The sequence below is a fragment of the Sporosarcina sp. E16_8 genome (assembly GCF_017347095.1).
Lineage (GTDB): Bacteria > Bacillota > Bacilli > Bacillales_A > Planococcaceae > Sporosarcina.
Window position 1 is genome coordinate 1 of the sequence record NZ_JADPRZ010000009.1, and the last position, 57,671, is coordinate 57,671.

At 38.9% G+C, this 57,671-nt stretch carries 47 protein-coding genes, 1 tRNA gene, 1 other RNA gene and 3 pseudogenes (1 of these 52 running past the window's edge); 44 read left to right on the top strand and 8 right to left on the bottom strand.

What is annotated here, in order from left to right:
- Window positions 1–396: 396 nt before the first annotated feature.
- Window positions 397–468: transfer RNA gene (locus I2484_RS08950), tRNA-Arg, on the bottom strand.
- Window positions 469–658: 190 nt separating this feature from the next.
- Here I2484_RS08950 and clpP point away from each other — a divergent pair.
- From clpP to ssrA, 15 genes are all read left to right on the top strand, one after another.
- On the top strand, window positions 659–1,279 hold the full coding sequence (gene clpP, locus I2484_RS08955; protein ID WP_067206000.1) for an ATP-dependent Clp endopeptidase proteolytic subunit ClpP: 621 nt from the start codon (window positions 659–661) through the stop codon (window positions 1,277–1,279).
- Window positions 1,280–1,544: 265 nt separating this feature from the next.
- Window positions 1,545–2,123 carry a LemA family protein gene (locus I2484_RS08960; RefSeq protein ID WP_207150692.1) on the top strand — a complete coding sequence of 193 codons (579 nt, stop codon included), beginning with the start codon at window positions 1,545–1,547 and terminating at the stop codon, window positions 2,121–2,123.
- Window positions 2,120–2,917 carry a TPM domain-containing protein gene (locus I2484_RS08965; protein ID WP_207150693.1) on the top strand — a complete coding sequence of 266 codons (798 nt, stop codon included), beginning with the start codon at window positions 2,120–2,122 and terminating at the stop codon, window positions 2,915–2,917. The genes I2484_RS08960 and I2484_RS08965 overlap by 4 nt, the downstream gene beginning before the upstream one ends.
- Window positions 2,918–3,016: 99 nt before the next feature.
- Entirely contained in the window at window positions 3,017–3,244 is a 228-nt protein-coding gene (locus I2484_RS08970; protein ID WP_346014171.1) for a glutaredoxin family protein, read from the top strand.
- Window positions 3,245–3,380: 136 nt separating this feature from the next.
- Window positions 3,381–4,415, top strand: coding sequence for a sugar-binding transcriptional regulator (locus I2484_RS08975; protein WP_207150695.1), 1,035 nt, complete (start codon window positions 3,381–3,383; stop codon window positions 4,413–4,415).
- 115 nt (window positions 4,416–4,530) lie between these two features.
- Entirely contained in the window at window positions 4,531–5,538 is a 1,008-nt protein-coding gene (gene gap, locus I2484_RS08980) for a type I glyceraldehyde-3-phosphate dehydrogenase (RefSeq protein ID WP_207150698.1), read from the top strand.
- Window positions 5,539–5,752: 214 nt separating this feature from the next.
- Window positions 5,753–6,934: a phosphoglycerate kinase gene (locus tag I2484_RS08985; RefSeq protein ID WP_207150777.1), complete on the top strand. Its 1,182-nt coding sequence runs from the start codon at window positions 5,753–5,755 to the stop codon at window positions 6,932–6,934.
- 15 nt (window positions 6,935–6,949) lie between these two features.
- Window positions 6,950–7,711, top strand: a complete 762-nt coding sequence (gene tpiA / locus I2484_RS08990) for a triose-phosphate isomerase (protein WP_207150699.1) — start codon at window positions 6,950–6,952, stop codon at window positions 7,709–7,711.
- The gene (gene gpmI / locus I2484_RS08995; protein ID WP_207150701.1) at window positions 7,704–9,230 is read left to right on the top strand and encodes a 2,3-bisphosphoglycerate-independent phosphoglycerate mutase; all 1,527 of its coding nucleotides are present in this window, start codon (window positions 7,704–7,706) and stop codon (window positions 9,228–9,230) included. Before tpiA ends, gpmI begins: the two co-directional genes overlap by 8 nt.
- 15 nt (window positions 9,231–9,245) lie before the next feature.
- Entirely contained in the window at window positions 9,246–10,541 is a 1,296-nt protein-coding gene (gene eno / locus I2484_RS09000) for a phosphopyruvate hydratase (protein WP_207150702.1), read from the top strand.
- Window positions 10,542–10,715: 174 nt separating this feature from the next.
- Window positions 10,716–10,943 carry a preprotein translocase subunit SecG gene (secG, locus tag I2484_RS09005; RefSeq protein WP_207150704.1) on the top strand — a complete coding sequence of 76 codons (228 nt, stop codon included), beginning with the start codon at window positions 10,716–10,718 and terminating at the stop codon, window positions 10,941–10,943.
- 226 nt (window positions 10,944–11,169) lie between these two features.
- Entirely contained in the window at window positions 11,170–11,916 is a 747-nt protein-coding gene (locus I2484_RS09010; RefSeq protein WP_207150706.1) for an alpha/beta hydrolase, read from the top strand.
- A 92-nt stretch (window positions 11,917–12,008) separates the two neighbouring features.
- Window positions 12,009–14,291 (top strand): ribonuclease R, encoded by a 2,283-nt coding sequence (rnr, locus tag I2484_RS09015; RefSeq protein WP_481886395.1) that lies wholly within the window; start codon window positions 12,009–12,011, stop codon window positions 14,289–14,291.
- Window positions 14,292–14,479: 188 nt separating this feature from the next.
- Entirely contained in the window at window positions 14,480–14,947 is a 468-nt protein-coding gene (gene smpB, locus I2484_RS09020) for an SsrA-binding protein SmpB (RefSeq protein WP_067206031.1), read from the top strand.
- An 80-nt stretch (window positions 14,948–15,027) separates the two neighbouring features.
- Window positions 15,028–15,386, top strand: a transfer-messenger RNA (tmRNA) gene (ssrA, locus tag I2484_RS09025).
- A gap of 135 nt (window positions 15,387–15,521) precedes the next feature.
- Here ssrA and I2484_RS09030 read toward each other — a convergent pair.
- A pseudogene (locus tag I2484_RS09030) lies at window positions 15,522–16,681 on the bottom strand (site-specific integrase).
- A gap of 104 nt (window positions 16,682–16,785) precedes the next feature.
- Window positions 16,786–17,040 (bottom strand): MerR family transcriptional regulator, encoded by a 255-nt coding sequence (locus I2484_RS09035; protein ID WP_207150714.1) that lies wholly within the window; start codon window positions 17,038–17,040, stop codon window positions 16,786–16,788.
- Window positions 17,041–17,525: 485 nt separating this feature from the next.
- On the opposite strand from I2484_RS09035, the gene I2484_RS09040 reads away from it, so the two are divergent.
- Both I2484_RS09040 and I2484_RS09045 read left to right on the top strand, forming a co-directional pair.
- Window positions 17,526–17,942 carry a hypothetical protein gene (locus I2484_RS09040; protein ID WP_207150715.1) on the top strand — a complete coding sequence of 139 codons (417 nt, stop codon included), beginning with the start codon at window positions 17,526–17,528 and terminating at the stop codon, window positions 17,940–17,942.
- Window positions 17,943–18,697: 755 nt separating this feature from the next.
- Window positions 18,698–19,759 (top strand): helix-turn-helix domain-containing protein, encoded by a 1,062-nt coding sequence (locus tag I2484_RS09045; protein ID WP_207150716.1) that lies wholly within the window; start codon window positions 18,698–18,700, stop codon window positions 19,757–19,759.
- A gap of 1,003 nt (window positions 19,760–20,762) precedes the next feature.
- On the opposite strand, the gene I2484_RS09050 is transcribed toward I2484_RS09045, so the two are convergent.
- From I2484_RS09050 to I2484_RS09060, 3 genes are all read right to left on the bottom strand, one after another.
- Window positions 20,763–21,716, bottom strand: a complete 954-nt coding sequence (locus tag I2484_RS09050; RefSeq protein WP_207150717.1) for a protein NO VEIN domain-containing protein — start codon at window positions 21,714–21,716, stop codon at window positions 20,763–20,765.
- Complete coding sequence (locus tag I2484_RS09055; protein WP_255551263.1) at window positions 21,716–23,434, bottom strand: SNF2-related protein; 1,719 nt, start codon at window positions 23,432–23,434, stop codon at window positions 21,716–21,718. The genes I2484_RS09050 and I2484_RS09055 overlap by 1 nt, the downstream gene beginning before the upstream one ends.
- An 89-nt stretch (window positions 23,435–23,523) precedes the next feature.
- The gene (locus I2484_RS09060; RefSeq protein ID WP_207150719.1) at window positions 23,524–24,780 is read right to left on the bottom strand and encodes a hypothetical protein; all 1,257 of its coding nucleotides are present in this window, start codon (window positions 24,778–24,780) and stop codon (window positions 23,524–23,526) included.
- A 1,346-nt stretch (window positions 24,781–26,126) separates the two neighbouring features.
- Between I2484_RS09060 and I2484_RS09065 the strand changes: the two genes are divergently transcribed.
- The 8 genes from I2484_RS09065 (at window position 26,127) to I2484_RS09095 (ending at window position 36,004) form a co-directional block, all read left to right on the top strand.
- Complete coding sequence (locus tag I2484_RS09065) at window positions 26,127–27,773, top strand: DUF2075 domain-containing protein (RefSeq protein ID WP_207150720.1); 1,647 nt, start codon at window positions 26,127–26,129, stop codon at window positions 27,771–27,773.
- Window positions 27,774–28,099: 326 nt separating this feature from the next.
- The gene (locus tag I2484_RS09070; RefSeq protein WP_255551255.1) at window positions 28,100–29,158 is read left to right on the top strand and encodes an IS110 family transposase; all 1,059 of its coding nucleotides are present in this window, start codon (window positions 28,100–28,102) and stop codon (window positions 29,156–29,158) included.
- A gap of 23 nt (window positions 29,159–29,181) precedes the next feature.
- Window positions 29,182–29,433, top strand: a complete 252-nt coding sequence (locus I2484_RS21455) for a hypothetical protein (RefSeq protein ID WP_255551256.1) — start codon at window positions 29,182–29,184, stop codon at window positions 29,431–29,433.
- A 530-nt stretch (window positions 29,434–29,963) separates the two neighbouring features.
- Window positions 29,964–30,692, top strand: coding sequence for a hypothetical protein (locus I2484_RS09075; protein ID WP_207150721.1), 729 nt, complete (start codon window positions 29,964–29,966; stop codon window positions 30,690–30,692).
- Window positions 30,693–30,856: 164 nt separating this feature from the next.
- Entirely contained in the window at window positions 30,857–32,707 is a 1,851-nt protein-coding gene (locus I2484_RS09080; RefSeq protein ID WP_207150722.1) for an ATP-dependent nuclease, read from the top strand.
- Window positions 32,707–34,158 carry a UvrD-helicase domain-containing protein gene (locus I2484_RS09085; RefSeq protein WP_255551264.1) on the top strand — a complete coding sequence of 484 codons (1,452 nt, stop codon included), beginning with the start codon at window positions 32,707–32,709 and terminating at the stop codon, window positions 34,156–34,158. Before I2484_RS09080 ends, I2484_RS09085 begins: the two co-directional genes overlap by 1 nt.
- Window positions 34,159–34,445: 287 nt before the next feature.
- Window positions 34,446–34,958, top strand: a complete 513-nt coding sequence (locus I2484_RS09090) for a transposase (RefSeq protein WP_207150724.1) — start codon at window positions 34,446–34,448, stop codon at window positions 34,956–34,958.
- Window positions 34,955–36,004 carry an IS3 family transposase gene (locus I2484_RS09095; protein WP_207150725.1) on the top strand — a complete coding sequence of 350 codons (1,050 nt, stop codon included), beginning with the start codon at window positions 34,955–34,957 and terminating at the stop codon, window positions 36,002–36,004. Before I2484_RS09090 ends, I2484_RS09095 begins: the two co-directional genes overlap by 4 nt.
- 168 nt (window positions 36,005–36,172) lie before the next feature.
- Here the strand turns inward: I2484_RS09095 and I2484_RS09100 are convergent, their stop codons facing one another.
- Together I2484_RS09100 and I2484_RS09105 are read right to left on the bottom strand one after the other, a co-directional pair.
- Window positions 36,173–36,436, bottom strand: coding sequence for a hypothetical protein (locus I2484_RS09100; RefSeq protein WP_207150726.1), 264 nt, complete (start codon window positions 36,434–36,436; stop codon window positions 36,173–36,175).
- 888 nt (window positions 36,437–37,324) lie between these two features.
- Window positions 37,325–37,723: a hypothetical protein gene (locus I2484_RS09105; RefSeq protein WP_207150727.1), complete on the bottom strand. Its 399-nt coding sequence runs from the start codon at window positions 37,721–37,723 to the stop codon at window positions 37,325–37,327.
- Window positions 37,724–37,987: 264 nt separating this feature from the next.
- Here I2484_RS09105 and I2484_RS09110 point away from each other — a divergent pair, with 264 nt between their 5' ends.
- From I2484_RS09110 to I2484_RS09200, 19 genes and pseudogenes are all read left to right on the top strand, one after another.
- Window positions 37,988–39,691, top strand: a complete 1,704-nt coding sequence (locus I2484_RS09110; protein ID WP_207150728.1) for a methyl-accepting chemotaxis protein — start codon at window positions 37,988–37,990, stop codon at window positions 39,689–39,691.
- A gap of 198 nt (window positions 39,692–39,889) precedes the next feature.
- Window positions 39,890–40,257 (top strand): annotated as a pseudogene (locus I2484_RS09115) (dipeptide epimerase); the annotation flags it as partial.
- Window positions 40,258–40,498: 241 nt separating this feature from the next.
- Complete coding sequence (locus I2484_RS09120) at window positions 40,499–41,008, top strand: DUF4275 family protein (protein WP_255551258.1); 510 nt, start codon at window positions 40,499–40,501, stop codon at window positions 41,006–41,008.
- 623 nt (window positions 41,009–41,631) lie between these two features.
- Window positions 41,632–41,868 (top strand): T7SS effector LXG polymorphic toxin, encoded by a 237-nt coding sequence (locus I2484_RS09125; RefSeq protein WP_207150730.1) that lies wholly within the window; start codon window positions 41,632–41,634, stop codon window positions 41,866–41,868.
- A gap of 25 nt (window positions 41,869–41,893) precedes the next feature.
- Entirely contained in the window at window positions 41,894–43,054 is a 1,161-nt protein-coding gene (locus tag I2484_RS09130; protein ID WP_207150731.1) for a T7SS effector LXG polymorphic toxin, read from the top strand.
- A gap of 611 nt (window positions 43,055–43,665) precedes the next feature.
- Window positions 43,666–44,117: pseudogene (locus I2484_RS09135) on the top strand (tyrosine-type recombinase/integrase).
- Between the two features lie 117 nt (window positions 44,118–44,234).
- Complete coding sequence (locus tag I2484_RS09140; protein WP_207150732.1) at window positions 44,235–44,474, top strand: hypothetical protein; 240 nt, start codon at window positions 44,235–44,237, stop codon at window positions 44,472–44,474.
- Between the two features lie 1,032 nt (window positions 44,475–45,506).
- Complete coding sequence (locus tag I2484_RS09145) at window positions 45,507–46,463, top strand: aromatic acid exporter family protein (RefSeq protein WP_255551265.1); 957 nt, start codon at window positions 45,507–45,509, stop codon at window positions 46,461–46,463.
- Window positions 46,464–46,982: 519 nt separating this feature from the next.
- Window positions 46,983–47,723 (top strand): 3'-5' exonuclease, encoded by a 741-nt coding sequence (locus I2484_RS09150; protein ID WP_207150734.1) that lies wholly within the window; start codon window positions 46,983–46,985, stop codon window positions 47,721–47,723.
- Window positions 47,724–47,747: 24 nt separating this feature from the next.
- Complete coding sequence (locus tag I2484_RS09155; protein ID WP_207150735.1) at window positions 47,748–47,987, top strand: hypothetical protein; 240 nt, start codon at window positions 47,748–47,750, stop codon at window positions 47,985–47,987.
- A gap of 885 nt (window positions 47,988–48,872) precedes the next feature.
- The gene (locus I2484_RS21820) at window positions 48,873–49,565 is read left to right on the top strand and encodes an FCD domain-containing protein (RefSeq protein WP_207150736.1); all 693 of its coding nucleotides are present in this window, start codon (window positions 48,873–48,875) and stop codon (window positions 49,563–49,565) included.
- Between the two features lie 11 nt (window positions 49,566–49,576).
- Complete coding sequence (locus tag I2484_RS09165) at window positions 49,577–50,509, top strand: HpcH/HpaI aldolase/citrate lyase family protein (protein ID WP_207150737.1); 933 nt, start codon at window positions 49,577–49,579, stop codon at window positions 50,507–50,509.
- A 13-nt stretch (window positions 50,510–50,522) separates the two neighbouring features.
- Complete coding sequence (locus tag I2484_RS09170) at window positions 50,523–51,731, top strand: CaiB/BaiF CoA transferase family protein (protein ID WP_207150738.1); 1,209 nt, start codon at window positions 50,523–50,525, stop codon at window positions 51,729–51,731.
- A gap of 274 nt (window positions 51,732–52,005) precedes the next feature.
- Window positions 52,006–52,899 carry a ribokinase gene (gene rbsK / locus I2484_RS09175; protein ID WP_207150739.1) on the top strand — a complete coding sequence of 298 codons (894 nt, stop codon included), beginning with the start codon at window positions 52,006–52,008 and terminating at the stop codon, window positions 52,897–52,899.
- 3 nt (window positions 52,900–52,902) lie between these two features.
- Window positions 52,903–53,805 (top strand): ABC transporter permease, encoded by a 903-nt coding sequence (locus I2484_RS09180; RefSeq protein ID WP_481886394.1) that lies wholly within the window; start codon window positions 52,903–52,905, stop codon window positions 53,803–53,805.
- A 16-nt stretch (window positions 53,806–53,821) separates the two neighbouring features.
- Complete coding sequence (locus tag I2484_RS09185) at window positions 53,822–54,700, top strand: carbohydrate ABC transporter permease (protein ID WP_207150740.1); 879 nt, start codon at window positions 53,822–53,824, stop codon at window positions 54,698–54,700.
- 44 nt (window positions 54,701–54,744) lie between these two features.
- The gene (locus I2484_RS09190) at window positions 54,745–56,217 is read left to right on the top strand and encodes an extracellular solute-binding protein (protein ID WP_207150741.1); all 1,473 of its coding nucleotides are present in this window, start codon (window positions 54,745–54,747) and stop codon (window positions 56,215–56,217) included.
- 12 nt (window positions 56,218–56,229) lie between these two features.
- Entirely contained in the window at window positions 56,230–57,381 is a 1,152-nt protein-coding gene (locus I2484_RS09195; RefSeq protein ID WP_207150742.1) for an ADP-ribosylglycohydrolase family protein, read from the top strand.
- 20 nt (window positions 57,382–57,401) lie between these two features.
- Window positions 57,402–57,671, top strand: partial view of an ADP-ribosylglycohydrolase family protein gene (locus tag I2484_RS09200; protein ID WP_207150743.1) — the start only. The gene runs 1,830 nt beyond the window's last position; 270 of the gene's 2,100 nt are visible here — the first part of the coding sequence; its start codon is at window positions 57,402–57,404; its stop codon lies off the right edge, out of view.

The window sequence follows — 57,671 nt, forward strand, 5'->3', positions numbered from 1 at the left end:
CATGGCAATGCCGCCGATAGTCATGGAGAAGAGGGAAATAGTCATGGCACTAACAGTTAGTCATGGCAATAGGGTGTGAAGTCATGGCAATGCCGCCGATAGTCATGGCGAAGAGATAAATAGTCATGGCACTAACAGTTAGTCATGGCAATAGGGTGTGAAGTCATGGCAATGCCGCCGGAAGTCATGGAGAAGAGGGAAATAGTCATGGCACTAACAGTTAGTCATGGCAATAGGGTGTGAAGTCATGGCAATGCCGCCGATAGTCATGGCGAAGAGATAAATAGTCACGGCAAGCCCGTAAATTATCACAGCCCCCAAAAAAACGCAAAAAAATATTCGTCCGCTTGTTATAAGCAGACGAATATTTTACAGTATAAACCTTATACTGGGATATGCCCTCGGCGAGAATCGAACTCACATCTTAAGCTTCGGAGGCTCACGTGCTATCCGTTGCACCACGAGGGCGTTACAAATCAGCTGACTTTTGCAGCAGACTAGACTTATTATACTAGTGTAGCTCAATGAATGCAATGCTTATTTTGAAAGCGTTATATTTGACCTTCGTTGACCATACTATGTATGATAAAGTTACAGTTGAAACGAAGTTACGTTTCAATAGGTAGACAACACTATCCAGCTTGAAGGAGGAAATAGAATGAATCTAATACCTACAGTAATTGAACAGACTAGCCGCGGTGAGCGTGCTTACGACATCTATTCACGTCTATTGAAAGACCGTATTATCATGCTTGGAAGTGGAATCGATGACAACGTTGCGAACTCTATCGTTGCTCAACTCCTATTTTTGGAAGCAGAAGATCCGGATAAAGATATTTCTATCTACATTAATAGTCCCGGAGGAAGCGTCACTGCTGGAATGGCGATTTTTGACACAATGCAATTCATCAAACCTGACATCCAAACAATCTGTATGGGGATGGCTGCATCTATGGGATCGTTCCTGCTAGCAGCGGGTACTAAAGGGAAACGTTATGCGCTTCCTAACGCGGAAGTAATGATTCACCAACCATTGGGTGGAGCACAAGGGCAAGCAACTGAAATTGAAATTGCTGCAAAACATATCCTTTTCACTCGTGAAAAACTAAACTTGATTCTTGCTGAGCGTACTGGCCAATCAGTTGAAGTAATTGCGAGAGATACGGACCGCGACAATTTCATGACAGCTGAACGTGCGAAAGAATATGGTCTAATTGACCACATTATTACACGCAGTGACATGAAAGATGGAGCTAAAACTAAACCTGAATCTAAATAAGTTGTGCGAAAACGGACTTTCCATTATGGGAAGTCCGTTTTTTGCTACATAAAAGTAATGAAATTCTCGGCCTATGGGTAACCTAGGGAAGGAGTTTTTCAACGCCAAGACTCCAGCACTTGTGGGTAACTAGAATGAAAAACGTTTGCCTAAGATTAAATGAAACCTTTTCAATCGTCATACTGTATATACTACTGTAGTAAAAAGTTTCGATACGGTGTTCGAGAGGGTAAATGACAGTAAATAATTCGTGAGGAGTGTTAATATGAAAAAAGTTTTAGGGCCTATTCTGGTGATTGGCATTATACTAGCAGTTTTGGCTATGATATTGATTCCAAGTTATAATAAGTTTGTGAATCTAGAAGAAAACGTGAATAAAGCCTATGCGCAAGTGGAAAATCAACTACAACGGAGACTTGACTTGATTCCGAACTTAGTAAGCACGGTAAAAGGCTTCGCAAGCCATGAAAAAGGGATTATCAGTGATATTGCGGATTCTCGTGCCAGATTGGCCGGTGCAAAAGGGCCTGGGGAACAAGCGGATGCAAACGCTGACTTAGCCGGAGCGCTTAGCCGTCTTCTCGTAGTCGTTGAAAACTACCCTGATTTGAAGGCGAATGAGAACTTCAGACAATTAATGGATGAACTTTCGGGGACTGAAAATCGATTGGGTGTTGCACGTAAGGATTATAACGACGTAGTCGCCAATTACAATAGGAAAGTAAAAAGATTCCCTGGAAAAATAGTTGCATCTATTTTTGGATATGAAGAAAAAGAATACTTTAAGGCCGACGCAGCTGCAAATGAAGTGCCAAATGTCGATTTTGGAGATGATAAGAAATGATTAGAAAAGCTGTCCTCATCTTAGTGACGGCATGTCTGATTGTTTTTACATCGTTAAACGTAGCGGTATTTTCGGCTGATGCTGCTGTTCCAGTCATTCAAGATTCGGCGAATGTGTTATCCGCTGAACAGAAAGCTGAACTTGAGCAATATGGGATTCAATTAAATAATGCCACAACAGCTGAACTCGCGGTACTAATCCTCCCGAGCATAGGTGATGAGCCAGTTGAGGAATATGCGGTAGAGAAGCTCAGGGAATTTAAATTAGGCAATAAGGAAAAAAATAACGGAGCTTTACTAGTTGTCACAACCGAGAAAAATTCCGATGGTAAACGACATTTCGAACTATCTGTCGGGTACGGATTAGAGGGTGCCCTTCCAGACGGAAAAGTCGGACGTATTATGGATGAAGTAGCTGTTCCTTATTTGAATAAGCAACAGCCTGACATAGCGATCATGGAAGCATATAAATCATTCTATAATGTAATCGCAGCTGAATATGGCTGGGATGGCGCGGTTGTGCCCGTCACAACTATAGATTCTGACTCAAGTGATGGGGGTTTCGGTATTCCATTCCCCGTCATCCTATTCATCATTATTTACATTGTCTTTCGTGTTATCAGTAATCGAGGAGGTCGAGGTGGAGGCGGTTCGGGTGGCCGACGCGGTGGGGGGCCAATTTTCTTCCCTGGTTCTTTTGGGGGCAGAAGTGGTGGCGGCAGTTCCGGCGGCGGTTTTGGTGGTTTCGGTGGCGGTGGTTCCGGCGGTGGAGGCGGAGCAGGCCGAAGCTGGTAAAGAACAGTGATAACGGGGGCATATACAGGCAACATCCTGTGCATGCCTCCGTTATTCATTTATACTGAAGGTATTATAAAAGTAATGAGGTGCATTAGAGTGCATGTGACATTTTACACAAAACCAGGCTGTCACATTTGTGATAATGCTGAATTAATGATGAAACTTGTCCAAGAAGATTTTCCACTTACGTGGACAGAGGTAGATATAGATACTGATGATAAAAGTCATGAGAAATATATGTTTATGATTCCCGTCATTGAAAAAAATGGTGATGTGATGCTTTACGGGTCAATTGGCTACGCCGATATCATTGATTTATTCTGATAATTTATGCTCTTTTGTTTGTAAAGTCCAATGGAAAGAGTTATACTGAAGTTAGAAATATTTTTTTGCTTCATGTGGGACGTTATTCAATGCGTAGGGACGATTATTGTCCCTGTCGTTAAGAGGAGGGCAGCCATTGGACGTTTTGATGGATGCACAGAGTAAACTCGTACCAGAAATGGTGGAGTTAATGCAGCAAAGATACCGGATATTAAAGCTTGTAAAAATGGCTGGTCCAATTGGAAGGCGTCCGCTCGGCCAAATGGCTGGTTTATCAGAGAGGGAAACGCGCACCATGATGGATATGCTAAGGGGTCAGAATCTGATTACTATCGCAAAAGAGGGCGCTTCAATCAACACGGAAGGATTGACCGTGTTGCTTGCACTTGAGTCTTCAATGGAAGATTGGTCAGGCCGTACGTCTATTGCAAAGAGACTAATGGAATCCCTTGGCATTCAATCAGTCAAAGTTGTTGCGGGTAACTGCGATACCGATATCGCTTCAAAAAACTTATTGGGTATGGAAGCGGCGAAACAATTTTCTGCTAAAATCGGCGATGGGAAAGTAGTAGCTGTCACCGGAGGAAGCACAATTGCATCGATTCCACTCCATATCGAAAAATTTAACGGTACCAATAATCTGCTGTTCATCGCTGCAAGGGGCGGTGTAGGTGATGATATTGGATTGCAAGCGAATGTCATTGCTGCCTCTTTTGCCTCGGCATGCGGAGGTACGTATAGTACATTTTATTACCCAGAGTCGTTAAGCGAAGAAGCCCATGAAGCGTTCCGAAAAGAACCTTCTGTCTTGAAAATGCTCGAACTTTACGACACAACAGATTGTGTACTTCATGGAGTAGGCGACGCGCAAACAATGGCGATTATGCGTAATACACCGAAAGAAGAGCAAGATAAGATTCATGACAATGGAGCTAAAGGTGAAGCGTTTGGTTATTATTTTGACCAGGATGGCAACGTTGTCCATAGGTTACGGACAATAGGTATCCAGACTGGCCATCTCGAGAAGATCCCGCTAATCATTTCAGTCGCGGGCGGAAGCAGTAAAGCTGAAGCTATCTTGGCCTATATGGCAAGTGCACCGAAACAGACGGTTTTAGTAACTGATGAAGGTGCCGCAACTGAAATGCTGAAAATACTCGTCAATAAATAAACGCATAAATGACTAAGGCGGGTATTTTCAGGGAATAGGTTTAGATGGGCTTTGTGTAAATGTAGCTATTAGAAATTTTTTAAATAAAACTAAAAACAACTTGGAGGAATAGATTATGACATTGAAAATTGCAATTAACGGTTTTGGACGTATTGGACGTAAAGTATTTCGTGAGGCTTTGAAACAAGAGGAAATTGAAATTGTAGCGGTAAACGATTTAACGGATGCGGCGATGCTTGCACATCTATTGAAGTATGACTCTGTACATGGCGTATTTGACGCAGAAGTCAGTTCGGATAATGACACGCTTATTGTCGATGGCAAAAGAGTGAAAGTATATGCAGAAAAAGATCCTGCAGCACTACCGTGGGGAAAACTTGGGGTTGACGTTGTTATCGAGTCGACAGGTGTATTTGCGGACAGAGCAGGACTTAGCAAACACATTGAAGCGGGTGCGAAAAGAGTTATCTTGTCTTCACCTGCTAAAGGTGATATCACAACACTTGTTATGGGTGTTAACCATGAAACGTATAATCCGGAAACTGATAACATCGTATCGAATGCGTCATGTACGACAAACTGTCTTGCTCCAGTTGTAAAAGTACTTCAAGATGAATTCGGCATAAAACGCGGTCTAATGACAACAATTCACTCGTACACAAATGACCAACGCATTTTGGATTTACCGCATTCGGATTACAGACGTGCTCGTGCAGCTGGAGAAAACATGATTCCAACTACGACTGGCGCAGCTTCGGCTGTAACGAAAGTTATTCCTGAATTGAAAGGTAAACTTGACGGGATGGCTGTCCGCGTTCCGACACCAAACGTTTCACTCGTTGACTTTGTCGCAGAACTTGAGAAAGATGTGACAGTTGCTGACGTGAACAATGCATTTAAAAAAGCGGCTGAAAATGAATTAAAAGGCTTCCTAGTCTATAATGAGCTACCACTTGTTTCACGCGACTATAATGGCAATACATCTTCATCGACTGTAGATGGCCTTTCAACGATGGTACTTGAAAACAACATGGTGAAAGTAATTTCTTGGTACGACAATGAATCAGCTTACTCTGCACGTTGTGTAGACTTGGCGCTTTATATGCACAGTAAAGGTCTATAATTCAGATCAATCGCGCCTTGGCGTGATTGCGTCCAGATTTTGAATTGAGCTTGCTCAATTGATTCCGTTCAAAATCTGTGACATCCGCTGAATTCAGTTAAATATAGCCACAAACGATAAGACCCCTTATAATATAGTTGGGTAAGAGGAACGGGGGGTTACCCCGTTCCTCATTTTTTATTAGTATATAAATATGGAGGTGGGCGTTTTCATGGTGTCGAAAAAGACGATGAAAGATATGCAGCTTGAAGGGAAACGCGTTTTTTGCCGGGTGGATTTCAATGTACCCATGGAAGATGGTAAAGTAACGGATGATACAAGGATCCGTGCAGCAATTCCGACCATCAATTATATGGTAGCCCAGGGTGCGAAAGTTATTCTTGCGAGTCATTTAGGACGTCCAAAAGGCGAAGTGAATGAAGACATGCGGCTTACTGCTGTAGGAGAAAAACTTTCAGAATTGATTGACAAGCCGGTAACGAAGCTCGATTCATCCATTGGGAAAGAAGTGGAGGAAACCATTTCAACAATGAAAAACGGCGATATCGTTCTGCTTGAAAATGTTAGGTTCCATGCTGGGGAAGAAAAGAATGATGCAGGACTAGCGAAGCAATTTGCGGATCTAGCTGATCTTTTCGTCAATGACGCATTCGGCGCAGCACACCGTGCGCATTCATCAACTGCAGGTATCGCGCAACATATTCCAGCTGTATCAGGTCTTCTACTTGAAAAAGAATTGGACATTCTCGGTAAGGCATTATCAGAGCCTGACCGTCCGTTTACAGCGATTATTGGCGGAGCTAAAGTGAAAGACAAAATTGGCGTCATCGATCATCTGTTAGACAAAGTGGATAACTTGATTATCGGCGGCGGATTATCATATACATTTACAAAAGCACAAGGCCATGAAATAGGGAATTCGCTTCTTGAGGAAGATAAAATCGACCTAGCGAAATCATTTATTCAGAAAGCTAAAGATAAAGGCGTTAACTTGTATTTGCCAATGGACGTGGTTGTGGCGGATGCATTTTCAAACGAAGCGAATACGAAAGTGGTTTCGATCGATTCCATACCAGAAGGATGGATGGGGCTTGATATTGGACCGAAAACTGCTGAACTTTACGCAGACGTTATTAAAGAGTCGAAATTGATCATTTGGAACGGCCCTATGGGTGTCTTTGAAATGGAGTCATTCGCGGGTGGTACACAACGAGTGGCAAAAGCGATGGCCGAAACAAAAGCGTATACGGTTATTGGCGGGGGCGATTCAGCCGCTGCTGTCGAAAAGTTTGGCGTAGCAGACAAAATGGATCACATTTCCACTGGAGGAGGCGCTTCTCTTGAATTCATGGAGGGCAAAGACTTACCGGGCGTCACTGCACTGAACGATAATTGATCGGGGGGAAACGTTTTGCGAAAACGAATAATTGCGGGTAACTGGAAAATGTACAAGTCTCTTGAAGAAGCGAAAAGCTTCGCGGAAGAAGTGCAAGCAAAAGCATCAGTTTCAGAAAAATTGGAAGCAGTTATCTGTCCACCTGCTTTATACCTTTCAGAACTTGTACAAATCACAAAAGGTTCAGCAGTCGGTATCGGCGCACAAACGATGCACGACGCAAAAGAAGGAGCTTTCACGGGCGAAATCAGTCCAGCGATGCTGTCAGAAATCGGCGTCGGCTATGTTGTTCTGGGCCATTCCGAGCGTCGTCAATACTTCAATGAAACAGATGAATCCGTCAACAAGAAAGTCCATGCTGCATTCGACTACAAGCTAACGCCAATCGTCTGCGTAGGAGAATCACTTGAAGATCGGGAAAGTGGTAAAACAGTCGATTTAGTAGCAGCGCAAGTGAAAAAAGCATTTGAAGGCATCAGCGCTGATTTGGCAGCACAAGCAGTCATTGCTTATGAGCCAATCTGGGCTATCGGTACAGGGAAAACGGCAACTGCACAAGATGCGAATGAAGTATGTGGTGCAATCCGTACGACAATTGGCGAATTATATAATGAAACAGTCGCTGACCAAATCCGTATCCAGTATGGCGGTAGTGTTAAACCGGATAATATTGAAGAACTTCTCACAATGGAACATATCGATGGCGCACTTGTCGGCGGCGCAAGTTTGGAACCTGCATCATTCTTAAAATTACTAGAGGCTGGAGCACATGCGTAAAAGTCCAGTAGCACTCATCATTTTGGATGGTTTTGGCCTTCGTGATGACAAGCTAGGAAATGCAGTTGCGCAGGCGAACAAACCGAATTACGATCTTTTATGGAACAACTTCCCGCATTCAACGCTGACAGCTTGTGGGGAGGCGGTTGGTCTACCTGAAGGGCAGATGGGCAACTCTGAAGTTGGGCATCTGAATATTGGAGCTGGTCGAGTCGTCTATCAAAGCTTGACCCGCATTAATAAATCAATCAGGGAAGCTGACTTTTTTGATAACGAAACACTTCTGCGGGCAGTTGCACACGCCAAAGAAAACGGCACTGCACTTCATCTGATGGGGCTGCTATCAGACGGTGGTGTACATAGCCATTATGAGCATCTATTCGCACTTCTTCGCCTAGCGAAGTTGAATGGGCTTGATAAGGTGTTTGTCCATGCCTTCCTCGATGGCCGTGATGTGAGTCCGCAATCTGCACTTGATTACATCGAAAAGACTGAAACGTTTATGCAAGAACTAGGCGTAGGTAAGTTTGCAAGTATTTCAGGTCGTTATTACGCGATGGATCGTGATAAGCGCTGGGATCGTGTTGAGAAGGCCTATCGCGCGATTGTTGATGGCACTGCACTAACGGCGGCAACGCCAACTGCAGGCCTACTAGCGTCGTATAAGCAAGGGATTCATGATGAATTCGTCGTGCCATTCGTGATCGAAGAACTGGGTAAACCAGTTGCAACTGTCGAGGATGGAGATGCGGTTGTGTTCTTTAATTTCCGCCCGGACCGTGCGATTCAACTTTCACGTGCATTTACGGACACTTCTTTTGATGAATTAGAGAAAGAAACGAAGAAATTTACAGACTTGAAATTTGTAACGTTCACTCATTATAGTCACGAAGTCGTTGCGGATGTCGTCTATAGTAGTCAAAATCTAGAAAATACACTTGGTGAAGTCATTTCTCGTAATGGATTGACGCAACTGCGCATTGCAGAAACTGAGAAGTATCCTCATGTCACATTCTTTATGAGTGGCGGTAGAGAAGAGAGATTTGAAGGCGAAGAACGTATTTTGATAGCCTCACCGAAAGTTGCAACGTATGACTTGCAACCGGAGATGAGTGCTTACGAAGTAACGGAATCGCTTATTGAAGGAATTGAAGCGAATCGTTTTGATGCCATTATTCTCAATTTCGCAAACCCTGACATGGTCGGGCATAGTGGAATGCTGGAACCAACCATCAAAGCGATTGAAACGGTCGATGAATGCCTCGGCAAAATCATCGACGCAATCCATGCTAAAGGCGGTACGGCAATCGTAACGGCTGACCATGGCAATGCTGATGAAGTAACGACACAGGATGGGGCTCCGATGACGGCACACACGACGAATCCGGTTCCGGTCATCGTTACGAAGTCAGAAATAGTTCTGCGAGAAGGCGGTAAACTCGCAGACTTAGCACCAACAATGCTAAAATTGTTACAAGTAGAACAACCGGTAGAAATGACCGGCACACCATTATTTTAAAAAGGGGAGAATGACATGCCAATCATTACACTTATCCAAGCTAGAGAAGTACTCGATTCACGTGGAAATCCAACAGTAGAAGTTGAAGTATTTACCCAAAGCGGTGCATTTGGTCGGGCAATCGTTCCATCTGGCGCTTCGACAGGCGAATATGAAGCAGTGGAATTACGTGACGGTGATCCAGATCGCTACTTCGGCAAGGGTGTTCTTCAAGCGGTTGACCATGTCAATGAAGTCATTTCGGAAGAATTGGAAGATTCTTATTCGGTTCTTGATCAAGTGACAATCGACAAAGCGCTGATTGAACTTGATGGAACTACTAACAAAGGGAACTTGGGCGCAAATGCAATTCTTGGCGTATCAATAGCTGTCGCACATGCTGCTTCTGATTATCTTGATATTCCCCTTTATCAATATCTAGGCGGCATTAACGCAAAACAATTGCCAGTGCCAATGATGAATATTTTAAACGGCGGCGAGCACGCAGATAACAACGTAGATATTCAAGAGTTTATGGTAATGCCAGTTGGTGCAGATTCATTCCATGAAGGACTTCGTATGGGGACTGAGATTTTCCATAGCCTGAAAGCTGTATTAAAAGCAAAAGGCTTGAATACATCAGTGGGTGATGAAGGCGGATTCGCTCCGAACCTAGCATCCAATGAAGAAGCGTTGTCTATTATCCTTGAAGCAATCGAAAAAGCGGGCTACAAACCAGGCGAAGAAGTTCTTCTTGCAATGGACGTAGCAGCATCTGAATTTTTCAATAAAGAAGATGGCACATACAATCTTGCTGGTGAAGGTATCGTGAAAACATCGGCAGAAATGGTTGATTGGTACGAAGAGCTTTGCAATAAGTATCCAATCATCTCTATTGAAGATGGCTTGGATGAAAATGACTGGGCGGGTCATAAACTATTGACGGATCGTCTAGGCAAAAAAATTCAACTTGTCGGAGATGACTTGTTCGTAACGAACACAGAAAAACTGGCACGCGGTATTGAAGAAGGTATTGGTAACTCAATCCTTATCAAAGTAAACCAAATCGGTACATTGACGGAAACGTTTGATGCGATTGAAATGGCGAAACGTGCTGGCTATACGGCTGTAATTTCCCACCGTTCAGGTGAATCGGAAGATACGACAATTGCTGATATCGCAGTTGCAACAAACGCTGGTCAAATCAAAACGGGTGCACCATCTCGTACGGACCGCGTTGCGAAATACAACCAATTGCTTCGTATTGAAGATCAGCTAGATGATACTGCTGAGTATCTTGGTGTTAAGACGTTTTATAACTTGAAGAAATAATGATTGATGAAAACCCGCTTAGGCGGGTTTTTCTTTGGTTTTTGGGAGATTGGGTGAAACTCACTAGGTGTTTAGCAATACTTCTGTCTTAAAATTAGAACAATAGGTTGTAACGCCAGTCTGTTTTTGGTAAAATAGAACTGTTGTGAAGTTCGAATCGGGAGGTGGAACAAAATGCATACTTTGCTGATGACACTGCTCGTTATCGTAGCACTATCATTGATCGTAGTCGTATTATTGCAATCTGGGAAAAGCGCAGGTCTATCAGGAGCCATCTCTGGCGGAGCCGAACAACTTTTCGGAAAACAAAAAGCACGTGGACTTGACCTCGTACTTCAACGGGTCACAGTTGTACTTGCCGTTTTGTTTATCGTGTTGGCAATCGTCCTTGTGAAAGTATAATCTTAAATAGACCATTATCGCCTGACCTTCCGACTGGTCGGGCGTTTTTTATTAAAAGTAGGAAAGTATAAGATTTTCTACTGGGGTCGTTGTCTAGACTCCAGGCGCCAGCCGCTCGGGTCATAAGCAATCCAGCTATGTGGCAAAGTACGCCACGTCGCTGGATTGACTTATGCCTGTCGCGTCTAGCGGGTGCCTTGCGCTTTTCTTAGGAAGGATGATCTAAATGAGAGTTGCACAACCGAAACCATTTTTTTTCGAAAGAGGGAAGCGTGCAGTTTTACTGCTCCACGGATTTACTGGTACCTCTGCGGATGTCCGGATGTTGGGGCGTTTTCTTGAAAAGGAAGGCTACACATCGCTTGCACCTCATTACAAAGGCCACGGCGTACCCCCTGAAGAATTAATCCACTCGGGTCCCGAAGAGTGGTGGGATGATGTTCTTACGGGGTATAATCAATTACAGGAAGCTGGCTATGATGAGATTGCAGTTGCGGGATTGTCTTTAGGAGGCGTATTTTCGCTCAAATTGGGGTATAACAAGCCAGTGAAGGGCATTGTTACGATGTGCGCGCCGATGTCGATGAAAACTACGGACCTTATGTATGAAGGTGTCCTTAAATATGCACGGGAGTATAAGAAGATTGAAGGGAAAGACGATGCTGACATCGAAAGAGATATAGAGGCATTACGTGCGCAAAACATGCCATCTCTCGAAGAACTTCGCTCACTTGTCTATGATGTGCGCGATCATATCGACCACATTTATGCACCACTATTGGTTGTGCAAGCTACATACGATGATGTTATCGAGACCGATTCTGCAAACGTTATTTATGACAATACTGAATCAGACATAAAACACATTAAATGGTATGAACAATCGGGACATGTCATTACGCTTGGACCCGAAAAAGTGACCCTCCATCAAGATATTTTGAGATTCCTGGAATCATTGGACTGGAATGAGTGAAAGATAAGACCAATGACCATACTATATACTTATAAGGAGTGATGCAATTGGATAGCATAGAACAAGACATTCAGCAAAAATTGCTGTCTCTAATGAAAGAAGAATCGTATAAACCGTTAACTGTACAGGAAATCCAAGAAGTAATGGGATTTGAACAGGCGGCAGAGTTTAAGGAACTAGTGAAAATGCTTGTAGACCTTGAACAAAAAGGGCAAATTATACGTTCGAAAGCGAACCGATATGGCGTACCCGAAGGCATGAATCTCCTGCGTGGAAAATTCATCGGGCATGCAAAAGGCTTCGGTTTTGTGGCACCGGAAGAAGAAGGATTGGATGATGTATTCATCCCACCACATGAAGTGAATGGTGCAATGAACGGGGATACTGTCCTCATACGTGTCGTTAACGCCACGTCAGGCGGTAGACGTGAAGGGGCAATTACACGTGTCGTAGAACGTAAAACGACAAAGGTAGTTGGCATGTACCAGAACAATAAAGGCTTTGGTTTCGTAGTTCCTGATGATAAGAAATTACCTATGGACGTTTTCATCGGCAAAGGCAATTCGCTGGATGCGGTAGACGGTCATAAAGTCGTTGTTGAAATAACGGAATGGCCGATTGATGGGAAGTCAGCAACAGGCATGGTCACGCAAATCCTTGGACATAGAAATGATCCAGGTGTGGATATCTTGTCTATTATCCATAAGCATGGAATTGAAGTTGATTTTCCGCAAGCAGTACTAAACCAGGCCAATAAAATACCTGATGAAGTGCAGGAACAAGATTTGTTTAACCGTCGTGACCTTCGTGAAGAACTTTCGATTACAATTGATGGTGCGGATGCCAAAGACCTTGACGATGCCATTTCAGTTGTGAAAAACGACAATGGTAGTTATCTATTATCTGTTCATATTTCGGATGTCAGTTATTATGTGACGGAAAATTCTCCGATGGGTGATGACGCTTATGACCGTGGAACTAGTGTTTACTTAACGGACAGAGTTATTCCGATGTTGCCGCATAGATTATCGAACGGAATCTGTTCATTAAACAAAGGTGTAGATAGACTCACTTTGTCTTGTACAATGACGATAGACCGCAACGGCAAGGTCGTCGAGCACGAGATCTTTGAAAGTGTTATTCGCTCGAAAGAACGTATGACATATAATGAAGTCTATAAAATCATCGAAGAAAAAGATGAAGAACTTTCAACTCGATATGCACATGTTGTTCCTATGATTAATCATATGGCAGACCTCGCAGCTATTTTGAAGCAGAAGAGGGCGGATCGTGGAGCCATTGATTTCAATTTCAAGGAATCAAAAATCCTTGTTGATGAAAAAGGATGGCCAACGGATGTAGTCATTATGGAACGTACTGTGTCAGAGCGCCTCATAGAGGAATTCATGCTTGCTGCGAATGAAACGATTGCGGAACATTTCCACAGGCTTGAACTACCGTTCATTTACCGGATTCATGAAGATCCCAAGGCTGAAAAGTTACAACGTTTCTTCGAATTTCTAACTAACTTCGGGGTTGTTGTAAAAGGAGCGGGGAATAAAGTCCATCCAAAAGCGCTACAGGAAATTGTTGAATCAATTGAGGGTCTTCCTGAAGAAACGGTTATATCGACAATGCTCCTTCGTTCAATGCAACAAGCGAAGTATCTTGATCAAAGTCTGGGTCACTTTGGTTTATCGACAGAATTTTATACCCATTTCACGGCACCCATTCGACGCTTTCCAGATTTGATCGTCCACCGTTTAATCCGGACATATTTAATCGAAAAAGACACTTCTGCACAGACACTTGCGCATTGGGGTGCGATATTATCCGATATTGCCGAGCATACATCGGAACGGGAACGTCGTGCGGTTGAAGCAGAACGTGATACAGAGTCACTGAAAAAATCTCAATTCATGCTCGACAAAATTGGCGAAGAATTCGAGGGTGTTATTTCATCGGTTACAAACTTTGGTTTGTTTGTCGAACTGGAAAACACAATTGAAGGACTTGTTCATGTTAGTCATATGACAGATGATTATTATCGATTCGACGACAGACAAATGATGATGATTGGTGAACGCGCTGGCAAACAATACAGGCTTGGCGACGAAGTAACCGTCAAAGTTATTGCTGTGAAACCTGAAGAATCGACTATTGATTTTGAAATAGTTGGGATGAAACAAAACTTCCGCCGTACACGTAAAGAAACGCCGAAAGTCATCCATGCAAAGAAAAAAGAAGTTGGCAATAAGACTATAGAGAAGACGAAAGATAAGAAGAAAACAGGCACATATAATAAAAAGAAAAAGTTCTATGAAGGCGCGGCTAAAAAAGCGGGTAGTAAACCAAAGCCTAAAAAGAAAAAGTAATGCCGGAGCGGTCTAGGCCGCTCCAGAGTTAAGCCTCCGGCGGATGTCACAAATTTTGAAATGAGTTAAGGAAGGCAACCTAAGTTCGCCGCGTCCTGCGGCAAAGGTTGCATACCTGCTTCCTGCAGGCACAATTCAAAATTTGGACGCAATTACGCCGGGGTGTAATTGATTAAGGGGTGAAAGAAATGGCGAAAGGCCAGGGGAAGGTAGTCGCCGTTAATAAAAAGGCGAATCATGACTTTGCGATAGAAGAAACGATTGAGGCGGGCATTGTTCTACAAGGTACTGAAATCAAAGCAATTCGTACTAGTAAAGTTCAGCTGAGGGATGCGTTTATAAGAATCCGCAATAACGAAGCATGGATTACCAATATGCATATTAGCCCATATGACCACGGGAATCAGTTCAATCATGATCCGGTGCGTTCTAGAAAGTTACTGCTTCATAAAAAACAGATTAGCAAATTGATCGGACAAACAAAAGAACAGGGATCTGCTATTGTACCGATTAAGATGTATTTAAAAGACGGCTTTGCAAAAGTGTTAATTGGTGTTGGTAAAGGGAAGAAAGATTACGATAAACGTCAAGATCTTAAGAAAAAAGATGCGAAACGTGAAATCGATCGTGCACTTAGAGATAGGCAAAAATATTGAAGTTTTAATGTAAATGCGGTATACTAATCTGTGTTCAAGTAGTTCAGAAGCCTTTCAATAGGTTCTCCTGACATCCCTTTGGGGACGTTACGGATTCGACAGGGGTAGTCTGAGCTTGAGTTGCGCGTCGGAGGGCTCGGCTCCGTCAGAAACGGCACCTTATAATAACAGGCAAAACTAACAACAACCTAGCATTCGCAGCGTAAGCTGTTGAATCTGCCTTGCAATTTCATCGCCCATGTGGCGTTGTAGGGCTAACCTTTAGTGGGATACGACGACTGTTGCCTCTTGAGGCAGTCGGAAGAGACTTCCAAGATAGCGTACATGACGCCTTGATTGATGGCATAATGCCACGCGAAACCTAATAGTCAATCTACACGCGTAGATGCTTAAGTGTTAGAGCCTCTGGACGCGGGTTCGACTCCCGCCGTCTCCATATTAAGAAATCATATGGTTTCAAACACCGTCAAAACCCTTGTATATCAAGGGTTTTTTCTTTTACCCTGTTTCATATGATTTCATTGAATATCAATTGAACGTAGTCAAAAACGTAGTCAAAACGTAGTCACTAAATTTACATCTCAATATAGTTAGCGAACTTCAGTATTGCTTCTTCTTTCGCCTTCTTCGTAACGTGTGCGTAGATGTCCATCGTCGTTTTTACATCAGTATGTCCTAAACGATCTTGTACTTCCTTTAAACTAGCACCAGCTTCAAATAACAATGAACAATGTGTATGACGTAAACCATGTGTTGTGATTGTGCCTAGCTTGTATTTATCTTGTACATGCACAATCCACTTACGAGTTTTGGTAGGTTGCATGTATTCGTTGTGCTCATTGCTAAATACAAGTTGCTTTGGTTGCAGAGTATTAAAGAATCTTGCTTCTGCTTTTTCTTCCACACTTTTAAAATAGCCATTGTATTGTCGTCCATTTTGATTGTACGAGCAACACCTGTTTTCGTAGATTTCATATATAGCCGATTATCTTTACCTCGTGAAAGGGCTTTGCTAATACGTAGTTCGTTTGTTGTGAAGTTTAAGTCGTTCCAAGTAAGAGCTAATGCTTCACCTTTACGCATCCCACTGAACGCTAGCAAACGGAAGAGAGCATACGCCTTGTAGTTACTTTCTTGTTCTAAGGATGCTAGGAACTCGATAAGTTGCTCACGACTGTAGAAGTTCTCCGCCTCATCTTCATCCACCACAATAGCCTTCTTAGAAGCCGTGACGGGCATATCTACGTGTGAAAACGGATTGGATTGTATATAGCCACGTTTAATCGCAAAGTCTAACACCTTCGCAGCATATGCTTTTACCATACGGAACTTCTTTAACTTCGCCGCCCATTCATCCACATGCTTCTGACATACATCGACATGTATCTTTTCAATTTTATAAGCATCCATAGCAGGTAGAATATGATTTTTGAAGATGCCTGTTGTTTTTACAAATGTGCTTTCCTCAACAGTCTTTTCATATTGCTTTACCCATAGGTCGTAAAGTTCTTGATATGTTTCAGCACGTTCCTGTTGATACGTACCATTCGCAACATCGAGTTGAATACGTGCTAATGCTAACCCCGCATCTTTTCGTGTTTTAAATCCACGTTTCGTTGTGCGCTTCTGTTTGCCTGTTAGCGGATCAACGCCTAAATAAACAGGAAACTCGTAACGTACTGTACCGTCTTTCAGCTTGTAGCTTCTGATAGGTGATACTTTCTTTTTTGCCATGGTAATTCCTCCTGAATCAGTTGCGGGGGGCAAATGATTAAAGAGAGGATTTACCTCTAGGGACATTATAACTGAATCCCAAGGTAAATCCCCATATATAATGATTAAAAGCTATGATCTTGTAAAAAACGATCAATCTCTTTACGTGATACACGCTTGATCCCTTCAATTTCACACACCTGTAAGCCCATCACACGGAACTTAATAAACGTGTTATAAGAGACGCCAGCGTATTTAGCACCGTCCTTTAGGGAAAGCCATCCGCTATCCATAAACTGATGCTGTGCGGCCTGTAATGCCTTCTGAACCGCCTTTATTACAATGTCTTCTATGTCTGTGTTCGTTAGCGTGTCATTCATCTGTAATCGCTCCTCCTCGTTTGATCCCCGCAATATTTTTAATTGCTTATGTTGATTTATACGAGGAGGGGGAGGGGAGTTAAATCATATTCGTAAAAAAATAGGGGTTGGAAAAAACTTTATTAAAGTGTGAATATCCTTCGCTTGGTATTCAGTAAAAAGCATACGATATTTGCTGTTTTTATTACGATGTTAGCATAAAGTATTACCGCATTATACCATTAGAAATAATGCTCTTCGTCCCGATATAAAGGTTGTATCTAAGGGGGAGACAGTTATAGCTTTTTTTAGTGTTAGTGAAATTTCAGAATGACGATTCATTCAAATGAAAAAGGGGTGGACAAAGTTTGAAAGGACAGGATATTTAACAAACAGATTACCAAGACGTACTATAAATTATAAGTTTTTCTGGAGTATCATCCAATCTAATGGGTTAGCGGCCCTAGGAATATAACAGCATAGACTTACAACAGGAGGAAAAGCATATGATGGAATCCATTAAATCTGGATTTGTAAATTTACTATTTATAATTTTTCTGGTAGCGATGTGTTTGCTATTATTAAAGGGATGTCAATTGGCAGTCGGTTTTTTAGGGTCCGGTGGAGAGGAGGAGAAAGCCAAGCCTACAGTAGTCGTTGATGGGCAGAACGGATATCTAATCCAAAATACTTTTATTGCTGTTGATAAAGGGAGCTTAAAAGAATTGGTTAGCTACTACGTTGCTGATAACGGTGAAGCTATCTTAAGAATGGCGGATAATGGTCGTATATTCGGTGGTCTAAAAGGAGAAAAGGTTACAGTTATAGATTCTGGGTTTACACAATCATATATTGAAATCGTTTCTACTGGGATGCGGGGATATGTAGAATCAGAACTGGTTAGATCAAGAATTGAAGAATAAAGGCTATCTTTGTAATCTTAAGGGGCTCAATTTATATTAGGGTTCCTTTTATTTATTATGATAGCTAACCATTAGTTTTGGTACATATTGATGGCAAATATTCATTAATATGTCGAGATTACGTTTCAACAAGATATGACCCATGGGGTTTTAGTATGTTTGCCAGCGGCTTGCCATTTAACATCGCCGCCCATTATGACATGAAAAGCGCCCGAAATAGCATGTATATAGAATTGCCTTATCAAAAATAACTGAATACAACCTCAAAAAGCAGTTGTTAACAAGTCTCTTGTTAATAGCTGTTTTCTTTTAGTTTTACACAAATCAACAACCATACAAGTGAAGTACAAAATCAAGTCCCATAAAAATAATATTTAACGCCGCATAACAGAATGCGTATAAAACAAGTGTGGGAGGTAGTGATGCAAAAGCAGTTTAGTAACGCTGCATATTCAAGTAGCAAATCAGAAGCATGCTGTTTAACAACTATAACCCCTGAACATGTATTCATACGTTATAGCAAGTCAACCCCTGCATCACATACACACGAATAAAAATCTGTGGTTTATCAGGAATATTTTAATTCCCCCCCCGGTGTCCTGCTTATCAAGTGTTGAAATGGTATTGCGTGGGGGCGTGGTAATACCTACGGGAAATTTTCCGTGAAAAGTGGTGCGGATTATTAATTAACTAACAGTTGTTAGTTACGTATATAGGGGAGCATCACAAAATTACATTGATGGAGGTTGTAAAAGATGGCGAAACAAAAAAATGAGGGTTCGGGTATTCCACACTACCTTGCAACTTTTGCTCAAGACAACGAAATTATAAGAATGAGGGCAAATGGTGGATATGTTATTGCTCCGCAAAAAATAATAAGATGTTACAGATTAAATGATATTGAAAAAGTATTATTACTTGAAATAATATCTTATATGGGCATACATGATTATGCTTTTCCAAGTCATAAACGCTTAGCTTTTAAGTTAGGAAAGAAAAGTACTGCTTCAATAAAGAATGCATTGAAGTCACTTAAGGACAAAGGGTTTATTGATTGGGGTAAAGGAGGAGGTGACATTGGAACTAATCGTTATACTTTGAGTGATCTATATTCAAATCCATACTTAATTATGAGTGAATTTACTCAGTTTTTTGTGGAAGAAATATTAGATGCTCATCGTGGTGAAATCTCATATGAGGATATTTATTCAACTGTTCTACAAATTGTTGAAAAAACCAAGAGTATAGGAGATGCAGATGATCCGTATGGTATATGCATTCATTGGTTATTCGAGGATATTAACCTCAGAGATGCAGTAGATATGTACTTGTTATTTGGGGATATCTTGAAATATAATATTTCATCGCGTTCAAATATAGCAATTCAAATTGATGTCTTTGATTTAGTTGATCAATTTTTCGGAATATATCACCTGGATTTTACTATAGCTAAAAAAGACGAACATCCTATTCATAAGGTATTAAAAAACCCGTATGATGAAGAGCCCTTTGAAGTTAAAGCTGCAGGAATAAGTGATGCAAAAATGGATGTGCTTCGCAACTATTATGCCGAGGTTAGTGAATACGTGGACACTTTAGACGAAAAGGAACTGTATAAAATTATAATTGAAAAGATTGTAATGCCCTATCCAGACGTGCATCTACCTACAGTAAAGGAACTTGAAGCATTTCTGGAGATGGAAGATTTAGATGGCCGTATTGATTTGATAAAGGATATATTTGCTCCGCGCATGTTAAAAATCTGGGTTCGTGGTTATTACCTAGATTTGAAGGAGTATGAATTAGATAATACTTAAAAGTTCATTTTATGAACTACCCCGTAAATGTTAGACATCAACTAACGTATACGGGGTATTTTTATGTGTAAAATTATGGGGCTTTTTTTCTAGCCCCCCTTAGATACTTTTCTGTCTAAGGGGGACTCTTTAATTAACTACTGGGTAGCTAATATTTTGACTAGCTATGTATAACGTGATAGCTACAAATAATATAAGTATAATAGTAAGAGTTTATTATAAGGTTTTTTACTATAAGCTACCCATCCATTTTTCACAAAATGGATGACGGGGGGAGAACACATTAACAAAGTTTTCTAAAGAACTTATTTTGTTTAGATTGTTTAAAGTCATCAATTATCTTAGATAGGCATACTGTCCACCACTTTAAGGATGGTACGTGGAGCGCCGTGTAGATTTAGACTAGCAACGCACGATACCACATCGATTGCCCCCTGGTGCTGTATCGTCTAATAAAGAAAAGTAAAAACTAGTGAACACAGTATAGCTGCGGTTAATAACCGCACATATAAAAAAGTAAACAGTTTGGAAGAACAGTACTGTCAAGCAGTCAAATAATAGAGGAAGCATGTACATCTTGATTGAATAGGCTACATACTTTTTCATTGTAGAAATGCATTGCGTAGCTTATCTAATAGATGTTGATGATAAGTTTGGTATCTTGTTCGTCAAATACTTTAAATAATTATTGCAAATACCCTAGTGTCATTCTCTCAGTGGCAAGAACCCTAGAGGTGTGGTGCGTTCTAGTAATTGACAACGCACCAACACGCAACAGAAGGGCCTCCCCCCGTGGTATCTAATTATTCGTTATTCTTCCATGCGATTAAAGAATAAAGAAACATCAAAAGAGTTCGTTGATCCTTCTTTGTACGCCCTTCTAATAGTCGTACTACTTCTTCTACTTCAAAGCTAAGTACTTTTGATTGTCTGGATTTATCCTCAAAAAGCTCAGCCAGTGTAATATCCAATGCTTTACAGACTTTTGCAAGGCTTTCAGATGTCAGAAATGCCCATGCCGTTTGCTTCTCTTGTAGCCATCAAACTTAGGGGGATACCTCCAGTTCAAAACAAGAGATTCCTCAGAAATGAGGGCAAGGAATGGTGCGAGTTCTTCCCTTGAAAACGAGAAATGAGAATTCTTCCATTCCCCCTTTCCTTTGTCAATTGGGATGTGGTCTTCCAGAAAAGGGACGGGGAGGGCGTACAGTTCGTTCCGCCCGAGATGCCAGAAATGGAACAGGTACTCTCTGAAATCCACTGCTATCTCCCATTCCCGCCTCGAGACATGGAAACTGTATGAGGTATAGGATGCTTTACATTCTATCCTTAGTGGAATGTCTTCGCCTCTATCAGTAACAGACAGGAGGTCGTAACCTGAAAAGTTACTGTCAAGTGCTTCCCAGTAGGGTTTCTGTCCCACTCGGTATTCCTCATACAAGATGCTCCTCTTCTCACCCTCTCTCCCTATTTCAAGGTTCCGCTCGGAGGAAGGAGCGAATGATTGGGCCAGGGAATCCCACCAGGAAATAATGGAGTCGGTTGACCCTTCAAGCAGTTCAAGGGACTGGAACAACTCAAGGAGTTCCCCTTTCTCCAGCCCATCCTCTAACGAACACACCCATTCCCGCCGTCCTTTGTATATGTGTGTTGCCCATTGGGGCTTCACCTGAAGGATTGTCTCTTTCAGGAATGAACGGATGGTTTCCTTCGTTTCGTCAGTCTTGAAAAATGAGAAAAGGGTATCGTCGGGAAGATACCCTTCTCCTTTCGTTGAAAGAAGGTAAAACCCGTTGTACTCAAGAATCATCCCACTTGGCAGGAGTAACTTCATGACCGCATCGGGTGTGGTGTGGATGTAACTCTTCTGCCGCATGAAGCGCTGGATGCTCAATGGTATACTCTTAATGGTCTTTAAAAATTGCAGGGAGGAAAGGAGGATCCCTTTTGAAAACATTATACTTCACCCGTAATCGGCAAATGACTCCTAATAGCAAGAATTAGTTCCCTTGCGTCCTCATCGCTCATCCCGTTTGACGTTTGGTAATCGGCGTCTTCAATAGTTGGCTGGTCATGGTCAGTCTCAACAAGGAGGCGTTCATCGTTCAGAACCCTGTACATACGGTCGAGCTTGATGCCTAAGCGTGCATCGATAATCTCGTCGATGCTGTTTTCAAGCATCAGGATTTCGACTTCTACTTCCTTATCTTTAGGTAGTCCGACACGATATGTTCGGTTGATGGCTTGTTCGAATAGCCTAGCATCGTAGTTTCGGTCAACAAATATCTGGTTATGGCACACCGTGTGAAGGGAGATTCCTTCAGATGCCGCCATAGGGTTCGCAATCATGACTAAACAGGAGTCGTCGTTACGGAATTTGTAAATTTTCCCTTCCCGAGTAAAATCATCCTCCTCGCTCCCTATTGGGGTCGCCCCGTAAATAGTGACAGGGTTCAGTGAACGAAGTTGAGTTTCAAGGGTCTGGATGGTTTCGATAAAATTTGACCAGATCAGCACCTTCTTACCTTCCGAGGCAAGCTTGAATGTATTCGAGACGCTGGCCATGATTTTCGGGCTGAGCCGTTTCGTGATAGCCTCGAATTCTGGGATAAGGATGAGTTCGGGTTGCGTCCTCAGGAGAAGACTCGGGTTCGAGGCAAGCTGGATGAGCTTCACCGAATACCGTTTAATCCGACGGAGCATTTCGAAGTAGTTGACAGAATCCTCAAGGATACGGTCAAGCTCCATCCCTAAAAGGAGCTGGTAGGCGCCACGAAGTGGCTTATCCATCTTAATACGTGTCCGTTTCAGTGTGTAACTCTGAAGGTTCATATCCCTATTGGTCGTACGGGTGTAGACGCTTTGGATTTGTTCCTTCACCGTGGTCTCATCGGTGCGGATGGATGGGAATAGGAACTGGAACTGGCTAACGATGTCCGACTCCTTGTTCGGCATCGGAGTCCCGCTTATGATGGTTTTATAAGCAGGTAAATGAGCAAGGTTCAGCACTGTCTGCCCAGTGAGCGTGTTCACCCCGCCCTTCATCCTGTGGCATTCATCCAGATACAGGGCGACTTCGTGGTTTCTGAAATAATCAGCCACCACTTGGGATGCGTTGTTTAGGGCTTCATAGGTGATTAAGAAGACATCGTACTTCCCATACAAGCTCGCCTGTATCCGCTCGGCACCGCCATTGAGGCGGAAGGTGATGAGCGGGAACTCAAAGCAATCCTCGTTCTGTTCCTCCCATGAGCGAAAAACATTTTTCGGTACTACAATGAACATGACAAGGTTTGGAAGCAGGGATTTCCGTATTGTGAACAGAGCAAGGGCGGTAGTGGATTTACCCGACCCGGGGACAGAATAATCCGCAGCGCTCGTCCGACGGAGATGATGCTGGACATTCTCCAACTGGTAATCTTTCAAGGGACGCTTGAAACGGAGTTCCCGAAGCTTTTCGGCAATCTCCTCTATTGTCATGTCGATGACTACCACATCATCCAGCGTATCCTGGCTTTGCACCATCCATAATAAATCCTTCGCCTCATCAGTCATCGAGAGGGACTTCATTAGGCAATTGATTCGGATGTAGGACTTAAAACTTTCAAAGCCTTGGAAAAACCGCAAGGCAGGGACGATGACTCCATCCCGCTCAGGCTCGTTCAAATGATACATTTTGGTCAAATCCGAAAGTACCCTCGGGTTACCCCCTTCAACCAGGAGCTTGAACTCGTGTGTTCGGGGCAAATAGCTGATATGGATGCTCATTGGACGCCCAATTTTGTCTTAAATTGCGTAAGGGTCTTTTCAATTTTGGCAATTACTTGTGCTAACTTCTTCGCATCCTGTTCCTTGTTATTAAAATGGACATAGGATTCCTGGATGGCATCTAGGCCCTGTTGCAGTTTCATGAGTGGTTTCGCTTTACGCTGTTTTTCTTTCTCCTTATCAGTCTCGTGTTCAATAACCCTGTCGACGATTTCAATAGCCTCTTTCCGATTCTCGCCTTCGAGTTGGGTAAAATAGTCCAGGACAGCTTCCGTTCCCTGCGATTCGCTACAGAATAAATCCTCGATATCGGAATCGGGATTATGGTTATTGGCTTCATTCGGAGTCCCGACTTCAATTTTGGGACCGTGTTCAATGAGAGATTTTTCGATGGTGTCGATGTGGCTACTAATCCGCTGAAAATAGATGAATAGACGCTCTGGGACGGCATCTTCGTTTTGAATGTAATAGTACGCAATCTGCTCAATAAGCTTCTGCTTTGCTGGGTCAGACGCAAACTTTGTTTTGACGTCGGACAATGTCTCGAATGCTGTCCGTTTTTTCTCGATTGATTTGAACTGGAAGGGTTTATTGATATGACGTAGATACAAATCCGCTTCCGAGTAAGAGTCCATTAGCTTTTTCGCTTCTGACTTCCCGATACGGAATTTGTCGGCCACTTGCTGGTTGGACTTGTTATGCTGTGTCTTCCATTCTAACATCCAGTTAGCAGTTTCATACCAAAGATATTCGACCTTGACTTCCTCAGCGAGTTGCTCCTCGATTTCGTACTCGTCAATTTCCTCCTCCGTGGCGTCATCGGGGAGGTAAATGCATCGGACATTAGAAAAATGGGCATATTTAAATGGGTCGATAGCCAGAAGGATCCGCATGATGAAAAGGCGGGTATTCCCGTTTACCACCACATTCCCAACAGCCAAAACAAGCGGTGTTGTTTGTTTTTCATCAATCAGCTTGACTTTCAGGGCTTTTCCATCCTCTCCAACGGAGGCTTGGAGTACCTGGTGAATCATTGCCTGGACTTCAGGACGGGCAATGTCTTGCTTTAGGGTGTACATCGTGTATTTGCCACCCGAATTTACAACCCGTTCCTGAACAGCGACCTGGAATCGGTGGTTGTTAGCTCGATATAAGATGTCTTGGATAGGCACGGACAAAATTGAACGTGACCGTATTTCCTCTCTAAATTTCAGAGGATGGGAGTTATAATGAGCAGTAAGGCTTGTCGACATAACATCAGCTCCTTTAGAAGGTATCCTTATAATTATATCCAAATTCATAATTTTCTAATACGGAATATTAGAAGAGTAGTATTTACAGACCTAATCGCTCGAAATCGGGCACACAAAAGCCACCTTTTTACGAAAGGAGGCTTTGCTCTATTCTGATATATAATCCCCTTTTTGAATACCCAATAATAAGTTAACTACTTATTCATTTACAGCCTCTCTAGTGGCAAAAGAGGAAATTACCCCAAACACCCTCCCTACAGATCATCGCAAAAAAATATTTGGTTCAAAGGTCTCTAACTTCGAATGGAATTTTGCAACAGGGTCAAATAGCACTAAATTTCACTCGAATCGAGTATTACGGTTATAGGCGATATTCATCCTTTTCAAAGGATACTGAAACTCCTTTGCTACTTAAACTAACCTGCGTCGTTAGTTTAAGCGCACTCTTTTACAAATAAATTCGTATATTAAAATAAAAATCCATTTGTGGTAAACCAAATATTGATAGAGGTAGCGCAGGTGTCATAATACCATTTTACGATTAATCAACAATTCTCTTTTCATGTCCACAAGATGAAATCAAAGGTGGGGACATTTCACATTTTATACAGTAGCTTGCCTTTTAACATATGACCAAAAGATAAAGTGGTTATTTCTAAAGTTTAGGAGGGTTGCTACTTTATTTTATATATATCTAATCCTACCATGCGATTAAAGATTTAATAACCGCCACTTGTTGATCCATTTTCGAACGTTCTTTTAGTGGATATACCACTTGCTCTAATCCATAGCTAAGTACTTTTGTTTAGCTGACTTCCCCTTTAAAGAACTTGGCAAATGTAATATCAATGCTGCACAGACTTTAGCGGGGCTTTCAATGGTTAGTTTGAGTGACTGGCACCTTGTTTTATGAGCTCAAGGCCGTTATGGTCTCGATTTTTTTTTATAAGTTGAAATTAATTATGGAAACTCTTTTACATGAATCTCCTGTTGTACTCTTTGTTCTATGGTACTATTGCTATAATGATTAAATTGAATTGTGAATCAAATTCACTACATCGCTTAAAGATAGGTTGAACCCTTTCAGATAGTATTTTATTAAAGAACAGGTTAGTGAGTGTATGATCATCTAGGAGTTTAAAAAATAGAGATTTGTATGAGCCATTCCAAATGATGTATGGGTAGCATTCGATATACCGAATACCAAAAATCGTGTGGATTTTTTTATTGTTATCAACGATTGTGTGTAGAAACATGCCATCATTGTGGAATAAAAACAGTGGGAAAACGAAATGGCTCAATAATGTTGGAGTAACTACGGTAAAGAAAACAAAAGGATGATGAAAATGTCAGAGATAGAGATAGATTCCTGGTCATTTCATGAAGATAGTTTGAAAGGTATCAATAATCAAGACTACTACTTGAACTATCCGGTGATATATTTATTGAACAGTGCAAAGGAAGCTTATATTGGAGAAACTGTGTACTTTAAAAAAAGAATGCGTGCCCATTTGAATGCAATTGAAAGAAAAAAGTTGCAACAAATGCATCTAATTAAACATGAAAATTTTAATCGTTCAGCCACGTTTCATTTGGAAACAAAGCTTATTAACTATTTTCTCGGGGATGAAAAATACAAACTACAAAATAAAAGTAAGACTATGAATGACTTTAGCCATAACTATCATAATAAAATGTATTTTGATCAATCTATTTTCGAAGATATATGGGAAGCGCTTTATAAAAAAGGAATTGTAAAACACAAGCAGCACGTTATAGAAAATAAAGATATTTTCAAGTTATCACCCTTTAAAGAACTGTCTTTAGAGCAACTTGAATTGAAAGAGAAGGTCTTGAATTTCTGTGAAAATTGTTTTAGCAAGAAATCGGAAGAACAAGGAAACCTATTTGTTGTGCGTGGGGAAGCGGGAGTAGGGAAAAGTGTTGTGCTAAGTTCCATCTTCAATACTTTACAGGAATATGCCAGTGAAAGAGCTTCCTCGCTTTATCAAACAGAGAATTATTTAGTAGTTAATCACGAAGAGATGTTGAAAACATATAAGGGAATTGCATCACAATTAAAGTATTTGAAAGCAAAAAACTTCGAAAAACCGACGCCACTTATAAATAAATTGAAAAAGTTAAACAAAAAAGCTGATGTCATACTAGTAGATGAAGCACATTTATTATTAACCCGATCAGATGCTTATAATAATTTTTATGGTCAGAATCAGTTAGAAGAACTTTTAAAGCTCGCCAAAGTAGTTGTAATAGTTTATGACGAAGATCAGGTATTAAAACTAAAGAGCTTATGGGAAGAAGTCACACTTGATAAGTTAATGAAATTGAGTTCGAATGTAGAGTACTATGAACTCACGAATCAATTTCGCATGCAGGCTAATGATCAAGTGATTGATTGGATTAATCATTTCAAGGAGAAAAAGTTAATGCCGCTACCTCGGGATGAAAATTATGAAATTAAGATATTTGAAACTGTTAAAGAGATGCATGAAACAATTAAAGAAAAAAATGAGTTGCATGGTTTAAGTAGAGTGGTTTCAACCTTCGATTATCCTCATAAAAAGGATGGAAAGACTCACTATATTAAAGAAGATAGTGGTGAATATCGCATAGCCTGGAATATTACGAACAGCAAATATACATGGGCAGAGAATACAGATACTGTAGAAGAAGCGGGATCGATATATACAATACAAGGTTTCGACTTAAAGTATGTAGGTGTAATAATAGGACCGTCAGTTAAATACGATGAAAAAAATGATGAATTAGTTATTAAGACTGAAGCATATAAAGATGTTGGAGCATTCGTTGGAACAGAGGGGATAGATAATGTAGAGAATGCAAAGGAACGTATTATATTAAATTCATTAAATGTATTGATGAAACGCGGGATAAAAGGTTTATATTTGTTTGCAAGTGATGCTGCATTAAGATCCAAGCTTCTAGAATATCAAAAGATGTTAAATAATTAGGTAACCACCGGGAGTTGTGTGTTATGTCATGGCTAATTATTGAATGGAATGTCCATGGCAAAATCGGTGACGTTAACCATCATGATAATGCCATTCCAGAACACAATCTTGTCATTTGTAAAAACATCGATAACACATAGGCCATCTAAAACTACTTAGTCAAGGAAGCTGGCTGTATAATACCGCCTAGGGATTTAATTTCAGATACCTATTATGTTAAATAGATAGTTAAAAAATGCAAAAACCATTGTTTTCAGGGTATAGGAGAAGTACCAATCACAGAACTTCCGATATACCACCCCACTAAAGAGGAGGAACTGAAAACAATGGTTACACTATCATTTAATCATATTCAGGGGAAGAACGGAAGTCATTGGAATCGTTTGATGCGAGAAGAAAAGGCTATGGAATATTGTATTGTAGCGATTGATGCAGCGAAGTTTGTGAATACAGCGATGGTATGTACAATCTACGGTGATATTTTACAGGAGCCATTTGAGTTCGACGGGTCAATGACAGGCTATCAATTGATGAAGAAATACATTGATTCAGTATGTGAAACGTACGCACTTTCACAAGTGATTGTAGGAATTGAAACGACTGCCCACTACTATGAAGACCTCGTAAGACTGTGCATGAATGAAGGTTACGTCGTCCGAATATTGAATGCCGCAACGACTGCCAGGGAAAGGGAAACCGTGTTAAATTACACGAAAACAGACCGTGTGTATCTGATGGCAATTATCCAGTCAATGCTTCATGGGCGTGGTGGGACTAGCGTTGAATCCATACTTGAACTGGAATCGTTAAAGACATTAACAAGGGCCAGACGAACGCTTGTGAACGCACAAACAAGGACAATCAATCACCTGCGTTTGTATATGGATCACATTTCCCGTGAGTTTCAAGGGAAAAACGTAAGAGTCGATGGTGAGAATAAGGTGATTAAAATCCTAGATCAGTTCGTTTCGAAAACATCCCTTTTCTTGATGAGAAACCATCCTCACCCTTCAGATATCTTAACCCTTGGCAAAATGGGGCTAAGAGAGATTTCAATCGAAAATAATTTGAAGCTCCGGGATGAAGCAATAAATAGGCTTTTGGATTACGCTGAAAACTCGATATCCAAACCAAAGTCTATGCTTGAAAGCGAGTTGATTTTACTTCAACTAAAACTTGATGAATATGAGTTAATACACAGACAAATCAAGCAATTGGAGGATGTAATTGAAGCGAAACTACTGGAGACTGATGGAGGGATTCTCTTAAGTATCCCAGGTTTAGGTGTCACTACAGCAGCAGAATTGACTGCTGAAATAGAGAATGTCCATGAATATCACATGCAGGACAACTCATTAAAATGGCCGGCACGAACCCAATTGTAAGACAGTCAGGTGGGAAAAATGTTTTGGTTCAGAATCCGGAAATGAAAGTACGGTATTTGGCGATGAAGGACAAAGGAAAGAAAGCAGGTCAGTCCTATATTGCTTTAGGGAATCGAATCTTACGGATTGCCTTCGCCATGATCACAGACCAACAGCTATATAAGAGTTGTCAACCGGATTATTGTCTAGAAAAAGTCATCGCTGGCAAACTTAGAAATGCGAATAAGCAAAAGCTGTTTAATCAACGATATTTAAAAGAAGTAGAAGAACTGTAAACACAAAATTCTTGTGTACACAAAGGCGTTTTCCCGGAACGTAGACCACATAGTTCAAGGTACCTGAGGCTTTAATGACCTCGTTGCACAGCGTCATGGGTCTTGTTTCACAAATACGAATAAAACGTTAAAGAACGTGTGCTTGTATTTAATAGGATGTATCCCTGTGAAATGAAACGCAAGACCTTTCAAGTTTCGGAAAAACGCCATTATAGTGTTCTGTGATTGTTGAGTTTCAAAAAAAATACCATTATGAGGCTTTGGTTTCGTGCGGCCAAAAATCTATTTTCATAGCGCTTGACTTATTTCACATTAAACGCTGTGCAATGTTGAATTTGGAATAGCTTGATCTTGATGCACGGCCATACAAAAATTACGATTTAACCGCTTTATAATTCAAGAATAGGATTAGATAGACTAATACTGCATGGTGAAAATGTATTGGATGAAGAATGTCCCGGTGGTATAACTAGGGAATTTATAATGTAGTGAAAGATATTGCGGGAATTGTAAAGGACGTGTAGAAAAATATGCAAATTAGACATGGGCAACTCAAGTATTTCATGGAAGTAGGAAAAATTCCTCGATTAGATATTATAGATGCTGACACCATTACATTTAACTACGGCTTTTATTTAGGCATACAATCTGTACACTCATTACATGAAGCTAATGAAATACCTGCACAAAGTCTTGAAAAGTCATGGAAAGATACACAAGAGTATATCAATAGGGCTATTGAATATCTTGAAGATGAATGGAGTGAAGAGACATATACTACTACCTCTTATTATCAAATATGTTTAGATAATGAAGTTCTTTATCACTTGTGGAAAGACCTGGGAAATCCACCATTAGAATGTTGTCCAATATACATAATTACGGTAGGTAGTGATAAAAACGAAAAGGTGGTATATATTGGACAAACATCTTCTAAGAAAAGTAGATTTAAAGGCGGTCATTTAGCGGCTCTTAAGTTACACGATCCGATATATAACGGAATAGTAAAAAATATATATTTAGCGAATATCATGTTGCTAAGTAAATCGAAAAAGTACATTCCATTAGAATATATTTCGACAATTAAGGGTTCCAAGTCCATACTATCCGAGGTTGAAGCTAGTTTGATTTTTTATTTTAAACCTGAACTAAATATCCATCATAAGTTCAAACAAAATTATAAGATATCTTCTCAAATCCATATTCAGAACTTTTCCTACTACAGTAATTTTTTGCATGATCACTTTATTGGAGTTTAGTAACTTATATTTCGAAAACAGAGAAAAACACAAAAATATATTGTATAAAGTTATTGATGAGAAAGAGGTCTCTGTATTTTCTTGTAATTTAATTAAGGAATATTGAAGATAAGATAAGTATGTCATAGAAAATATGTTAAGTAGATTATATTGAGGTGAATGTGATGGAATTTAAAAGGATACTAATTAAAAATTTCAGAAATTTCAATGAGATAGATATTGATATTAGTAATAAAAATATTATATTTGGTCGAAATGATTTTGGGAAAACAAACTTTCTATACGCGATACGATATGTATTTGATTCAAAATTGAGACGCTTAGGATTTATAGAATCCGATTACTTCAGACATTATGTTAACGAGCCAATTGAAATTAGGATTTCTATAGAATTGAGTGATGATGAAAACTCGAATTTTTTAAGAGCCCAAATGAGAGAGGCCACTTCTTTTTCCGAGGTAAGTTCGGATGGAAAGCAAACTGTATATATTCAGCTATGCGGTGAGTATTCAAAGGAAGAGCGTATTGGAAATCCTGTTTTACGTTGGGGAGGTGACCTTGATGAGATGTACTTGATACCACAGCATGGAAACTTTAATGCCTTAGATAAGATTTTTGAAACAGTTTACATAGATCCGAATGTAGATCCGAGTAATCTTTATAGGAAAAGTCAATCTATCTTATATCAAGGGACGGAATCGGATAATCATGATGAAATAACTGGCGCTATACGTAATTTAAATGAACAGATTAGCATAAATAGTCGAGTTGTTAATATCGGTGAGAAGCTAACCTCGAATTACCGAGGCATAAGAGATGAGGAAATAGAAATTGAATTAAAGTCAGAAATGGAGATAAACGGTACATTTAATCATCTTGTACCCTATATTAAACAAGTTATCAAGGATGCAGAAATTGACCCTGATGATAAACAATTGAATAAGCTTTATCCCACCTCGGGCGATGGTAGAAGAAAATTGTTAGCGTATGCACTTATCAGATACTTGCATGAACTAGAAAATGAAAAAGGTTCGGGGAAAAAGATATATTTATACCTTATTGAAGAAGTAGAAAACAGTCTACATCCAACAATGCAACAAGCAATTTCCCGTCATTTATTTAATGATGAAATGTATGAATATATTTTTACTACAACTCATTCAGTGGATATGTTGACATATATGGATGGAGTGGAGTTAGTACGCATTTTTAAATCAAATAACTCCATTCAAAGCCATTCATTCTTTTATAGTGTACCAAAGGATTATAGTACTAGCCGAAAAAAGTTCAATCGTTTGTTGTCTCATGCGCTATTCTCTGACAAGGTCTTGCTCGTCGAGGGACCTTCGGAGGAAATTCTTTTTGAGGCAATTTTAGAAAAATTGGCTGAATATGAAGAGATTAAGTATACAGATTTGGAGAAAATCACTATTTTAGATGTTGGTGGTATTGGGTTCAGGGAATACAAAGAAATTTTGGATGAATTAAAGATCATTACAATCATTAAAACAGATAATGATTTGCAAAGTGCTAAAGGGGACAACAAATACCACACTACAGGAATCAATCGGTGTTTAAATTTACTTTCCACTGACAAAATAGAAAGCTTAGATACAAGGTATCAAAGAAGAAATGTAGCCAATGATGCATTTCAATTAGAACCAATAATCGGAAGTGGTCAGAAAAAAGAAGTATTAATGAGAAAGGCATTTAATGACCATAGCAGGGCGATTAGAGAGTTTAGAAAGAGTAATCTCTTTTTATCTGAAATTGAATTAGAAGACGATTTAATAAAGGCCCTTAAAAGTGTTAGAGGATGTCGGATTAATAGGAAATTCGAGGAGAAATTCGGAAAAACCCCAACTAATTTGATTGAGTTTCTAAAAAAGTCCAAAAAATACAACATGAATGATTTTGTTAATTCTGAGTCATTTGACCAAGATGCTGTGAAAGCTATTTACCAACATGATCTTTTTCAATGTTTACAAGTGCTAATTAAAGGGGATTCTGAGTGATGTGTATAGATGCAAATGAGAGGGAAAAGATACTTTCGACAACTGCGCCCAATATTTTAGTGGATGCAAGCGCTGGAACGGGAAAAACTACTATTATGGTTGAAAAAGCTTTGCTGTTTATTAATAGGTCAGAATTTCGACATTATCAAAGGGTAGCCATGATTACCTTCACAAGATTCGCCACCCAACAAATTCGTGATAAGATTACCGAAGCTGATCCAATAGGAAACAGGAAACAGAAGTTGGAGGTTTCAACAAATAACGGGTTTGTTTTAGCAGAAATTATTCGTCCGTTTTTAAGGGAATCCTATGGTAAAGAATATCCTAGGAGTGAAGTGTTTAAACAAGACTTTTCTAAAGAGTATAAATTTCAATGTTGGGAATCCGGTATGAGGCAGCTACAAGAAAAAAAGGTATTAGGTTCATATAAAGACCCAAAAACAGACTTCACATTTCAGCTGGCTTTAAATATCCTGAAAAGGTCAAAGAATGCGAGGAATTATATTGTCGCTAAATATACAGCAATATTTCTAGACGAGTATCAGGATTCGGGACGGGAAATGCATGACTTTTTCATATACTTAAAAAACGACTTAAATATTTCATTATTTATTGTGGGGGATATTAAACAAGCTATTTATGGATTCCGAGGGGCAGATTCCAATCTTTTTACTTCCCTGTATGACAGTGATTTTAATTGCTATCGTTTATCGCACAACTTTAGATCGGATATGTCAATAATAAATTATTCAAGATACTTTTTAGGTGAAAGTATTACCCAAGATAATATAAGTGGTGGTGTAAATCTTGGTGTACATACAGACTGGAAACAATATATTTGCGGGAAAACCCAAGTTATGGAGGAAGGGGAAACGGCGGTTTATTTAGTGAATTCTCTAGGTTACTATAAAGGTTTAATAAAATACTTAGAAGATTATTGTGGTTTTGTGCAAATGGAAGATCCACCATTAGGAACTGAATATCCAAACTTTGATGTACTCTCTCCATTACTATATTATTATCATGATGAAAATTATAATGAATTTGATTTGATAAATGATTTAGGACTACAAATTTTGAAGAAAATTCAAGTTTCTATAGGGGAAATTAGAATACTTTTAAAAAATATGCAGGTGGAGAAGGCACTTGATTTATTTAGTAATGTTACAGAAAGGCAACTAGGTGAAGAAGAAGAAATGAAATTTACTGAGTGCTTGGAGCAAAAGTGGAGTGAGCAATTTTGTATAATTAAGCCTAGGAAGCAAATAATGACAATTCACAAATCAAAAGGATTAGATTTTAATCATGTCTTCATAGACGCTAGTTCATTCTACCATAGAGGTGAGTTTCAAGAGAAGAATCATTATGTAGCCATTACCCGTGCAAAAAAAATGTTGTTTATCAATTTGAATACTCAATATCAAAAGTGTATTAGTGGAATTAGGGTTTAATACAGGTGGACTGTTTTGGAATCTTTATAGAACTAGGATTCTAAAATAACTTATCCAGATAGGATGACCATTATTAACAATCATCCTTCTGGACTTTAATATAAAAAAATAATTCTATTCTATCCACTCACTAAAATAGTTTCCATCTATTAAATACAATTTATGGATATAACCACGAATAAGCCCCTTCCTGAAATTCATCTTTTCATTTGCAATTTCCCCCTATGTTACGCTAGTTGTCGTATAGTACTCTCCTGTTATAATAAAACAAATGGAGGTCACACGACATGAATAATAAAAATGGAACGAGATTTACGAAAGAGTTTAAAGAAATGGCCATCGCTAGAATGATGCCCCCAAACAACGAGTCTATAAAAAGTATTAGCGACGAATTGGGAATTTCCGAACAGTCGCTTTATAAATGGCGACAAAAGGCAAGGATTGAAGGCAATGCTACACCTGGAAACGGACAGACTTCTGATCGTTGGAGTAGCGAAGATAAATTTCTGGTTGTTCTAGAAACATACGCGATGAATCAAGCAGAGCTCGCTGAGTATTGCCGAAAAAAGGGTTTATATAAAGAACAAATTGACGCGTGGCGTTCTGGTTGTCTGAATGCAAATTCTGGTGAAATAAATCAAACAAAAAGATTATCACAAGAGCTGAAGGAAGAAAAAAGACGTACATCAGAAATTGAAAAGGATTTGCGTAAAAAGGAGAAAGCCTTGGCAGAAGCCGCAGCCTTATTACTATTAAGAAAAAAGGCCCGAGCGATCTGGGGGGACCAAGAGGACGAATGATTCACCCGTCAGATCGCAGACTCGCCGTGGAACTCATCCAAGAAGCGAATCAGAACGGTGCTCGGTTAGCCAATGCATGTGAAGAACTAACTATCAGCGTGCGCACATATGAACGCTGGGTTTCAACTGGTGGTGTGAAAGAAGACCAACGTCCTCTTGTACCTCGTCCAGTACCTAAAAATAAGCTGACAAAACAAGAAAGACAAGCCGTAATTGATGTCGCAAAAAAAGAAGAATTTGTCGATTTACCCCCTTCACAAATCGTGCCAAAGCTCGCTGACCAATCGATTTACCTTGCTTCAGAATCGACGATGTACCGCATATTAAAAGAAGAAAAAATGCAGCAGCACCGTGGTCGAAGTAAAAAGCCAAAAATGAAATTACCTGAAAGTTACTTAGCAACAGCCCCAAATCAAGTATGGACTTGGGATATTACTTGGCTAAAAGGCCCTGTTAAAGGGCTCTACTACCGCCTTTACATGATCATCGATTTATTTAGCAGAAAAATTGTCGGTTGGGATATTTGGGAATCGGAAGAAGCTAAACACGCTGCAACATTAATCAAAAAAGCGGTTCTGAACGAAAAAATTCAAGGTGCTCCACTCGTCTTACATTCTGATAATGGAAGCCCAATGAAAGCTGCGACATTCCAAGTACTACTTGAAAAACTAGGTATCCAAAGCTCGTATTCTAGGCCGCGAGTCAGCAATGATAACCCGTATTCTGAAGCGATTTTCCGGACACTCAAGTATTGTCCTGGGTTCCCTGACGCGGGATTCAAAACGCTTGAAGATGCATTAGCTTGGACTGTTAAATTTGTCCATTGGCACACGTACGACCATCAGCACAGCGGAATCAATTTTGTGACGCCTGAACAGCGCCATACAGGTTCTTATATTGACGTACTCGAAAATCGGAAAGCAGTATACGAAAGCGCAAAACGAAAGCATCCAGAACGTTGGGCTAGGTCAATAAGAAATTGGGAACCACAAAAATCAGTTGCGTTAAATCCAATGAAAGAAAAGTTTTTGAAGGATGAAAATTAACCAGATTTTCACTATAAAACCATGATGGTGCACCAGTAAATTTCCGGCTTTCCTTTTACCACCTTGCCCTGTTGATGATGGAACAGAGTGAAACTCTGTTCCATCATCAACAGGAGAGCAAGCGAAGCGCGGTAGTGAAAACGGAGCTATCTCGATCAAATAGCTAATCTAAGAAAAGAGTAATATGCGACAACTAAGTTGACAAACACCGATTTCAAGTTCACCAAGTTTCTTTTTTATTTCACGATATGGAGGGCTGCTTATTACCTCTACATCTGAAACTTCATTAACAGTTTCAATTCTCTTTACATAGTCAGTTACAATTCGAGCTAACTCCGCTACCTCTTTTGTATCGAGTTCTATTTGGCGTTGTTCATTCTTAATCATCTTTATTAGTAATTCTGACGACGTGGTTTGTTTATTGTAAGACATCTTTTTATTACTCCCTTCAATTGGTGAAAATTTAATAATGAAATTTGCTTGTAAGGATCTGTTGGAATAGCATCAGGGCATTCACCGTAAATCTGTTCACACAGCTTTGCTTATACGTGTAGAGTGTGGGCTTACAATTAAGGCCTTTGGAATAGCCTGGGATGCCTAAATGCTATGTTTTTTAAAGAAACCATCTTGTCCCCCGCAACGCAATATCTGTCGAACGTAGTCAAAAGCGTAGTCAAACACTTTCAACATTGGCTATAAAGCCTTGGAAACACCGGTATTATAGCCTTTCTGAAAGAGGTAGGTTCGACTCCCGCCGTCTCCATATTTGTTGTCACAGCAACGTTTAAGCGATGTGTGGCATCATTATGGCAACAAGATATAAAAAAAGAAGACGATGTCATCTATAATTAGATGACATCGTCTTCTTTTATTGGGCTTTTCATTATATCTTCGATTGATCGTTATAGTTTTCCGATACGTGTATCTTTATGGTTGTGCTCCTCTCACCACACATATTATCCCTGTAAAATAAAAAACGCTATCTATCCAAATGATTTTTTGGTACCTAAAATTAAGCCGAAAGATGATGATGATGATGATGATTCGACAGAAGGATTTCTATAATCTGAAATAGAGGGGGCAGCTACGCCTCCTCTATTTCTGCTGTTGCCATCTTTAGTTTTATCGAATCACTGTGGCAAGCCAATTATCAATTTTCGCCATATCGTTGCCTTTACGTTTGTACATAAATTTCGCTATATTGTCCCCTTCTGAATGATATGGTACTTCCCAAAATACCGTTATCTCTCCGACGTACGAATGCTTTGCAAGTTTAGCTGCTAGATGGCCACTATACCTTTCAAGCATTTCGCGTGTGGATTAGGCTCTGTTTTCGACATCCCATTTAAGATGCGGAAGAACGATGTAACTACCATCATCTCTCGCCATGTTTTTGTTAACAAGCAACTGATTGATTGTCGTTCTCTTTAAATCATCCTTAACGATACCCTCAACCATTATCTTTATGTCTGCTTCTTTATTAATTGGCTTAGGTTCTATCACTTTTTGTTTTGCCTTTTCCAATTTCGCCTGTTCATTAGCTTTCTGTTCAGCTTCAATCCTCGCTTTGGTTTCATTTTCTTCTTTAGCTTTTAATTCGGCAGCAGCTATTTCTTCTGCTTCTATCTTTTTAGCTTCAGCCTTTTCTTTTTCCTCTTTTTTCTTAGCTTCGACAGTTTCCTTTTCAGCCTGTTTTTTTTTCTTCAGCTGCATTTGCATCGGCTTTTTCCTGGGCGATTACAGCCGATTTTCTTTCCTCTTGAAAGGTGAAAACTAGCAAGCGAGTGATTTTTATCACACGAAGGGTTATCTAAAAATCGTTAACTAGAGGTTGTCAGGCTTCCCTTGCCGTTAGAATAGTGTGTATTTATTTTATTTTTTATAGTATTTGGATAAATTTTAATTATTAGTTTTCCAAATGCAGCTCTAGTGATATAGTTATAAGTAATTAGTTCTATTAATTGTAATGGAGATGAGAAAATTATGAGATGGAGTGAATTTCAAATGAAATTGTTCGGGAAAATGCTCCTTGCATTTGGTGGCGTTATTGCAGTGTTTATTTCATTAAATATCTATAATTTAGTTCAAACGAAACAGTTAAATGAAAATAGTGAAACGATGTATACGAATGGAATGGTTCCTTCTACATATCTTATTAAAATTGGCAAGGATGCGGAAAATATACGTGTTCAAATGGTAACAACTCTAGCATTTAAAGATACTAACATGCTGGATAGGGCAGTGACTAATTTGGATAATATGAAGATATGGATTCAGAAGTATGAAGAAATCAATATGAATTCGGAAGAAGTAGAAACGTTTGACGGATTTAAGAATAACTGGTTGTTATTTGATGAACGAGCTAACAAGAATATTCAACTGATGAGAGATGGCAACTGGATGGAGGCCGAACAAGGCATTAAAGAAGAAAAAATCATCTTTGATGAGTCGATTAGGTATTTCAATGAATTAGTAGTGATGAATGAACAATTAGCGGAGAAAATCAAGGAAGACAATCAGCAAGTGTATTCTAAAACTCTTTTTTGGAGTCTAGTGTTGGCATGTGCAAGTATTGCCATTTCGGTTTTGATAGCTTATATCTTCAGCCAAAAGATTAGTAAACGATTGGCAGTAGTTGTCAACCGTGTGAAGGAAATAGAAGAAGGTGATTTGCGCGGGTCCTCATTAGTGGCTGTCGGGCAAGATGAAATCACAACGCTATCTATGGGCTTGAATAATATGTATCAGACACTTCGAGAAGTGGTAGCTGGAGCACAATATTCTGGTGAGCGAGTAACAGCGAGCTCAGAGGAGTTATCTGCAAGTGCCGAGGAAAGTATGGCAGCGGCTGAATCAGTGGCAAATCTGTCACAGCAATCAACGAATGGCGCGGAGGATCAGCTGCGTAGTGTCAATGACATGTCTACAGCTATTGAGAACATGATGGTGAATATGCAAGCAATTACGGTGAATAGTGAACAGATGAATAGTCAATCGCATGATGCGTACGATAAGACACAAATAGGATCTATTGCGGTGAATTCGGTAAGTCAGCAGATGCTGTCGATTGCGGATGCGGTGAAATTAACATCAGACTCAATACACAACTTAGATGGAAAATCAAAAGAGATTAGTAATATTGTACAGATGATAACGGGTATTGCAGATCAAACCAATTTACTGGCATTGAATGCGGCTATTGAAGCAGCACGTGCAGGAGAATCGGGCAAAGGGTTTGCAGTTGTAGCAGACGAAGTTCGAAAGTTAGCGGAAAAATCACGTGTATCAGCGGAGAAAATATTCAGTATGGTCAATGAGATTCAACTTGAAATCAGAGATGTAACCGCCTCAATGCAGCAAGGGACAGAGCGTGTCCAAGACGGACTTGTCAAGACAAAAGAAGTGGGCCATATCTTTGAGGAAATTGAGCTAATGGTTGAAAAAGTAACAGGAAATGCAACTGAAGTGAATCGATCAGTAGAGGTAATGTCGACCATTAGCCAATCGATTTCTAGTTCTGTGGGCAATGTACATGAAGTTGCGGAGTCTAGTGTGTTGGCATCACAGGAAAATAGTGCAGCCTCAGAGCAGCAGGTGGCAACGATGGAAGAGATTTCAGCGGCCAGTGAATCACTTGCGCATTTGGCCGAGGATTTGCAAAAAACTATTCAGCATTTCAGACTGTAATTGATGAAGTGAATTATCGACGTCTACAAATCTAGGCGTGGCTAAAGAGAAGATGTGTGTAGGTTATCAAGATAAAGGAGAGTTCATTTATTTACAGTGAACTTTCTTTCTTTATTTATTAGAAAAAATGAAATAAAGAATGCCTTCAAAATGGTATAACAAATAAAATTATTTCCCAATCGAAATGGTTTGGAAAAAATAGGAATTACTGAAATTGAAATTTATGCAATCCACTTACCTTTACACGAGCCGTTTGTCATTAGTTATGCAAGCTACGATTATTTGCCTTCTATTATCGTCAAAATAACAACAGATACAGGTCATGTGGGATATGGAGAAAGTGTAGCGGATGATCATGTGACAGGCGAAAGCTGGACAGGAACATTTGCGGTATTGAAAAACACATTAGCACCTAAGCACCTAAGCTTATTGGAGAAAATTCGGAAAATATGGAGCGTATTCATGAATTAATGGACTCAGAAATTTATGGTGCTCCGACTGCTAAAGCGGCGCTGGACATTGCTTGCTCCGATATGGTCGGTAAAGCACTGGGCGTTCCAGTCTATCATGAAGGGTACAAGCGTATAATTCAATTCCGAATTGTTTTAGAACCTGGTACTCAAAATACATATAGGGGTTGCTGAAGAGTTAACGATTATGAAAATTCCGAGTGCAAGAAATGTTTTTCTCATACTTAATGTCATCTCGTTTTGCTATAGGGAGTGCAATTTACCTGGAATTATTCTATAGCGGACTAGCTGGAAAATGTTAAGGTATTTCAGAGAATGATAGTAGGAGGTTACAATGATGAGAAACAAAATAGATGAAATATTAAACAGTTTACCAAAAGATGAGCTGGAAAATGTGTATTGGTCCATTAAATTTATTCAAGAGGATTACCTGTTCAAGAAGAATTTACTCGATAAAGGTGTAATCATCACAGAGTTATTTGAAGGAGCAGAAGAAATTGAGGATTTATGGGACAACACATTTGCGAAAAACATCAACGAAGAAATGCGGGAATCAATTCACTACACTCAACATAAATGGCATATTTTCAGCTATGAAAAACAAGAATGTTTGAAGGAGGTAGCAGCAAGAAAAGCTTTTGATGTTGTCTCTAAGAATGAACTCTATGTAATGTATCAAGATTCACCTTATGTTATACAATGCAACAAAGCAAACAAAGTAATTGCAGCGGATTTTGATTCTCGGATAGATATTTATATTTTCGACAAAAACTTCACATGGACTTATGTACATACCCATGAATCCATGTGCGGGCCGTATTTTTATAAAAAAGTGAGTGCTGCCTGAGTACGGTGCAATTCAGACGCAATTCAGAATTAATTCAAATTGTGTGATGCACAGGCAGACAAAACTAAGACGAAGCTGAAATAGTGCTTTCGTTAATGAACTCAATGTAGCGAGTTCACCAATCAGTAGGAAATGCTGTTTCACTCTGTCAAGATTAATTATTCTTATCTGGAAGAATGGATGGGACATCATCCATTTTTAGATGACAATGCGATACAAGAAAACTAACTCAGGTTGGTATGATACACCTTTCCTCTTGTATTTGAAGCAGTATCAAAACTTAAAACAGAAGCTTATTAGCACGAGTCATGTGCTATTTTATATAAATTAATTCGTTATTCTTGGGAATATTATAACTCCTTTCTTCACATTCTTGTGAAAAATGGAATATAATAACTGTTTATAGATTACTAGAGGGGGAGAAGAATGTTCACTTGTGGGGTATTATCGTATACTAAAGAATATTGTGAAGTGGCTATTTTCAAACGCTTGATGAGGCAATGCCTATAAAAATAGTAGATGTAGATTTATTTCGGGATGGGCTGCAGCGCAACATTACTATGTTGGACAGGTTAAGCAGTGAAATGGAAGCGATCCACCATGCAGTAGAGGGTCTAGTGTAGATGGAGGAACAATTTAAAGGAGCGGGTGGTAATGCCATCCGCTCCTTTTACCAGGAATGTCATTTACCATTTCTTCATTTTTTTAAGTTGTTTTCCCAACAGTTCAAACAAGTGCTTCACCAGATGGAGGCAGCACTTCATTCACTCGAACCTGATTCAACCGGTTACATAGTAGAACAATTCCTAGAGGGAGAGCTAGAACAGGGACTTTACGCTTATTGGTCATCTCACCGCTAGTTTGACGGATGAGGCAAACAGTATCATGGATCAGGTGAGTGATATTGTCGGACTGCCCCACTTCGATAATAGCGGAGTGCAGGAGGGAGTCATTCGTTCTAAGAGAAAACGTGATGAAACCATCTCACAACTTTATGAATTTGATGCAACACAGACTTCCGCACTGAATCCCATTGAACAAGATTTGCAGACGATGAACATGTGGCTTACGGATATGGAGGGACTGTTCCAAGCAGGGGTAAAGGACATAAACTTCGTCCCGAGCCAATGGAATGTTCTGACGTTTAGAAGTGAAATTAGAACAGAACTGTTCCCAAAAGTATACTTAAATCCATGGTTAATGGAACAGGAACGGCTGATCGGTACGATGATTACTGCCACCCCTTTTCAAACCCTTGAAGGGGAAAAAGTAACTACTATTGAAGAAAATGTAGAGGGAAATATAAAATATCATGAGTATGAAAATGGTTTACTCATTAAAGAGTATGTTGTAGACCAGACAGTTTTCTATGAAGTTGTTTCCAAAGTTGAATATAAGGAAGAAGAGACCGTTAAAGTCGACAAACCCAAAGAAAACAAATTACTTGATTCTTTCCAGTTTGGATTAGATTTAGCAGGGCTTATACCTGTTGTTGGTGAAGTAGCAGATGGCGTAAATGGTGTTATCTATACGGCTAGAGGGGATGCATTAAATGCGGCCCTTTCTTTTGGAGCGATGATTCCAGTTGCTGGCTGGGCAAGTACGGGTGGGAAATTAGCCTTAAAAGGAAACGATTTAAATCAAGTAAGAAATGTGGTAAGTACAGAGAAGATGGCGTCCATCTATTCACCAATTTATCAGGATGTCGTCAACAGTCCACTAGGCAAAACTCAAAATCGACTAGATAGCTTATCTAACACTCATTACCAATTGGGTACGCCAAATGCCTTTACATTCAATATGCCATTCGCAAAAACAGATATTTCTACGAGTATCAAAAGTGGAGATGTCGATGTAAAGGCTGACATAAAGAATGTGGATGTTGGGGCTAAGGATACGGGTAATGTTATTGAAGGAGGGACAAAGGCCGATTTTACAGGAAAACTTCGAGGGTTAAATGTTACTCTAGATGGAATAAAAACTAAAGAAATAGTATATGTAAGTAAGCGTAAAATAGGTGGTCGCTATTTTACGCTTACGTTGTAAGACGGACTGAAGTGGAGAAACACAACAGTCACAAAGACTCAACCAAGGGGGGGCTGGATGAGGAAGAGGACAACAACTATTAAGCGCTGTGTACTTAACCGGCGGACAACATCCGTTAGGTTTTATTCTAGTAATTTTCTTTTGTTTGCACATAATTCACCTTTTTATTTCTTATATAATATGTGTTTAAGAAATATGTGATTGGATAAAAACCTACTCAGGTTCTTATTGAACAAACCTGCCCCATTAGTTGGATAACGAAATAATCAGTTGTTTGGTATAGTGTAACGTTTTTACAAATATTGGTGTAGAGAGGTGTAAGTGTAGCAAGTTTGTTTTATTTTCATGCAGGAACTAAGGTCATGACGATAGTCGACTATGAGATTGATTTGAATGTATGCTTTTGTGTGAAATGATACATACGTAATAGCGCAACAAAGCTATTTATCTATTGCTCACTTATTGAATGTATGCTTTTAATTAACATCAAAAGCGTACATAAGGAAGGGGCGATTACGATGGCAAACACGAACAAAAAAGAAGGCATGATGATAGACGTTCAATCATTAACAACGGAAAAAGAAATCAAAGAAATGATTAAAGCATTAGAAATGGGCAAACAGAACGCAAATAGAAATGTACTTCTATTCAAAATCGGAATATCAACAGGTTTACGTGTAGGCGATATTGTAAAATTAAAAGTGTCTGACGTAAAAGGAAAATCCAGTTTCAAAATCCGTGAAGGTAAAACGAAGAAAGAACGTTCTGTACACCTTAACGCTATCATGGCAGACATTGCAGACTATACAGAGAGTATTAATGAAGAAGGTTACCTATTCCCGTCACGTAAAGACGATAGCCATATAGCGACTACACAGGCTTACAGAATTTTAGTAGCAGCAGGAGAACTCATAGGGAGGCAGACATCGGAACTCACTTCATGAGGAAGACATTCGGCTATCACTACTATAAGCGGACTCATGATATAGTAACTCTAAGGAATATCTTCAACCATTCGGATCAATCAATTACAAAGAGATATATCGTAATTACAGAAGAATAAGTCGCAGATTCATTGAAAGACTTCCGATTATTTTAAGATTAGTTTAGCCTAACCGCTACTCTTTTCCCACCAATCAATAAAAGAACATTTCATTTGAAAATGAGAGGATGAGTAAAAATGGATAATTCACAAGAGAGAATCTGTAAGTTTCTAACTCAAAACAAGTTAAAATTCATCAGTGAAGATCAAGTAGCTAAAAAGTTCGGGTACAAGAACATACTGACTTTTTACATTGGGAAAGAAGGATGGTCAGCCTATGGTATTGATGGAAGAGACTTTAAAGGTCGAAACCATCAAACATCTAAAGTTGGATATCTTATTACTGAGTATAAAGAATCTGAGGATGGTGTATATTAAAGAGCTGAATTTATGGGGGTAGGCGTTACGGGGCTATTCCCCTTTCAATTATTCCTGAATCATTGCCATATTGAGAAAGTGCTGCCTGTGCACGGTGCAATTCAGACACGATTCAGAATTAATTCGAATTGTGTGATGCACAGGCAGACAAAACTACATCCGTGTAACCGACAACAACATGCGCTTTCGTTACGACCAATCCGCCATTCTTTTAGAGGAAACCGGATCCGAGTCACCCTTGCGTGAAAATCGTATAGACCTTTGGCAACAATTCTTTTATGACTGCTGTTTTTTCTTTTTCAAGCCTTTCCACACGTTACACTTTCTTAACAACAGGCTGTACAAGCTGTTCGACTTCTTTTGGTTTTTCCGCAACAACGGTTGCCACCACTTCACTAGGCTTCTGGTCATTTAGCACTTGTACAAGCACGTATCCGACTCCTGCCAAGATGAAAACGGTACAGACTATGCCTATCCACAACCACATTTTTCCCGTTTTCTACATAGAAGTACCGCAACTACTACAAAACAGTGAAGTTGCTTCATTTTTACCCCCCCCACACTTCTGACAAAACATTGTCATACCTCTAGTTGTTTATTGCTATTAGTATCGGCCTATTCGACAAGAATTGAAAGGGGGAGGAGTTAGAATATAAGAGATTAAAATTCGGGGTACCTGCGTCAAACAAAGACAAACAACTAACACACCCAGATAAATGTAGAAAGATAGCAGGAATTCGCCAATTTGTCTAATTTTCATTATATTATAGTGAATTACTTGATGATTAATGTCCGCGCACAGCTACCTGAAATTTATCTACGTGTTAAACTATAGGCAGATGAATTTCGAGGAATAGTCCAAAAACTATTCTTAGAATACACTACAAATATATTGATATCCATCGAAGCTGATGCTAACCGGTTATGGTGTCTATGATTGTACATATATGTGAATTAACGCGAATGTTTGTAAAACAGGTAACCTGCAAGGACTTACATAGAAAATAATAGGATGGTGCTTCCGTGATTGGTATGGGCTATCGGACGATAAAGACTGCTGTAGGAGCAGGGCTGGCAATTTGGATTGCGAGTTTATTGGATTTGGAATTTGCAACATTTGCAGGAATTATTGTTATTATGTGTATCGAGAGAACGAAGAAAAAGACATTAATTACAATGAAGGATAAATTCTTTGCTTCTCTTTTATCTTTGATTCTTGGTGCTTTGTTGTTTGAAGTACTGGGTTATTACCCCGTTGTCTTTTCCTTATTTATTTTATTATTCGTTCCAATCCTTGTAAGAGCTCACATCCAGGCTGGTTTTGTCACAAGTATGGTTGTCGTATTACATGTTTATACAGTAAAGGATGCTACTTGGGCTCTGTTTCTGAACGAGCTCTATATTATTTTTATCGGTATGGGAATTGCTCTTCTCGTCAATAGTTTCATGCCAAATTTAAAGCGAGATATTGAAAACTTTAAGAAGGAGATTGAACAAAAGTTTGAAATTATTCTCTTTGAATTCTCTGCCAATTTAAGGGATAGTATGCGAAGCTGGGATGGGAAAGAGATACTTGAGGTAGAAGATTTGATTAATCAATCCAAAAGCATTGCCATTCAAGATATAGAAAATCATCCGCTGAGAAAACAAAATAAAGATTATTATTATCTGGAAATGCGAGAGGATCAACTGGAACTCCTAAAACATATGATGAAAATCGTTGCTATTTTCTCGTCATCCAGCCTAGACGTCAAACAGAAAGAAATGTTTGCAGAGTTCTTGGAGAATTTAAGTCGGAACGTTCATTCGGGAGATACAACGGACATTTCATTAAATGAGTTAGAGGAATTAAATGCCTTGATCCGTAGGATGGAGTTGCCGAAGACAAGAGAAGAATTTGAAGTACGGGCGAATCTATTTTATTTGATTTTTGAAATGAAAAACTACTTAAACATAAAGAAAAAACTTTTTGCGAAAAGAAGTCGGTAGTGGGAGGAGCCTGTGAGAGAGGATATTCAGATGATTCATCACGATTTCATAAAATAAATAGCGGATATCGATTATATAACGCCCTGTTGATATCCTCTGAACGACATTATTTATATTTTAGAGAGGATAAAAACTTCCATTTCACATTAATCTGAAGTTGAATCGTGGAATTGTTTTTCAGCTAGGTGTTTTGGGCGGGGCAGATTTGCAATCAGTTTTTTTATAAGTGTTTAGTTTTATCCAAGTTTGAAAAGTACTGAGCATAAAAATGTAGGTGAATACACGCACGTTATGTTAGTTGTCTACCGTCAGCACTGCGCACATGAAGAATTAAATTTTAGGTACCTATGCAACAATCAATTCACACGGTTCTATAAGAATACAAAGAAGATTAGATATTGAAGTAAATACCTAATCCACGCCTTATAAGTATGTAATTGCGGTGAATGAACAGGTCCTAACAATTACATCTGGAATAAAGATATGCTTGTTACAAGCTAAAATGAAAGAGGTATTATCATGCAATATATAGTTTTCGATTTAGAGGCAACGATGTCACGTACAACAGATATGCCACAGTATATAATTGAAATTGGAGCTGCCAAAGTCTCTGATGTCGAAGGTGAATTAAAGATCGTTGATACGTTTCAGTCTTACGTAAAGCCCCCACAAATGGATTTACTTGATAAGAGAACATTGAGATTTATAGGGGGAACTGCTGATCAGTTCATTAACTCACCGAACATGGTAGAGGTAGTGCAAAGATTTCGTAAGTGGATAGGCGAAGAAGATTACTATCTATGTAGTTGGAGCAATAGCGACCTTCGACTCCTTGTCCATCACTATGCGAAGGAAAGATTTGATTTATCGTGGGTAAAGAACTTTAATGATATACAAAGACCTATATGTGTTGATGTTTTTCAAGAAAATAGACAAATTTCACTGGAAGAAGCATTAACGATGAGTGGAATTGAACAAGATGGAGAACTTCACTCTGCTTGTGATGATGCGGTTAACACAGCAAAACTTCTTGTGAAAAACATAAAAGATATCGTAGCCACTACATCTGATGATCCGTTTGTACAAATAATTTGCGCTCTGTATAGGAATTGTTTCATATGTGGTAAAACTACAAGGCATAACGACCTTCACCTGAATGAAAAAGGCAAGAAGACTAATAAATGTAATGCTTGTTGGGAAAGAATAAGTGAAGAAAATCTAGCGAAAGAGTTAGAGGGAAAAGCCAATATCAAGGTATAATAAATAAATACATGCTGCCTGTGCATGGTGCAAATCAGACGCAATTCAGAATTAAACTCAATTGTGTGCTGCCGGGCAACTGGCAATCAAACGGATGCACACGAAAAAGGATTGATGGAGTACGTCGAGGACGAAAAATACGGTAAGTTTAGTCGTTACATTAAACGGTTGATAGCGCAATTTCGTGATGGTGGTGCTCGAGTATATTCAGCCACTGTAATGTTTGAACTGGAAGAAAATGATTTAATGAGTGGCTATTTATGAAAGGAGGAAATCAAATGACGTATACAATTTGCAAGCAACGGAAATATTCAGGTGGCGATGTATTGGAATCGCGTATAAAAGTTAAGTCGTTGGATGCTTTTTTAGAACGTTGACGAGGAATGTCTTAGCTGCTGAATACAGAAGTGGTTGGAGAGATTGCGCGGGGAGTTACGGGGCACCATTTTATTTACGACGATTTATATACGTTTCAAATTGTGGTGAAATAAAAAAGAGTAGTAGATACGCTCCTTCTTTTCGTGGCATACTTTTTGGCAAAAAAAACGTTAATATTAATCGAAAGTATAAGCGTCTAACTTTCGATTAATCGTTACTATTACTGACTTTCATTAAACATTTCTTATAGTTGATAACGTTAGAAACGACTCCTGTCGTCTTCATTTGTAAATATAATATAAATACAGCCGTATCAATAGTTTTGAAGGATAGGGATATTGCCCAGGAGTTAAACTCCGGGCAATATCCCTATTTAATTTTAAATTTTTGGGTACCTGTACGTCACAAAAAGAAAAACAATTCACACCTCAACAAACATACAAAAAGATCAGACATCCGCAAATTCGGTTGATTTTAGTACCATTATTACACAATTGTAGTGTATTAACTAATTAGTTCCGATAACAGGTAACAGAAAATTAAATGGAGAACCTGAATTAGCTAACTGCAAGGTAATTAGATTGTTAAATTAATATACTATTTGACATTATCAGGGTTGTGTATATAATTAAGTTGAATTGGTAGACCCAGTAAACCAGGGGCGTTTTTATAGTTAGGTTGTGCTACTACTATTCAAATTGGAAGCGCATACATCAAAGGATATCTATTTGATATGATTGAAATCACATAATTGGATAGGATGAATGCATCGTGAATAGACAAGAAATTAAGCATACAAGATTATATGAACAAGTGATTTTAAAGCTTGAAAAAGATTTTTCAAAAGGCATTTTGAAAATAGGAGATCGATTAGCTTCAGAGAGAGAATCGGCCGAACACTTTAATATTAGTAGGGGAACATTAAGGGATGCTTTCCGAGTTCTAGAATCGCAAGGGATCATTGAAACAATACCTGGCGATGGGAGGTATTTAAGAAAGAGCTTAGATGAAATTGATAGAAGTGAACATCCTGTCATCGAAGATTTAAAAAAATCCGCAATGTTGGATTTAATAGAGACTCGGGAGATTATTGAGACTGGAATGATTGGATTTGTTTGTGAAAGAGCAACGGATAAAGATATTCTTAGGCTTGAATACTTAGCTTTACAAATGAATATAGGACCAACTTCTTCTGGGGAACCAAATGCTGATTACTATTTTCACCATGCGCTTGCAGAATGTAGTAAGAATAGTGCTATTTTAAATTTTATGAAATTGAACATGGAAATAATTAATCAAACTCGTGAAAAGAACTTTGCTAGGGGGAACAACTTTGAACAAGCGCAAAAGGAGCATATTGCGATTGTAGAAGCTATCAAAAATAGAGATCCTCAAATTGCAAAACAAAAAGTAATGGAACATTTTATACACATTCGAAAAAGAATGTGTAATTTAAAAGATTGAGGAGTAATAAAATGGTTATTAACGGAACAGATAATGTAATTCGAAGGTCAAGACTAATAATGCCAGCTAATGAAAAAAGGTTTACTGAAAAGGCTTACTTAAGAAATGCAGATGCAATCGTTCTTGATTTAGAAGACAGTGTTTCAATAGCTGAGAAATCATCCACTCGTAAGCTAATTCAAGCACTAACTGTGGTTGTTTCAAAAGGTGGAAGTGAAGTAATCGTAAGGGTCAATAATACAGAAGATTTATTACAAAAGGATATTGAGTATTCCGTTTCCCCAACTTTAGATGGATTATATATTCCAAAAGTTGAGACAGTAGATCAGCTTAAGTATATAGATTCCTTGTTGGATGAATTAGAAATGAAAAGAGGGATTCCTCATGGGAAAGTTAAGTTAGGTATCACGATTGAGACGGCAAAAGGTTATTTAAATGTCGAAGAAATTATAAAGGCTAGTAAGCGAATTGATTCTATTTCGCTTGGGGCTGAGGATTTCTCTCTTGATTCAGGTATGGAACTTACTAATGAAACGTATAATGGATTTTTAATCCCTAGAATGCAAATGGTTTTTGTTGCACGTGCTTATGATAAGCTTCCGCTTGGCTTAATGGGAAGTATATCTGATTACAGTGATAATGAAATTGTTGAAAAAAATGCTACTCTTGCTTATAAACACGGATTTCTTGGTGCTAGCTGTATACATCCAAAAAACGTGGAAGTATTAAATAGGTGTTTTTCTCCGAGCATGGAGGAGATTAAATTTTCAAGAAAAATTATCGACACATTTGAAGTTAGTTTAGATAATGGAAAAGCTTCAATAAAATTAGGGGATAAAATGATTGATTACTCACACTATAGAAAGGCGAAAAAAATCATTGATAGACATACTAAGATAGAAGAATTTGAATTTAAAAAGAAGGCAGCTAGAGAGTCTATATAAGGGGGTTCGTTAATTGAATAGTAATAAAAGTTTACCTTTAAAAGGACTTAAAATTCTTGATGCATCTACTATGATTGCGGCACCTTGGTCTAGTACCTATCTTGCTGACTTTGGTGCAGATGTAATAAAAATTGAACACCCAGAGTTTGGAGATCATGCTAGAGGATACGGAAAACAAAAAGAGGGTAGTTCACTTTTTTGGAAAACGTTAAATAGAAATAAAAAATGTATCACACTGAATCTTAGCAAACGAGAAGGGCAAGAGCTATTTAAAAAGCTAGTTTCTGAAGTCGATGTTGTCGTAGAAAATTTTAGACCGGGGACATTCGAAAAGTGGAATTTAGATTGGGGTACTTTATCTAAGATTAATCCATCGTTAATTTTATTACGAACAACGGGATTTGGTCAAGATGGTCCTTATTCGTCTAGGGCGGGATTCGGTACAGTTGCCGAGGGGATGAGTGGATTTACATCAATAAACGGTGAAGCAGGTGGTTCACCAACACTTCCAGGTCTTGCTCTAGCTGATGGAGTTGGAAGCGTTTTTGGATCATTATCGATTATGATCGCACTATATGAAAGAGCAAATAATCCCGATCGCGAAGGACAATTTATTGATATGTCTCTGTATGAACCATTATTAAGATTTATGGAACCACACCTAATGGCATATGACCAACTTGGTATAGTTGGCGAGCGTGTTGGAAATGGCAGTGTTTCAACTGCACCACGAAATTCTTATCAAACAAAAGATGGGAAATGGGCTGCTTTATCAGGTGCCACACAATCGATAACAAAAAATATATTTAAAGCAATTGGAAGAGAAGAATTATTTGAAGATGAAAAGTTCTCCACTAATGAGGCTAGAATCAAAAACGTTAAGGAGCTAGATGTACTTATAGGTGGATGGATTAAAGAAAGAAATCTTAGTGAAGTTCTCCAAGTATTTAATGATTACGGGGCAGTCATCGGTCCAATGTATGACGTGAGTCAATTATATGAAGATCCACATTTTAAACATCGAGAAACATTCATTACCGTTGAGGATGAAGAATTTGGTGAAATGAGGGTTCCAAATGTAGTTGCAAAATTTTCGAGAACACCTGGAGCGGTTAAAAGTTTGGGAGCAAATAAAGGTGAACATAATAATGAGATTTATTGTAAAATGTTGTCTCTCTCAGAAGAGGAAGTCGAGGAATTAAGGATTAATAAAATCATTTAGAATGCATCTATGTCATTTAAAGGGTTCGCTAAGTTAAGGGGAAACTTACATTTTTAGATGTTAACAAATAAGTTTACCCAAATTGGTAAACCCAGTTAACCGGTTAGAAAAAGTTGCATCTTATCAAAGCACCTTTGTTGTTATACTAAATCGGTTTTTAGATGGGTGAATGGTTATTGAGTAAATTAATAGCTTTGTCTGGAAGTGAAGGAGATTACAATGTATATGCAGCACAACATTATGGGGCAAAGAAACGAATAAGGGGGTGTTGGTAATGGGGAAAAAGATAGCAGTAGTAGGTAGTATTAATATGGATTATTTTATTGAATGTGATCAATCTCCGAAATCTGGTGAAACGATTTTGGGTAAAAACTTTTTTACTTCTGTAGGGGGGAAGGGTGCTAACCAGGCAGTTGCAGCTTCAAGATTAGGCGGCAAAGTTTCTATGTTTGGTTCACTAGGAAATGATGAACATGGGAAAGTGCTTAATAGTCAATTACAAAAAGAGAACATAAATATAAACCAACTTCAACTATTGAATGACATAACTACAGGTGCAGCTTTTATTCAAATATTCAAAGGCGAAAATAAAATTATTGTGGTACCTGGTGCTAATGAACTTACTAATCGAGCCTACAGTCAAAGCATTGCGTCTGAATTACTGAACTACGATATCATCTTGTTCCAATTAGAAATACCCATTGAAACTCTGGAATACCTAGTGCCAATTTTATATAAGCATAACAAGATTATAATTGTTAATCCTGCTCCCGCTAAAAAACTAGGTGATGAATTGTTAAATTGTATTACTTATTTGACACCTAATGAGCACGAATATTCAACGGTGACAAATCAAACCGGTTCAATGAATGAGGTTTTATTCAAGTTTCCAAACAAACTCATTATTACCTGTGGGAATAAAGGGGTATTATATTTTGATGGTACTACTATAGTAGAGGTTCCGGCCATGATGGTTGATGTTGTTGATACTACAGGTGCTGGTGACACATTTACAGGAGCGTTTACCGTTGCTGTCTCAGAAGGAAAATCGATAGAGGACTGCGTTCGTTTCGGCATTATTGCAGCAGGCCTATCGGTTACAAAAAAAGGTGCCCAGACAGGAATGCCTTCCATTGATGAGGTAGCCCGAATATTGAAAGAAGGATGATTCATGAAGAGAATGAGAACACTATCAAAGATCCGAGAGGATTGGGTCCTCTACTGCATGCTTATACCAGGAATTACATACTTTGTGGTATTTCACGTTATACCAATCATAGGTATGAAACTAGCATTTCAAGATTATCGAATAATCGGTGATAATGTTTGGGTTGGATTGAAGCATTTCAAATTACTGATGGATTCATCTGCTTTTTTTGATGTATTACAAAATACAATCATAATAAGTTCGATGAAAATTATCTTTATTTTCCCTATACCTATTATTCTCTCATTATTAATAAATGAAGTAAGATCAGGGCCTTTTAGAAAATATGTACAGGCAGTAGCTTATTTACCACATTTTTTATCATGGGTCGTTATAGCAGGTGTTTGGATTAGTTTTTTACATCCTCTAGATGGTGGTATCAATGTTATTAGGGATTTTTTCAATCTTCCTTCAATCGATTTTATGACCAGCAAGGAACATATTCGTTGGGTATTGGTTTTCTCTGAAATGTGGCGTAGTGCTGGTTGGGATTCAATACTATACATTGCAGCAATCATGAAAATTAGTCCATCTTTATACGAAGCAGCAAGAATGGATGGAGCTTCTACCTATCAACAAATGAAGTATATTACACTACCTTCATTAGCTAGTACAGTCGTAACGATCTTTATTCTGAATTTAGGATTTTTTATGAATGCAGGTTTTGATCAGGTATTTAATTTAAGCAATGACTCTGTTAACAGTGTTATAGATATTTTAGACACTTATGTATATAGGATTGGGATCTTAAATGGTCAATATGCTTATGCTACAGCTGCAAGTTTATTTAAAGGGCTTGTAGGTATTGTGTTGATTCTAGGAACACATTATATATCAAAAAAATACACTGGAAACGGTGTCTGGTAGTTTTGGAGGAATTAAGATGAGGAAAATACCCTGGTCAAAAGTGATTATCTATTCCCTGTTGCTATTTCTTGCATTATCAGTTTTAATACCATTACTAAATTTACTAGCCATGTCATTATCGGATCCTAAACGTGTAAACGAGCTATCGGGTTTAGGCATCCTCCCTAAGGGGTTCTCACTTATCAATTATAAAATACTTTTGTCCCATCCACTAATTTTAAGAAGTATTGGTAACTCATTATTAATTACTATTGTAGGTACACTTCTAAATTTAGTTCTAACGACAATGACTGCCTATGTTTTGGCGAAAACTCAGTTTATAGGAAAAAAGGTTGTTATCATTTTTCTAATTGTAATCATGGTGGTAGACCCATCTATGATTACTGAATACTTATTAATTAAAGATTTAGGGTTACTTGATACGTACACATCGCTTATTTTGTATAGGGCAATAAGTGTATATTACTTATTCATACTGATGAGATTTTTCAATGAAGTTCCTGATGGTATTATAGAGGCTGCAAGAATTGATGGTGCTGGACATTTCAAGATATTCACTAAAATAATGCTTCCGTTGTCAAAACCTGCAATAGCTACATTCACCTTGTTTTATGGTGTATATCACTGGAATGAATATTTTAGAGCTACTATTTATTTGACAGATCCAAACAAATGGCCACTTCAGGTTGTCCTTAGACAATTTGTCATTCGTCAAGATAATACTACTTTACTAAGTGGTTTAAGTTCAGAGTCTTATGATGTATTAGCAAGTTTAGATTTCCCATCATTACAAGCAGGGACGATTATTATCTCTATAATTCCTTTATTATTTTTATATCCTTTAATACTTAAACACTTTGCAAAGGGGGCCTTAGAGGGAGGAGTTAAAGATTAAAAGTGGTAATTACTTTGGTATTTAAAAAAAGGGGAGGAAAAGAAATGAAAAAACTTTTTTTAGCGTTTGTGATGATTTTAATGATCGGGGTACTAGCAGCTTGTACAAATTCAGAAAAAGCGGAAAAAGAAACGCCTGTTAAGGAGGGGGAAACACCTGCTGAAGTTGGCAAAACAACTATTAAGGTTGTATTTAAAGATGATGGTCCATCAAATCCCGTCGCTGTAACCTATTATGAAAAGTTAGCTGAGGGATTAAAGAAAGATATGGATTTGGATGTGGAATTTGAACTTGTAGAGGTTGCACAAGGTGACTACGCTGAAAAATTAAATTTATTGTTATATAGTGGCGAAATACCTGACCTGATTTATTTCCAAGGTGCAGACCAACAAATAGCTGATCAGGGGCTATTAGAAGATTTAACACCTTACATTGAGAAATCGAAATACATTAAATCAACAATGAATCCACATAACGAAGCTAGAATGAAAAACTATCCGTACTTACTTTGGATTAAACCACTTGATCCTCGTGTTCCCGTAGTAAGAAAAGATTGGTTTGATCAAGCAAGTACTTCCGCTGCATTAGTAGAAAATCCGACGGTAGAGAACTATCGAGCATTTTTCGACGAAATTGTAAAAATCGGAAAATCTACAAGTGCTGTGACTGTTGCTGGGGACATACGTGAGTTGGATTATACTTTTGATATGGCTTTTGGTATCAATCAAACATGGTTAGATAATAACAATGGTTTCGAACATTTCAAAGTGTCTTCGCAAACAAAAAATAAATTAAAGTTTTATCGAGAGTTGTATGAGGATGGTTTACTTGATCAACAATATTTAACGAAAAAACATGATACTAAACAAGAAGTGTTTTATAAGGGAGAAACTGCAGTTATCCCAGGAACAAATGGGAAAGTAATTGATATCTATAACGATAGAATGATAGTACTAAACGGCGAAAAGTCGGAATTGGAAGTTTTACCTCCGGCAAAGGGAGAGTATCAAGGTTTTGGAGCCACAGATATCTCGAAAGAATCTAGAGGGGTTGCAATATCATCTCAATCCAAGAATAAAGAGATAGTATTTGAAGTCCTTGATTACTTAGCAAGTCCTGAAGGTCAAAAATTGGATAGATTAGGTTTTGAAGGAGAACATTATAATATTGTTGATGGCAAAATTGAACTTACAGAAAAATATTATGGTGATTGGTATGCACGCTACTGGGAACCCAATAAAACTGAGTTTGATCTATCACCAAAAACGCCCCTTTTAGGTGAAGCGGCAGCAAAATCTATAGAAATGGTTGAAAGCTACTATAGTGAAGATAATGCTTTTGTATTACCAGAAGAATATATTGCCCAGTGGGATGCAATGGAAAACTTGTACAAAGAGTATTCTGCAGATATTATTACTGGGAAAAAACCATTGGATGCTTTCGATGAATATGTTGAAAAGTGGTATGCAGCTGGTGGTGAATCACTAACTAAATATGCTAATGACAATATAAAATAAGGAGTTAAATAAATGATTGATTTTCAAGAGCGAGTTAAGGGTGTACTACTATCAACGGCGTTAGGTGATGCGCTTGGCGCGCCTGTTGAAAAGTTGAGTTATGCAGAAATTAAAGAAAAATATGGGAGAGTAGAGTCTCTTCACACTAAGTGGTATAAGGATGATTTGAGCTCTGATGAGAGCCTCGGGAAATCGAGGGGAAATGGAATTGTTACAGATGATACCTTAATGACGTTAGCGTTATGTAATGTTTATCAGATAGAAAAAAGACATTTGGATGCTTATGATATGGCGAATGAATTTGCTAAAGAAATTGCTTTCAGAAAAGTATATATTCCCGAATTTGATCGAGAGACGATGTTAATTGAACGCCTATTTTATCCGGAGAAACATATCTTTTTACGAAATGTTTTAGCAAACTGTGATCCCAGAGAAGGCGGATATGGCAACATGATAAATTGCGGTGCAGCCATGTATATTGCTCCTATTGGGATTGTAAATGCAGGAAATCCTAAAGGGGCATATGATGAAGCAATTTCATTTGCTATGGCTCACCAAGCGAGTTATGGATTAGAAGCAGCAGGAGTTTTGGCTGCTTGTGTATCCAAGGCTTTTGAACAAGATACAACGATTGAGGAAATAGTTGAGGTAGCCATACATTATGCAAAAGATGGAACCAAAGCAGCTATTAAAGCAATAACCGATCTCGCTAAAGAGCTTAGGAGAAATAATGCATCTATTGATGAAGTTGTAGCATCATTTCATAATTGTCTCGAAAACTTTTCACCTATGAAAAATGATGTTCATAGAAAAATGGAGAAGTTAGGCATACCATCTAATCACTACACACCAAGCAGGTTGTGGTCCATAGAGGAACTCCCGATAGCATTGGGATTCATCGTCTATAATAACGGAGAATTTTATAAAACTATATATGATGGCATTAATTCAGGACGTGATACTGACTCTATTGGCGTTATGATTGGCGTTATTTTAGGAGCTATGTATGGTTCATCTGCCATTACTGACGAAGATATCGAGACGCTAGAAGCTGCAAATCATTTAGATTTTAATAAACTCACAAACTCATTTAGTGAAGTAGCAAAAAATATTATTTCAAGTGATATTCATAATATGGAGAAGGTGAAAAAAATACTTAGATAATTTAAGGAGGAGGTATTCTGGTGTTACCGAACAATTATATAGAAAAAATATATTCAGGATTTATTGGAATGAATGCCGGTATTAGATTAGGGGTACCTGTCGAGCCAACAGAATGGACTCCTGAAATTATTCGTGATGTATACGGGGAAATAAAGGGTTACCTGAAAGATTACAAAACATTTTCTGCAGATGATGATGCTAATGGTCCTGTTTTTTTTATAAGGGCGTTAATTGATGAGAAAAAAAGTGACAAGCTAGAACCCCAGGATGTTGCAAAAGCTTGGTTGAAC

Coding starts and splice junctions, on each gene's coding strand:
- gap (WP_207150698.1), top strand. CDS start 4,531: ATGACATTGAAAATTGCAATTAACGGTTTTGGACGTATTGGACGTAAA.
- clpP (WP_067206000.1), top strand. CDS start 659: ATGAATCTAATACCTACAGTAATTGAACAGACTAGCCGCGGTGAGCGT.
- I2484_RS09180 (WP_481886394.1), top strand. CDS start 52,903: ATGAAGAGAATGAGAACACTATCAAAGATCCGAGAGGATTGGGTCCTC.
- I2484_RS09045 (WP_207150716.1), top strand. CDS start 18,698: ATGGCGAAACAAAAAAATGAGGGTTCGGGTATTCCACACTACCTTGCA.
- I2484_RS09075 (WP_207150721.1), top strand. CDS start 29,964: ATGCAAATTAGACATGGGCAACTCAAGTATTTCATGGAAGTAGGAAAA.
- I2484_RS09130 (WP_207150731.1), top strand. CDS start 41,894: ATGGATCAGGTGAGTGATATTGTCGGACTGCCCCACTTCGATAATAGC.
- smpB (WP_067206031.1), top strand. CDS start 14,480: ATGGCGAAAGGCCAGGGGAAGGTAGTCGCCGTTAATAAAAAGGCGAAT.
- I2484_RS09120 (WP_255551258.1), top strand. CDS start 40,499: ATGAGAAACAAAATAGATGAAATATTAAACAGTTTACCAAAAGATGAG.
- I2484_RS09195 (WP_207150742.1), top strand. CDS start 56,230: ATGATTGATTTTCAAGAGCGAGTTAAGGGTGTACTACTATCAACGGCG.
- I2484_RS09035 (WP_207150714.1), bottom strand. CDS start 17,040: ATGAATGACACGCTAACGAACACAGACATAGAAGACATTGTAATAAAG.
- I2484_RS08965 (WP_207150693.1), top strand. CDS start 2,120: ATGATTAGAAAAGCTGTCCTCATCTTAGTGACGGCATGTCTGATTGTT.
- I2484_RS09155 (WP_207150735.1), top strand. CDS start 47,748: ATGGTGCAAATCAGACGCAATTCAGAATTAAACTCAATTGTGTGCTGC.
- I2484_RS09110 (WP_207150728.1), top strand. CDS start 37,988: ATGAGATGGAGTGAATTTCAAATGAAATTGTTCGGGAAAATGCTCCTT.
- I2484_RS09065 (WP_207150720.1), top strand. CDS start 26,127: ATGTCAGAGATAGAGATAGATTCCTGGTCATTTCATGAAGATAGTTTG.
- I2484_RS09050 (WP_207150717.1), bottom strand. CDS start 21,716: ATGTTTTCAAAAGGGATCCTCCTTTCCTCCCTGCAATTTTTAAAGACC.
- I2484_RS09070 (WP_255551255.1), top strand. CDS start 28,100: ATGGTTACACTATCATTTAATCATATTCAGGGGAAGAACGGAAGTCAT.
- I2484_RS09055 (WP_255551263.1), bottom strand. CDS start 23,434: ATGTATCATTTGAACGAGCCTGAGCGGGATGGAGTCATCGTCCCTGCC.
- I2484_RS09145 (WP_255551265.1), top strand. CDS start 45,507: ATGGGCTATCGGACGATAAAGACTGCTGTAGGAGCAGGGCTGGCAATT.
- I2484_RS09140 (WP_207150732.1), top strand. CDS start 44,235: ATGGATAATTCACAAGAGAGAATCTGTAAGTTTCTAACTCAAAACAAG.
- I2484_RS09060 (WP_207150719.1), bottom strand. CDS start 24,780: ATGTCGACAAGCCTTACTGCTCATTATAACTCCCATCCTCTGAAATTT.
- I2484_RS09100 (WP_207150726.1), bottom strand. CDS start 36,436: ATGTCTTACAATAAACAAACCACGTCGTCAGAATTACTAATAAAGATG.
- I2484_RS08960 (WP_207150692.1), top strand. CDS start 1,545: ATGAAAAAAGTTTTAGGGCCTATTCTGGTGATTGGCATTATACTAGCA.
- I2484_RS09010 (WP_207150706.1), top strand. CDS start 11,170: ATGAGAGTTGCACAACCGAAACCATTTTTTTTCGAAAGAGGGAAGCGT.
- I2484_RS09150 (WP_207150734.1), top strand. CDS start 46,983: ATGCAATATATAGTTTTCGATTTAGAGGCAACGATGTCACGTACAACA.
- rnr (WP_481886395.1), top strand. CDS start 12,009: ATGAAAGAAGAATCGTATAAACCGTTAACTGTACAGGAAATCCAAGAA.
- I2484_RS09165 (WP_207150737.1), top strand. CDS start 49,577: ATGGTTATTAACGGAACAGATAATGTAATTCGAAGGTCAAGACTAATA.
- I2484_RS09080 (WP_207150722.1), top strand. CDS start 30,857: ATGGAATTTAAAAGGATACTAATTAAAAATTTCAGAAATTTCAATGAG.
- I2484_RS09125 (WP_207150730.1), top strand. CDS start 41,632: ATGGAGGAACAATTTAAAGGAGCGGGTGGTAATGCCATCCGCTCCTTT.
- rbsK (WP_207150739.1), top strand. CDS start 52,006: ATGGGGAAAAAGATAGCAGTAGTAGGTAGTATTAATATGGATTATTTT.
- I2484_RS09190 (WP_207150741.1), top strand. CDS start 54,745: ATGAAAAAACTTTTTTTAGCGTTTGTGATGATTTTAATGATCGGGGTA.
- secG (WP_207150704.1), top strand. CDS start 10,716: ATGCATACTTTGCTGATGACACTGCTCGTTATCGTAGCACTATCATTG.
- I2484_RS09105 (WP_207150727.1), bottom strand. CDS start 37,723: ATGCAAATGCAGCTGAAGAAAAAAAAACAGGCTGAAAAGGAAACTGTC.
- I2484_RS09040 (WP_207150715.1), top strand. CDS start 17,526: ATGATGGAATCCATTAAATCTGGATTTGTAAATTTACTATTTATAATT.
- I2484_RS09085 (WP_255551264.1), top strand. CDS start 32,707: ATGTGTATAGATGCAAATGAGAGGGAAAAGATACTTTCGACAACTGCG.
- eno (WP_207150702.1), top strand. CDS start 9,246: ATGCCAATCATTACACTTATCCAAGCTAGAGAAGTACTCGATTCACGT.
- gpmI (WP_207150701.1), top strand. CDS start 7,704: ATGCGTAAAAGTCCAGTAGCACTCATCATTTTGGATGGTTTTGGCCTT.
- I2484_RS09095 (WP_207150725.1), top strand. CDS start 34,955: ATGATTCACCCGTCAGATCGCAGACTCGCCGTGGAACTCATCCAAGAA.
- I2484_RS09090 (WP_207150724.1), top strand. CDS start 34,446: ATGAATAATAAAAATGGAACGAGATTTACGAAAGAGTTTAAAGAAATG.
- I2484_RS09185 (WP_207150740.1), top strand. CDS start 53,822: ATGAGGAAAATACCCTGGTCAAAAGTGATTATCTATTCCCTGTTGCTA.